A 57,671-nucleotide genomic window follows, 5' to 3' on the forward strand; every position below is an offset into this window, starting at 1 on the left:
ATCCACGCAGAACATCACGTCGGGATATTTCTTGAGCATCTGAATATTTCTCCAGCGTCGCGCGCACGCCTGTCGAAGTTTCGTTGAAGACAGCGCAGAACTGGTCACACCGTCCGGTCGCCAAAGCCGCGCCTACCGCTTCAGGTTCACTCGCCCGCCCCATCGGCACTTCCAGCTTGTCGGCGGGAATGCCGTTGAAGCCGGCAATTTGGAACCAGCGCTTGAAAACGCGCTGTTGACCGCGTGACCAGCGCCTTCTTCATGACAGATTGCGCAACGAACCTTCCATCACCCCTGTCGCCGAACAGGTGAACAGCAGTGACGTCCCGCCCGGTATAGAGGATCTTCTTTAATAGAGGAATGGTGGACGAGTGGACATCCATATAGGCTTGCGTGCGGTGGCCGACCTGCGGTTTGAAATCGCTTGCAGCACCCAGGACGAACTTCCACCGACCGGGAATAAATAGGCGATCGTGCATGGGGAGCTACTCCGTATTGTATGCGTACCCGATTGAAAAATCTGGTTAACGAGAAAGACGCGCTTTCTCACCACTACATAGAAAAGGTAGCAAAAATCCAATCTGAGAGGCAATGAGGCACAATAGCGCATGGTCGGTGATAGTGGTCCAGTTCTCCCGACAATTTATGTTCCCATGTGACAAGCGCACGCAATGGACCAACCTTGGCCTCGTGTATTGTTTTCTCGGTTCTTATTTCGTATTTTAACGAACCAGTACTATCATTTTGTTTTTGCATGTCAAAGAACCAGTTTGCCCGCCCGATTTCGATGATGGCCTTGTTCGGCGGGGCTCATTTCCTTCGCCTGACTCGTGGCATCTTCCGCAGGCGGTGCAGTCGTCCTTAGCGCGCTGCTGACCAAATGGTACGCGCGAACGAACACGTTATCCTCTGCCTGATCCCCGGCGCTGTTTACTGTGGGCGCCATCAGCACGTCTATCCAGTCAGGCGAAGTGATGAAGACCGGCGCGGGGGCCAACAAGCTGGTGGCCTACGGTGTGGCCTCCGTTTCTGGGCAGCGTGCTGGCGGTCTGTTCATGCACCGTGCCGCCGCTTTTCGGCGGAATCTACAAGATGGGTGAGACGGCCCGGCCACGGCATTTTCGCGCCGGTCCGGGCGATCAACGTCTTGGCCATCGTCCTGACGGCCCGAGTACCGCGTTGAGTATGGAATTGCCCGCACGGTTGGCGCTGTGCTCTTTTCAATCATCACCGGCCTGCTCATGGCGTGGTCTTCCGCCGTGACGAAGCCGCCCGACTGGCTGTCGCGCTCACGGAGAAGCGGGCCGCTTCAAACGGTCTCAGAACGGCTGTCTGGTTTGCGACCAGTCAATTTCTGGTTGCCACGCTGGGCCCTTCTTCCGGGGATATATCCTAAGGGTGGTGGCTGACGGGCGGATTAGCAGTGTTACTGTGCGTGCAAATGGCCGGATGATGCAGACGAGACTGCCGCATCTTTCAGCAGGAATCGTCGTGACGATCGGCGCGGCAGTCGCAATTCCCGACTGCCCGCAGGCAGTTTTTCTGCTGGCTATTGCCGCGCTCGCTGATTCCGTATCTTTCGGCGGAAATGTCGCGAGTGTGCCTCGAAGCCACCGGGATTTTTCCAAGCAGATCGTACCACTATTGCTGTTGTGTATCCTGGCTGCGGGTTTGCCGCTGGGTCAGCCCGGCCCGTTAGGTCGATTCCGTCGAGATGAGTTAGCAAATTTAGGCGGGAATTCGCTGTTCGCCAATTCGGTCTCGTCGGTGATCGGCGCGTTCATGTACTTCGCGACTCTTGACCGAAGTGCCGATTCTGCAAGGGCTGATGAGCGGCGGTATGGGCGCAGGCCCGACTAGCGCTTCTGCTGGCTGGTCCGGCGTTGTCGCCGCCGAGTAGCGGTGATTCACCTGTTAGGGTTTGCGCAAAACCGTGGCGTTTGTTTCTTTGGTTGTAACGTTGTCCACTCTGGCCGGGTGGCTGTATGGAAATTTGGTAGGAGTCCGATAATTTGAAGATTCAAGTCCTGGGCACCGGCTGCCCGAAGCGTCACAACCTGCCGAGCTGACGGAGCGTGGCGCGAAAAACAACCCGATTTCACGCTCGAGAAGTCATTTTGATATCAATGCTACCTTGCCGCGGGCGTGATGATGACGCCTGCGCTGTTGGTAGATGGCGAAATCAAAGTCCGGGCCGTATTCCCACCGAGCCGGAATTGCAAAATCTGCCGACGTCAACTGGCGGAAAGTGATCATGAAAAACACTGTTTACCGTTCTGCTGCTTGCCCTTCTTGCGCGTGTCGCCTGTCCTGCCGAAGAAGCCGCCGTCGCCACACCCGACAGCGCACAAAACGCCGCAGATCACAAATGTGGCCTAATATTTCATGAACACCGCAGCTGCCCGAGCTGCCAAAAGACGAGAAATATTCGCACGATGCCATTGAAGTGGGCTTCGCGCCCCAGCCGCCGATGGTCTGCCTGCGTGGATGATGAAAAACTCGACGAAGAAGCCAATGCGCACTTCATTGACGAGTACAAGCTTTTCACCAAGTCCCCGTGCTGGTACGCTATGAAAACGGCGCGCAGGTCAAGTGGAAAACTGTGACAAAGTCTGGGAGTTACTGGTGATGAAGCGGCCTTCAAGAAATACGTGGCGGCGGAAGTCGCGAGCTCGGCGAATGAACGACTTTGTCATCGGTTTGGTTAGCGCTGTGGTTAGATTCTAACTGATTAGCCCCGTCCGTTGGCTACTCAATATCGCCGCCGCGTCCTTTGTAAACGGCGCGCATGCTCCGCGGCAAGCGCCGTGGACGGGCGTGTTGAGACCCATTGGCCGCATGCCCGCCTACGTCGTCGTCGGCGCATTGCGGTGGAGTGAGTCTGCCGTCGAAACTCCGTTCGGCTTGCAGAAGCAGGTCACGCATCAGGTGCCCGGCCCATCAATCGTGGTGGGTATTCCTATCGACCGGTTGACTGAAGCTGCCGTACTCAGCGGCAGTGCCGGACCTCGAGCAGTCGGCCAAACGCGCCGAAGGGTGGGGTGGACTCGGCGCGTTGATGTTGGGCGCGCCTTCGCAATCTCATTTTTGCCCGGTCAGCGCAGCGCTGTTTTTCGGGCAGCTTGATCCTGCTGGCGTGCGCCACGAATCCATTGCAATCTTTCCTTCAGTCTATGGCATCAGCACAGCGCTTCCCGTCTTAGTCTTCTAGTGGCGGTGATCGTCTTCAGCGCCGGCCACCGCCAAACTTTTCACGCGACTCTCCCTCATTCGAAAAAGTGGGCCCGCCTCATCACCGCCATCGTTCCCATCGTCGTCGGCGTATAACGACTCTGAAGTACACGCTGCGCTGGATCACCTGAGTCGCTGCCGGTTCCCCCTCGCCATCCTTAACCATAGCCTTGGTCGGGCCTCTGGTCCGACACTCCCGTCCATACTCAGTGTCTGTCTTCCCGCGGCGGCACCCGCTCCCTGCGGCAATTCTAACTTCGAGGAAAATATGGACAACTTGACTTCTTCCCGGGCTGCTCAATACCTTCCGACTGAGGTCTTGGGAAGCGGGCAGGAACTTAGCCTGGAGGCCACGAAATGTCAACGCGAATCTATCTGCATTCAATTCATTGAAGAAAGGGGTTCGCGCTTTGTTTAGATTGATTTGCGCAACTACAATATATTGAGGCAAAAATGAGCATCTTTATTTTCATGGCTTTTAACTCCTCGCACTTACATTAGAATCCTTGGGACAGCCCAACCCTAATCGTAACATAATTTATGCGAGAAGAATGGTTGCCGTCGGATTTTAATGTATACACTGAATTACACTTCAATGCGACTGCAGAGAGAGAAACGGTGCGCGCTCATACCGAATTACCTGATCCGATCCACGATAGATATGCAACTACTACTGTTTCTGTAAATGGTACCGTGGTTTTTTATGAACATTTGGAACATGGATGACACTGGGACTACTGATGATGAGTACATCGTGTGGGGGGTTGACAGGAAATAGCGGCAGATGAAAGCGTAAATGGCGTACGTCGTGATGTTTGGCCTGATGTTGAAGATGGCTGTACAAATTGTTGGCCTGGGAACTTCGAAAACAACTATCCTTTGGCCCTGAAAGAAGGAGATCGTGAACACATCCTCGGAGCACCAAGGTGTTGCGGCATATGATGCGAATGGTGGGTGGCCTCAATTTTATAGGAGCGTGGATGGCTGCAGATGGCGATGATCCTGACCACGAGTTCGACGCTGGGAGATACTCATATGAATTTGTTGAACTTGATTCCTTGGGCAGTATTTGATGCCCATAGACCGTTTTATGGCGGAGCAAGTTGGGCAGCCTGATTATGGTAATGGCGCTCAAGCACCTAATCGACCTGTTCGTGAATGCGATCCTCCTGGTGATTGCAGCCAAAACGAAATTTCAGCACAATGTCTTTTCGAGTATGTAAGTTATGATTTCCGGATAAAAGGTTATCCTCCTCGTGTACCTTTTCAACAGTAAAAGCTATGACTTTTTCGATACATTACATGGATTGTTGCACTATTCTTGTTAGTGCATGCTATGGCAGCGAATTGACCCTTCCGTGACAGGCAATCCAGACATTGAGTACTATCTGTTAACTGACAGCAGGGAGTATCTTGCGATTCAAGGAGGCGGACTTTGGCATCGCAGTGAAGACAGCAACTGGCAAGCTGCAAATCATTCTGAATTTGCCGGTACTAGCGGATATTGACTTTATTGAGGCAACAGATCGCGCAGGAAGATCTCTTTATGCTTCGGTTACAGTTGGAACTGGCGGCCAGTGGGTCATGGTACCCTTGATTGTGGCCAAACATGGAATGCCGTGCCAAGTGAATGGATTACCAATCATAACACGAGTCGAATGCTGATATCTTCATGATTCAACCTTTGCTGTACCATTTATCAGATAGATATTTACGAAAAATCACGTGATAGTGGTGCTAACTGGGAGAGTTTTGAGCTGGACGGATTTGAAAGAACACGAACAAAAATCATTGAAGATCCATATTCAGATAGTACGATGTATATCGTTACTCAATCACGCTTTGCAGATGAGAACATTCCTAATGGGGAATTATTAATAAGCCATGATCAAGGCGAGACATGGATGAATGCTCTTAATCTTGCCGATCTATTCTATTTGTAAATTATTTTACAACTTCCGATGTCTTGCCTCTTCTCAATAGTACTTTTTACTTCTTGCGGTATCATTGGCTGATGGCAGTGAAGAGCCTTGAACCGGTATTCTCTCAGCCAAGATAACGGTGAGTCATGGGAAGCTGTTTCAAATGGGTTACCCTCATTGTTTGGCGCTAAACAATTAGTGCTTAAGCCGGCACAACTGATCAGATAATCGCCAATGGAATCCATCATCACGGTCTTTTTCTTGTCACAAGATGGCGGTGAATCATGGACAAGCTTTAATGAAGGATTTCCATTTGAGCGGATACACATAAACAATATTGTATCCCGCAATGACACATTATATACTTATACACGAAACTCCGGCATATTCAGACTTGATAATGGTACAGACACTTGGATGCCTTACGAAATTACTTCCAGGCAGTTCGGAGCTCGCGGTGAGTTGTCATTTGTATACCCTCGCATGTTCTTGAGCGAACAAGCAAATCGAATGGAGATTGCAAGAAGAATGGGCAGAATGTCAGGTCGATTTACCGGCAAATGTCTACACACACATCAATCCTCCGCTGCCTTGGGAAGGAAATCGACTGATTTCCTATTGCAGCAGCAGATTCAACCTATTTACGCCTGAAACTTGCTGGTTTTCTTCCAGCTCAGATGATGGACAAGAATGGACTGGGATCGATATACCAATAGTCAATTGTGAAGGAGCACGATTTCACGTCTTTGAATTTAGTGACGCGCATTATCTTGTCGGATTCACTCAATCAGTGATTAGATATCGAAACTCCATAAATGATAATTGGTCCACGTTCGTGCCTCCGATTCCATTTCTTATTCAAGATATTACTGCGGATTCAATGGGCATTCTAGTACTTATCAGAAGTTCAGGTGACTCGACAACAAATGTCCTTCGGATCCATCCATCTTTAGGTGAAATCGAGTCTTTGAATTATAATGGTCCTCCGGCAACAAACTATTCTCATATCTGGACACATGCTAATACAGTCTATATATCGGCTTTGCAGAATTGCGTCCGTAATGCTGAAAACAATGAATGGAAATTCTTGGTAGTATTCCGCGCTCTTCCTCCGTGCAGGAAATGGTTGTCGTACCGACATTGGTGCCGATTTTTATCGGGCGGGTATATCTTTCAACCAATTTAGTTATGAGTTTTGACGGAGGCTTTTCGTGGTCTGATTACGATCCTCGGTCCAGCTATAAATGAACAAGGCTTTGGCTTGATGGATATAGAGATTGATACATTCAGGCAAGTATTGTGGGCATCGACTTCACTTGGGTCGGCATATGTTTCCTTTAATGAGCTTCATATGCTCCTTCTTCATTAGAGCCCTACAACAAAGAGTGCCAGCACTAAAACACGTTTAATTTCCATTTCGCCTAATCCGACTAATAATAATGTGACTATTCAAATCGCGTTGGACAAGCAATCAGTCGTCACTATTGCTCTCTACAATATAAACGGTCAAATGCTGGAAACAATTGTAGAAGATGTGTTCCCTTCCGGTTTGTTATCCAAAAGTGTTTCACTGACAAAATATGCATCAGGAGTTTACTTCATGCGAACCAACTTAAATGCGCAAACAAGTATTGACAAGATCCACTTACTCAAATGACAGTTGGTTCTTGTATTGAGACATACCTGTTGTTTAAGACTACGAAACGTTAGACACAATTGTCCCGCGGCGGCACCCGCTGCGGGTGCCCCAAACTCCGGGCGCATAGGAGAGTAAACCGAACCAGAGCCTCAACTGCCGCGACAACACCCGGTCTCACAGTTCAAAACAAAAAGCCCCGAACCAAAATGGTCCGGGGCTTCTTTTACCACTCACCTATTTCTTGCGCCACGCGCCAGCGGCAATGTGCCCCGCTTTCAAGCGGGCGCGCCAGCGGCAATGTGCCCCGCGTTCAAGCGGGCCCTAGCGGCAACGTTGCCCACTTATCAAGTGGGTTACGCCGGGCGATTGAACTCGAGTTCGAGCGTGATTTCCACTTCGTCACCCACCACCACGCCGCCCGCATCGAGCGTCTTGTTCCAGCTCACGCCGAAGTCCTGACGGTTGATCGTCGTCGTTGCCTTGCCGCCCACGACCTTCGAGCCCCACGGCGTTGCGATTTCGCTGTTAAAACCGTCCAACATGAACGTCACTTCCTTCGTGACGCCGCGAATCGTCAGATCACCCGTCAACGTGCCCTTGCCCGGTGCCGTCTGCTTCGCGCTCTTCGACACAAACGTCATGGTCGGAAACTTCTCGACATCGAAAAAGTCCGCACTCTTCAGGTGGCCGTCGCGCTTCTCATCGCGCGTATCCACCGAACCCACCTGCACGGTGAAATTCGCCTTAACCGAGGACAGGTCCGCCGGATTGAAACTCGCGGTACCCGTGTAGTCCTTGAACTCACCGCGCGTCTTCGACACCACCAAGTGCGACACCGCGAAGTTCACCGACGAATGCGAATTATCCAGCGACCAATCTTGCGCCAGCACCGACGACGCCGAAACCACCAGCGCCAACAGAATCAAACGAATGCTCTTCATGTGAGGGTTGCTCCCTTGTAAAGTTGTCTTTCAACAATCCATCTATCGTCTATGCAAACTTATTTGCTATCCGAACGATTCGCGGGAATTGCCTGGGCCGTGAGCAGTACGCGCCAGCGGCAATGTGCCCGCTTTCAAGCCGGCGCGCCAGCGGCAATCGGTCCAGCGGCACGCTGGCCAACCTGCTTCAGATACTCCGCCATCTTCTCCATCTCGAACGGCGACAGCACCACCATCGAGTCGCCAATCGCGGCGACAATCTCCGGGAACACCTTGCGAATGAACTCGTCCCCCTGCGCGGTCAGCCGCACCCACATAAAGCGCCGGTCTTCGGTCGAGCGCTCGCGTTCGATCAGGCCGCGCTTCTCCAAATTGTCCACCACCAGCGTGATGTTCCCGCTGCTCTTCAGGAGCTTCTGTCCCAGTTCATTTTGATGCAGTTCGCCCAGATGCAGCAGCGCTTCCAGCACCCCGAACTGGCTGACAGTCAGATTGTGCGGCGCGAGCTTCCGGCTCACCCGGCTGGTCACCGAGTCGGCCGCACGCATCAGCTTGATGTAAGCGTCCAGCGCACGTACTTCAGACGCATTGCCCTTGTGCTTGGTTCCCATATTGTCCCTATGTTAGTTAGATAAATACTAAAATAATAAAATTTATCTAATACGCAAATCGCGCTATCCAACAAAAAAATAAAGGGATATGTAAAACACATCCCTTGCACAAAAAATGAGGCGGGTCGCATAAATTCAGTGAAGAGGCCAACCCACGCCTCTCAACCTCAGATTAGTTCAGTATTGACCTGCTGAGCCGGGGTAGAGCACCTCGCGGCTGATTTCCCCCAGGGTCGCACACCCCGACAGCGCCATGGCGATCCGGAACTCCTTCAGCAGCAGGTCCACCGACCGCATGACCCCCATGCTGCCGCCCACGGCCAACCCCCAGACATACGGTCGCCCGATCAGCACCGCCTGCGCGCCCAGCGCCAGCGCCTTGAGGATGTCCGTCCCCCGCCGGATGCCGCCGTCGAGCAGCACAGGCATTCTCCGGTCAATTTGTTTGACAATCGCGGGCAGCACCTCGAGCGTGGGCGGCACGGTGTCGAGATTTCGGCCACCGTGATTGCTGACGATGATTCCGGCCGCGCCGGACTGAATGGCCCGTTCCGCATCGGCAGGGTGGAGGATGCCTTTCAGCACCACCGGGGCCTGGGCCGTTGTGCAGATCCACTCGATGTCTTGCCACGCGAGCTTAGGGTCGCACAGCGGGTAGTAGATGTCCGTTTGATCCATGGCATGCCCGCTGATTTGCAGCTCCGGCGGCAGCCCTTCGAGCATGGCCCGCGTCAGTCCTTCCGGCAGGTGAAACCCTGCGCGCGTTTCGCGGACGCGGTTGCCCAACACGGGTGTATCCACGGTGACTACCAGGGCCCGCACGCCGGCGGCTTGCACGCGTTCAATCAGACTGCGCGTATAGCCCCGGTCGCGCTGCACGTAGAGCTGATACCATAGTTTTGTGTCGGGGCAGTCGCGCGCGATGGCTTCGATGGAGGTGTTGGTCATCGTGCTGACGCAGTAGATCGCATTGGCGACCATGGCGCCGCGCGCCGTTTCGCGCTCGCCCACCGGATGAAACAGCTTATGGTAGGCCACCGGCGCTAACAGCACGGGATGGGCCAGCGTTTCACCGAACAGGTGTGTTTGAATATCCAGCTTCGACACATCGCGCAGCACGCGCGGCCAGAGCTTGATCTCATCGAACGCGGATTCATTCCAGCGTTTCGACCATTCATCTCCGGCGGCGCTATCCAGATACTCCCACGCCATGGCGGGCAGCATCTCCCACGCACGGGATTTGAGGTCTTGTAGATTCAGGGCATTGTCCATGCCCCAAGATAAGAAAACAGAAAATCAGAATCTGCCCGCTGGCAGTCTGGGGGTCGTCCGTCCGTAGTAGATCTGCTTTTCCCCGCGGGTACTTAAGTTATGTTCTCGGGACGATAGGTTCGTGCTGACTTACCGCTGCGCTCCGTTTGGGCCGTGTGGTTGGCCTCTTCCGCCGGGTACCTCCGGGAGGGTTTTGGCTTGTTAGCTGTGCATAATATACAACAGAACTTACGATTTGTCAAGCCTGGTCAGCACATAAATAACAAATACTTGCCCATTTGTACAAAAATTCAAGAGGCATGGCGAGTCGCTTCTCCGGATCGTGTGCTGTAGCGTTATCGCCCAGCCAGTCCATTTGAACTAATAATAGGTGCGGTGGTGGTGAAACGGCACGTTCACTGAATAATCTGTCATATGGTACTGCCGTTGGGAGAAAAAGTAAAGAACTTGGAGTAAAGACATTAGCTTAAATGGACTGTAAGAAAAGAAGGGTTAGAGCTCACATGCCTTTAGACTTAGGACTTAGGATGACAAGTCGCATTATTTTTGGGCTTCTTGTGCTGCCAATCGTTGCGCAAGCACAGGTCGTGATAGAGTGGACGCAGCCGACGCGCGGCGTTTCGGTTGCGGTGGATGCAGAGCAAAACGTATTCACCGTTGACAATGAACAAGGTCCCGGCACGGATATCACGCTGGTGAAACGTGATTCAACCGGAAGTCAGTTGTGGACGGCAAGCTTCGACCAGACAGACAATACTAAATGGGAGAAAGCGACTTGGGTAACCACGGACAGTCAAGGCAATGCAATTGTCTCAGGGACGGTCATGTCAGGCATCTCCAATCCAGTAAATGCGGCAAGCATTCTGATGAAGTTCTCGCCGGCAGGTGCCTTGCTGTGGCGCCGAGTCTATGAGAGCGCATTCGATGGTTCGTACACCCGAAAGTGCCTGGTTGATGAGCAAGGTGCGATCTATGTCCTCGGCATGGGCTCCGGACCCTCAGGCTTCGTAACAAAGGTGAAGAAGTTCACGGCGGATGGCGACTCAGTGTGGAACTACTTTGATCAAGCGGGGATTGGCGCACCAGTCAATTTCAAGTTTACTCCGGACAACGGCATATTAATTGTTGGGCGGGCAATCTTTGGAAGCGTTGATGGTTTTGCGAAGATCAGCCGAGACGGGAGTCCGTTATGGAGTCTACCCGGGCAAAATAGCCAGACCGTCGGTGATGCAGCTGGTGATTCGCATGGGAACACGTATGTCGTCCATGGCGAGAATGTCTTTTAACGGTGCCACGGTACTCAAAAAACTGAATAGTGCGGGGGTTCAGATCTGGTCACATGTCATTGCGTTCAAGGGCAACCGCGTAGAGGTTGGGACGGATGACCAGCCCGTGATGTCGGGATACCCGATGTCTGGATTCGGGGCTGCATTTATCAAGACGGACTCCAGCGGCACAGCGCTGTGGTCTAACCTGGATGCGGACGGTCCGCTTGCACTGCTGCTGCATGCGCACCTGCTGATGGACAACTCAGACAATGCCTATCTTGCGGCAGGAACGCTGCAAGCGATGGCGGTTTGCAAAGTCGCTGCGAATGGAGTTTCCGCTTGGACGGTGACGACTCCGGGAAGCTACGCCAACGCAATAGCACTTGGAACGGACAATAGCGTGTATGTTGTCGGCGGTCAGACCGCAAAGATACGGCAAACAGTTGCGGCACCGGTCTTGGTCTATGTATTCCAAGAAGATTGCCAGTCGTATTTGCGTTGGGATCCGATCGCAGTCGCGATAGGGTATGAGATCTTTCACAGCACGAGTCTTACGGGACCATGGGAGCAGGTTGCCACAACGACAGAAACCGTCTTGCCGACTGGGTGCGAGAACGTCGGCACAAGTTTCTATCATGTGACGGCAGTAACTCCCTGACTCAGCGCATACTGGCGACGTAACCTCGCACGAAGAAACGGCGACCGAAAGGTCGCCGTTTTCAATTTACGATTCAATTTCCTCACGAATACCATATTTTTTCAATCTGTAGCGCAGCGTTTCGCGCGTCATCCTTAGGAATCTGGCGGCGGCGCTGGCGTTGTTATGACAGTGACGCATGGCAATGCGGATCAACTGCTTCTCAACCTCTTCCATATTCACGCCACTCGTGGGCACGTCAATCGAGAAGCCGTCCGGATCATTCAGCATGCTGTCCACATCGCGCTCAGGCATCGAAGCCAAACTCGGCGTGGGCGTCTCCTGCATCGGCAGAATCGCCAAATCCGCCGCGTGAATCAGCGGCCCCGCGCCGATTAACACCGCGCGCTCAATCGCATTGCGCAGCTCGCGAATGTTGCCCGGCCAGTTGTAAGCCGTCAGCACACGTTCCGCATCGGGCGTAAGCCCCTTGATGTTTTTGCCGAATTCGCGATTGAACCGCTCGACAAAATGCGCGGCAATCGTCACCGTGTCCCGCCCACGTTCGCGCAGCGGCGGCAGGTGAATCGAGAACACCGCCAGACGATAATAGAGATCACGGCGGAAGCGCCCGCTGTCAATCTGCTCCTGCAAGTTGGCATTCGTCGCGGCAATTAGTCGAAATTTCATCTGCAACGGCTGCGTGCCGCCAACCCGCCGGAAGGTGCGCTCTTCAATCACCTTCAGCAGTTTCACCTGCAAGTTGAGTGGCATCTCGCCGATTTCGTCGAGGAAAAACGTCCCGCCCGTCGCGACTTCGAACAGACCGCGCTTGCGCTGCTTGGCGTCGGTGAAGGCGCCCTTCTCATAGCCGAACAGCTCCGCTTCCAGCAGTGTCTCCGGCATCGCGGCGCAATTGACTTCGACAAACGGCTTATCGGCGTTCGGCGAGGCCAGATGAATCGCATGCGCGACCAGCTCTTTTCCCGTTCCCGACTCGCCCGTGAGCAGCACCGTTGCAAATTGCACGGCGGCGACTTTGCGGCCTGTGTCCATCACCTGCTGCATCTGCTTGCACTCGCCGACGAGCCGTTCGAAGCCGTAGACGGCCTTGCGTTCGTCGGACACGCGTTCAATTTCGCGCTCTTTGGCGACATTTTGCAGCGCGCGATCCACCAGCAGCATCAGCTTTTCCAAATTGAGTGGCTTGCCCAGATAGTCAAAGGCGCCGTGCTTCAACGCTTCGACGGCCTTTTCTGGCGTGGCCTGACCGCTAATGATCAGAACCGGATGTTGCGGGGCGACTTCGTGAATCTGTTGACAGAGCTCAACGCCGTCAATCCCGCCCGGCAATCCCACATCAATAATGGACAGATCGGGCGCCATGGTGCGCAGCTTCTCGAGGCCGACGGTAGCGTCTTCGGCTTCAATGACTTCGTAATCCTTGATTTCCGCGACCTGTTTGATGATTTCCCGGATATCCCGGTCGTCATCCACGACAAGCAGTGTGGCCAGCATGTTGTGCTCGGGTTTGTTGTGTTGAACCAGCTTAGTGCAAATCAACAATGCAACAACGGGGCCACGGATTGGTGAAAAGGCCCAGTTCGGCGCAAAAGAATACCCCGCAATATTTTGCGGGGTATTTCGTTAGCGTAGCATTCTCCGATCATGGCCTGTGCAGCGGTGCAGAGGGACTCGGTTATTTTCGTTCGTGAATCTCGACGGTGACATGAACGATGCCGAGGGATTTTGGGAGCAGCGCTTTGTAATAGTCCGGCGGCTGATCCGAGTTGGTGGCTACCCACAATTCGCAGGCAAACAGACCGGAGCCAATGGACCAGACATGAATGTCGGCGACATGCGCGTCGGAGTGTTTCTCGATCGCGTCGCGAATGGCTTGCACGACTTGGGCATCCGCTTGCCGGTCGAGCAGGACTTTTCCAGAGTCGCGCAGCAGGCCGATGGCCCAACTGCTGACGAGAATCGCACCGACGATGCCCATCACGGGATCCATCCAGATCCAGCCGAAATATTTTGCGGCCAGCAGAGCCGAAATCGCGGTGACCGAGGTCAATGCATCGGCCAGCACATGCAGATAAGCGGCGCGCAGATTGTGATCTTCGCGGTGATGCTCGTGGTCGTGATGCTCATGACCGTGATCGTGGTGATGATCATGTGCATGGTCGTGATCATGATCGTTACCCAAGATGAGCGCGCTGACGCCGTTGACGATCAGACCAATCACGGCGACGGCAATCGCCTGATTGAAGACGATGGGGACGGGATGCAGCAGACGCACGACGCTCTCGTAGGCCATGACCGTAGCGAAGAAGGCCAGCATCAATGCGCTGGCGAAGGCGGCCAGCGTGTTGATCTTGCCCGTCCCGAAGCTGAAGCGTCCGTCGTGAGCATACTTGCGGGCGAGAATATAGGCGATGTAGCTTAGCGTCAGGGCCAGGGCATGCGACGCCATGTGCAATCCGTCGGCGAGCAGGGCCATCGAGCCGAAGAGAATACCGGCGGTGATCTCGACGACCATCATGGTCAAGGTCAGAAGCACGACGATCAGGGTGCGCTTTTCGCCGGCGCGGGGGACGTCCTGTCCGAAGCTATGGGAATGGGATAGGGAACTCATAAATTTGGCTTGGAGAATAAAACCCCGCGAGTTGCGCGGGGTTTTTCAGCGGAGATAGGAGTCAATTATTGTCCTGTTACGACAACGCCAGAGGATATCCACATGGCGCCGAATTCGATGTCGTCAACGTCTACTTGGCCGTCAATGGCGGTGACCTCAACGATGAGCCGGTAGGTGCCGACGCCAACGCCGTTGGGGAAGGTTTTCTGCAGGTGAATATCAGAATTTCCGTCGGCGCGGAACTCATAATCAGTTTGCGATACAATCACGCCGGAACCGACATGCTGCAAGCGCAGACGCGCCTTCCACGCTGCGTGTTCGAGGCCGTCATTGATCACCTGTGCGAAGAACATGATCGAGGCGGGTCCGCCGACGCCAAACGAGCCACTGTTGAAGGCGACAAGGGTTTCACCCACGACGCCGCCGGCGGCGTTTTCGGAGAACATGCCGCTTTCCGCCGCTTCGAGCACATCGAGCCGGGCGTCAGTCGTGTTTTGGAATTGCGAGACCGATGCCTCCGTATGCACGCCAAGGTTACGCGCGGTGTCGGCCACGCAGGCGATGAAGGCGAAGGGCACGGAGCTGATGGGCTGGCGCGGATTCATCCACGTGTCGTTGTAGGAAATCGAAAGCCACAGCCCGTCGCCCTGCGGATCGAGGAAATCGGCGGGGGCGAGCGGGTTCCACGTGCCGAGGATAACCTCAAATACGCCGTTGCTGATGGTAATGTCCTGCCATTCGGACCAGACAGGCGGACCGCCGACGGCGGAGTGCATAATGTGGAAGCCGACTTCTTCGTAGACTCCGTCGGGCATGACATTGCCTTCGAGGTCCGTGAAGATTCCTTGATAGGTCATGGTCGTGGGAACGACGGCTTGCGCGCCGGAGACGACGAGCACGAGGGCAAACAAAATCGAAGCGAATCTCATGGAAAATCCCATTGGAAGGAATGATTACTTAATCAGAGTGAGTTTGCGCACCTGCATGCGCGCGGCGTGCTCGAGGCGCACGAAGTATTCGCCGCTGGGGACAAGCTGGCCGAAATCGGAGCGGCCGTCCCAGGCGATTTCGTATTGTCCGGCGGACAGAGTTGAGAGATCGAACGAGCGGACGGCTTGACCGAGGAGATTGAAAATCTCAAGTTTGGCCGGTGCCGAGCGGTCGAGTGTGAAGGGAATCAGCGTGCTCGGGTTGAACGGATTCGGATAGTTCTGACCGAGGGCGAAATTGAAAATCACCGGCGTGGGCGCTTCGCCGCCGAAGGACGGGAGGGCGCGGGCCTGCGTGATGGTGCGCAGATAGCCCGTGACGACGGCGCTATTTGATTCAGTGGCGAAGGTCCGGCCGAGGATCGGCTGGCCGAGATAGCCGTGAATCCCGATGAGCGTGGTCGCTCCGGGCGAATTTGCGCTCAGGAAGTGCGGCATAGCGACATTTTGGGCCGAGGCCAGTAGTGGAACCAGGGCGAAAAATGCGGCAAACAGCAGCTTGGTAGTGGTCAGCGGGGAGGTCTGTGACATGTGATATGCGTTTGTCTGAGCGATGGCGGCGCGAGTGCTCATTCGTAAAAATTTTGGAAAGAAGTACTTAGCGAAAAGACTCGCGACCGGAACGCACGCGGTTCAGGCATTCAAAACTAACGATTTGGGGTTTGAAAGTCAAGGAGAGACGTGGACTTAAGAGCAATTTGAGGGCCAGGATGGGCAAAATGTCGGAAAGCGGGGACTATTGGGCGGCAATGCCTCCGATTAAAGAGTTCGGGAGGTGTGAGAACGGGGATAGTGTGTCCTAAGAGGTTATACATTAAAGACTAATAATCTTGCTAACCCACTGTTTTCTTAGATGAGTAGTTGTAGAAAAGGCCAGCTAAGGTTTGCTTTCAGCGACCCTAACAAATATATTAGGTATGTTCACTACGAACGTAAAAGGACCGGGTAACTAATAAACTTGCAGAGGATGACTCCATGAAGAAGCTGTGGACAGTCTGTATTTTGCTGGTGTGTGTCGCGACGGCGGCATTTGCCAGCTACGGTAAGGAAGAGGCCGCGCGCGACCTAGCGCAGTCCGTGACGCTTGAGAAGGCGTTGGCGTATAAAGAACAAGGTCTGCCAATGACGGCGGAGATGGTCGAGATTTTGACGGCCTATTATGCTGAGCTTGAAGCGCGTGACTCTTGGGACGGCTTGGATGCGCAGGGCGGTCCGGACACATTTGGCTATCGTTACGTAGACAATCAGTCGCCGGACACGGTGGTGTACCAGTGGATTGAGCTGTGCGACGATCCGGGCGCGACGATTTTCACGCTTGAGAACGGTTCGCTGGACGACGGTTACGAGCTGGCGGCTCCGCTGGGCTTCTCGTTCCCGTACTATGGCACGAACTACACGACGGTTGATATTGGCACGAACGGTATTATACATTTCTCGGGCACGCGTGGCGGTGCCACGAACAGCTGTATCAACGCGGCGTCGCGCAATGCCTTCTATCCGTACTATGATGACCTTCATCCGGGCGCGGCCGGCACCCTGGGTTGCACGGGCACCCCGGGCGCGGGTGCGATCCGCTACAAGAGCTTTGGCACCTACTTCGTGGTCGAGTGGAAGCGGATTGATCCGTTTTCGGGTACCGGCATCTCGACGTTCCAGTGCATTCTGTTTGACAACGGCAAGATGAAGGTTTCGTTCAGCGACGATCCTGTGCAGCACACGCACAGTTCGGTCGGCGCGACGATTGGTATTGAGGACCTTGCGGCGACGAACGGCGTGCAGTACAGCTGCAATACGGCCGGCATCGTTCCGGGCCGTTCGATCGTCTTCTATCCGCCCGCCTCGGCTCCGACGGGTCGCTGCTGCTACCTTCGTGAAGGCGTGGCGACGTGTGAGGATCTGACGTCGGCTGACTGTCTGGTTTTTGGTGGTCAGTGGGGCGGCGCGGGCACGAACTGCGCGGCGAATCCCTGCCCGACGGGTCGTTGCTGCTACCTCGACGGTGGCCGCGCGGCTTGCGCGACGACGATTCAGCTTGAGTGCACGGCGCTGGGCGGCGTGTGGGCGGCTGGTCTGGATTGCGGCACGACGCCGTGTCCGTTGGGCCGTTGCTGCTATGCGGCTGGCTGCGAGACGAACATTGATCTTGAATGTGCGGCGTTGGGCGGCACGTGGACGACGGGTCTGACTTGCGAAGCGAATCCGTGCCCGGTGAGCCTGCAGGGTGGCGAGGATTGCGCGACGGCGGTGGCCGCGCCAATTGGCGGCACTTACCTTGGAACGACGGTTGGCGCTATTGACGATGATCCGAACCTGTGGTGCGGAACCGGCTCGAGCAATACGGCCGGCGACGTTTGGTACACGGTGGTCGGTAATGGCAACACGTTGACGGCAGAAACCTGCCAGCCGACGGGCGGCTTTGATACGCAGTTGGCCGTCTACTGCGGCGACTGTGGTGTGTTCACCTGTATCGGTTCGAGCGACGACGCCTGCGGCGCGCGTTCGAGCGTGACGTGGTGCAGCGCTGTCGGCACGACATACTACATTCTGGTTGACGGTTGGAGTGGCAACACTGGCGCGTTCCAGTTGGCGATTTTGGATGGTGCGGCCTGCTCGAACGCGATTGACTGTAATCCGGAAGGCCGTTGCTGCTACGTTGATATTGACGGTCGTCCGGCCTGTGCGGATGTGCTGGCGGCTGACTGTGCGGTCCTGGGCGGCGAATTCAACGCCACGATGACCTGTGCGGCCAATCCGTGCCCGGTGGGAAGCTGCTGCTATACGGTTCCCGGCAGCACGATTTGCGATCCGAAGGCTTGCGTTGATGGTATCTATGCATCGCAGTGCGCGACGCTGGGTGGCACGTGGACGCTGAATGGCGTTTGCCCGGATGCTTGCCCGTCCTCTGTTCCGTGTGTTTGCGAATGCTCGCTGCAGCAATATGCTCACGCGACGATCGCTGCTGATCTCACGACGTACCCGATTCTGGACAACGGCACGGTGTGCTTGACGATCAATGTGCCGATCGAATACCGTATCACCGACTTGAATGTGTGCCTCGACCTCGTGCACACGTTTGACGGTGACCTGGTGGTCGCGTTGATCTCGCCGTTGGGTGTGGTGGACACGCTGTCCAACCGCCGCGGCAGTGGTGGTGATAACTACACCTGCACGACGTTTGACGATGAAGCCGCTACGACGATCGCGTTGGGCGTTCCGCCGTACACGGGTTCGTTTATTCCGGAACAGCCGCTGTCGGTTTACGACGGTTCGAACGCGGTCGGCAACTGGCTGCTCTGCGTTTCGGACGCCGCGAACCTTGATCAGGGTTCGGTTCTGGGCGCTTGCTTGAAGTTTGAATATGACATCATTCTGTCGGTGAACTTCGGTGGTTTTGACGCCGTTGCGAACAACAGCGAAGTGGTGTTGAACTGGAACACGCTGTCGGAGAGCAATCTGGCCAGCTTCGAGCTGAGCCGTGACGGTTCGGTGATCGCGAATGTTCCGGCCGAGAACGAAGCGACGGGCGCGGTCTACAGCTTTGTGGATGCGAACGTTGAGAATGGCCATACGTACAGCTACAGCCTCGTGGCGGTTGACAACAACGGCGGTCGTCAGGAACTGGCGACGGTTGAGTCCACCCCGGCGGGCGCCGCGGTTGTGACGGAATATGCGCTGCATCAGAACTATCCGAACCCGTTCAACCCGACGACGAACATCGCGTTCGACATGGTGGAAGCGGGTCACGTGACGATCAGTGTGTTCAACATCATGGGCCAGAAGGTGGCCGAACTGGTGAACGGCTCGATGGATGCCGGCCGCCATGTGGTGAGCTTTGACGCAGCCGGCCTGTCCAGCGGTCTCTATCTGTACAAGATGGAAGCCAATGGCTTCACGGCGCAGTCGAAGATGGTGTTGATGAAGTAACCAGCGTAGATGCTGGACCCTTTGCCGCAGGCGCGTGACGCACGCGGCGATGGATACTGCCTTGGAGAAGCAAGCGGGGCGAGTCGCAAGACTCGCCCCGCTTCTATTTGGGTACGGATCAAGGTCAGCCGAGGACGATATCCACGACAAAGGCAGCGGCGTAGCCGATGACCGAAGCGAGCAGCAGGACGAGCAGGGTCCGCGTGCGGCCCTTATCCAGTCCCCACTCGTCCAGGTAGCGGTGCAAGTAGAAGCTGGCGGGAAAAAAGACCAGCGTCGAGATTATGATACTGCGCATGAAATAGGGTTATGCAAATCACGGTCCGGTCTTGGGGCGTAACATGCGGACCGGCGGCGGGAATCTGCGGCGGACGCTTGCGGGGGTCCAGTTGCATGGGCGGGTCTATTGACTTGCATGTGCGGCATTGGATGAGTAATTTGTAATCCAATAATCAACGGGAGAGTGCAAAGTGCTATTCGGGGCGCATACTTCGACTGCGGGTGGATTGTACAAAGCGTTTGAGTGGGGGATAGAATTTGACTGCGAAGCGATTCAGGTCTTCACCAAGAGCCAATTGCAGTGGCAGGGCAAGGCCATTGAGCCGGAGGACATTTACAAGTGGTTCGAGGCCTGGGAAAACGCGGGCGAGCCGCCCGTGTTTGTGCACGACAGCTATTTGATCAATCTCTCGTCGCCGGATGAAACGCTGCGGAAGAAATCCGTGGACGGGTTTGTGGATGAGCTGGAGCGGGCGGCCCTGCTGGGGATTCCGTGGGTGAACACGCACCCGGGGTCGCACAAAGGCGCGGGTGAAGCGATTGGATTGGAGAACTGCGCGAAATCCCTGAATGAGGTGCTTCTGCGCACGGACGACCTGGGTGTGGGGATTCTGCTCGAAACAACAGCGGGGCAGGGCGGCGACTTAGGGGCGAAATTCTCGCATCTGGGCCAATTGATTCGCGCCTGCGGACAAGACGACCGCATGGGTGTGTGCGTGGACACGTGTCATATCTTCGCGGCGGGCTACGATCTGCGCACGCAAGAGGCCTATGACAAGACGTGGCGCGAGTTTGATCAGGAGATCGGCCTGCGGTATCTGCGCGCGTTTCATTTGAACGATTCGAAATTTGAGTTGGGGCAGCATCGCGACCGGCATGCGGCGATCGGCGCGGGATTTATCGGACAAGCGGGATTTAAGCTATTGGCGACGGACCCGCGGTTTGACGGACTGCCGGGAACGACCGAGTTGCCGGATGAAGATACGCCGTCGAGCATCGCGCTGTTGAAACGACTGCGGGACGATGCGTAGTTAGCGGTGGATGGCCGCGCATGAGTTTAGGAATTAGATTGGTATTGAAAAAGGCCACCTTTGCGGGTGGCCTTCTTTCGTAGCGATGCGAATTAGAACTACGGTGTGCAGTCTTGGATGACGACGATGAATTTTTGATCACCAACGGGATTGAGCAGCAGCGTGGCTTGACCAATGACAGCGACATCCGAGCCGGCTTCGAGCGTCCATCCGGCACCGGGCGGATCGGTGGCGAGCAGCGGGTCTGTGGTGGAATATGCGTCGTAATGGCCGACCTGCGGGGCGAGCCACCAAAGCCGCACACCCGCGCCTTCGGAAGCGATCATCAATTCGCTGGGCGCCAAGCACGGCGGCGGTGCGTTGACAGTGATCGTGCCCGTCATGCCAAGGCTGAAATGCACGTCGCAACGGTAGCTGAAGACTCCCGACAGCGGCGCGTTAAATGCAAAATTGTAGGTGAACGCGCTGTTGGTGGGCGCGCCACTGTAGAATACCGTGTCTGGTGTTCCGCCGGACTCCCGCACATTATGCAGTCCGGTGGTCTTGACCCAACGCACGGTGTCGCCCTGATTGATCGTGAGGGTTGACGGTGAGAACGCCAGTCCGCTGACATTCACTATATGCACCGTGGCCCCGGCTTGAACGGTCCACCACAAGCAAAAACAGATTGCCAATACATGTTTCATCGTTGCCTCCCTTGGTTGCGCTTCATGTTACCACTCTCCCGGGCAAAATAGCCATGCCACAAGGTCACATATATGACCATGATTGTCAAGTTTTCAGACCTGAGAAGAAAAGCAATGGCCGCCCGGACAGGCGGCCACGCAATGTCAGAAGTTCTGAATTAACAATTAGAAGAAGACGTGAAGCTGGGCTTCAATCTGCTTTTTGTTGCGGGACTGAGGCGCGCCGGTGACCGGGTCCGCTTCGGACGAGTAGAGCTGTGCTTGAGGGCGACTTCGACCCACGGGAGGACGTAGGTCGCGGCCCCGATAGTGGTGCGCTCGGCTTGGCCCGCGATGCCGGACGTTTCGGCGTTGTCCAGCCAGTCGTAGGCGCATTGCAGCCACACGCCCTGATAGGCCATGACTTCGAGCTGCGCGGTGGCATAGGCGCTGGTGATGCCGAACGGGGAGACTTGATCCCTAAAGGTCCAAACCAACGAGGTGGTCCAGTCCTTTCGGTCGTATTCGAAGAGCAGCGAGGTGGCCAGCCAGCCGAAGTTGGAGGCTCCGTTGCCGGTACCCATGCGATTGTGAATTCCCTCGAACGAGATCCCACCGAAGCCGCCCCAGGCCGTCGTGCGGATGGCCTGACCGGGGAAGCCGAGTTCAGGATCCGGGGCCTTCCCGGGGGCGTGAAACCAGCTGCCGCCACCTGAGATGATCCATTTCTCGGCAAACGGGAGCCGCCGCTGGCCGTAGGCACGCAGCATCCAGCGCTTCTGCTGGTCACGATCCATCGGGATATTCGATTGTGCGGCGGTATAGGAACCGCTCACATCGAACCCGACAATGCGAGTGCCGACCTCAAGACCGACGCCATAGTGCGGCGGATTGGGGGTGCTGAAGGCCGCTCCGGTATAGCCGCTCCACAGGCCGGTGCGGGTGAACGCGGTGTGGTCGGCGAAGCGGAAGCCGAAATTCTCCTGAAATTGGCCGCCCTTGGCCCAGGCCTTGAAGCCCTTCAGGTTGGCCATACCGTAGATCTCCTGCCGGCCTGAAGCATCAGCGACACCCTGCGACAGGTAGAGCATGACCTGCTCCGTGGGGCGGATTTGCAGGTATAGATTTCCTTCCATCTGCGCTGTGGTGCCGGTATTGGTCGAGAATTGGTCGGACAAGCCGGCTTCGAGCGTGTCACTTTGGGTATTCGTAGCCAGCCAAATGGTGCGAAAATCGGCGCCGATGGTGACGTTTTCGGAGAGCTTGGGATTGATCTTGTTCAGCGTTTCGTAGCTGACCGGCTTGACGGGCAGATATTGGGGGCCGAAGAACTGGCTGCCGTAAGGTTCGCGCAGGCCATTTCCGGTGGGGTTGGCATGGCAGAGGAAGCAGCTTTGGCCGAACATGGCGCTATATTGCGGACGGGCCAGGGCTGAGCCGACGAAGCAGGAGCACGCGAGCAGGAGAGCGGCGACAATGCGCATGGACAGGCCTTTCGAATCAACAAACTGTAAGTTATGCACGGACATGGCAATATACACAACCTGACCGCTGGTCGCAAGACCAATTGCCTCGTACGGGAAAAGCCGTTATATTATGAATTCTACTCGAATTGGAACAGAAGTGAAATTTATGAAGTTTGCGAAATATCACGGATTAGGGAATGATTTTCTGCTCGTGGACGGGCGCGATGTGCCCGGCGCGGAGCGGTACTTTCAGGCGGATCGGGTGCGGGCGCTGTGTCAGCGGCAGACGGGGGTGGGGGCGGATGGGATTCTGTTGAGGACAGACTGTGACCAAGCTCACCATCGCATGTGGCTATGGAATGCGGACGGCAGCGCGGCGGAGATTTCGGGCAACGGGTTGCGCTGTTTCGTACTGTTTCTGCATGACCGCGGGTTTGACGTATCAGGCGAAGTGACGATTCAGACAGGCGGGGGCATCCAGCGCGCGTGGTACATCGGCGATCATGTGGTCGAAACGACGATGCCGACGCCGAACTTTGCGCAGACGGGCGCGCCGGAATTGTTGAAGCTCGCGGCGCACGATCAGATGTTCGATGTGTTGTCTGTGAATGTGGGCAATCCGCACGGCGTGATCTTCGGACCGCAGCGCGACATTCCGTTTGCGGCTCAGTATGGTCCGAGTTTGGAAAAGAACCCGGCATTTGCCCAAGGTGCGAACATCGAGTTTGTGAATGTAATGAGCCGTGAGTCGTGCAATTTAGTGGTGTGGGAACGCGGCGCAGGGATTACGTTGGCGTGTGGCAGCGGCTCGGTGGCGACGGCCTGCGCGGGCTGTGCGGTCGGTCATTTTGATTTTGACAAGCCGATTGCGGTACATCAGCCGGGCGGGGCGCTGCATATCACCGTGGGGACGGGATTCAGGGAGATTCGGCAACGGAGTATTGCTGAGCGGGTGTTTGCGGGGGAGATGAATGATGAATGATGAAGGCGGAAGTCGGAAATCAGAAAACGGGAAAAGATAGAGCATTGGCTTCTCCAGCAACACGACTAACACGACTGCCGGAATATCTGTTCGCCGAATTGGAACAGAAGATTGCCGCCAAGACCGCGGCGGGGCGGGACGTGATCAATTTAGGGATTGGTGATCCGGATTTGCCGCCGCCGGAATCGTTCACGAAGAGTCTGCAACGTCACGCGGCGGATGCGGACGCGCATTTCTACTCGTCGTCACGCGGCGACGCGGAGGTGCGCAAGACGATTGCGAAATATTTTGCGGGGCGTTTCGGTGTGGAGCTTGATCCGGACACGCAGATCTGCGTGGTGCTGGGCGGCAAGGAAGGGCTCTCGTCGCTGGGGCGCGCGTATGTGAATCCGGGCGACACGGTGGCCGCGCCGTCACCGGCCTATCCCGTTTACGCGCAAGGCGTGGCGACGCTGTGCGACGGGAAAGTTACGACAATGCCGCTGACGAAAGCGAACGGTTTTCTGCCGGATTTGCATTTGGCGGAAGGGGCGCGGATGTTGTTCGTCAACTATCCGAACAATCCGACGGGGGCGATTGCGACGGAACTGTTCTGGCAACAGTTGGGAGATTTTGCCGACGCGCATCCCGAGACAGTTGTGTGTCACGATCACGCATACAGCGAGATGACCTTTGGCGACTACGTGGCGCCGTCGTTCCTGCAATATACGAGCAACGCCGTGGAGATGCATTCGCTGTCCAAGGTCTTTAACGCGACCGGATTTCGCATCGGATTTTGCGTGGGGCGGGCGGACTATATCGGCGCCCTGGTGAAAGCCAAGGCGCAGATTGATTCGGGAGCGCCGCTGATGATTCAGCGGGCGATGGCAGACGGGCTGGCGGGTTATCACGGCGCGGAACCACCGGCGTCGGTGGTGGAGATTCGCAAGATCTACGGTGAACGGCGCGCCTACACCGAGAAGGCGCTGACGCAGATGGGGTTGGATGTGATCCAGAGTCCCGCCACGTTTTACGTGTGGGCGCGTGTCGGCGAGGATGAGCTGCCGTTTGTGCAGCGCGCACTCGAGCACGACGTGGTTGTAACACCGGGCCGCGGATTTGGCCGGGAAGGCATCGGCTACATTCGCCTGGCCTTGACGCAGCCGCTGGACCGCATCAAGCTTGCGATGCAGCGCATGGCTTGAAGCGTAGCGACGATTGCTTTTACACAATTCATGATTCCAATATATTTCAGTGGCTGATCGTTTTCGACAGATCATTGCGGGACGACCGATTGTCTTAGGGCATCGCGGATCGCCGATGCACGCCTGTGAAAACACCATCGAGTCGTTTCATCTGGCGCTGCGCGAAGGCGCGGACGGGGTGGAGCTTGATGTGCAAATCACCGCGGACGGCGTGCCGGTTGTCTTTCATGACGACGCGTTTTCGACGGGAGAGAAGCTCGGCGAGCTCACGTATGCGGACATGCGCGAAGTGGCGCACGGTCTACGCGCGTATGTGTGCACACTTGATGAAGTGCTGCGCGAGCTATCGGGCAAGGGTTTTGTGAATATCGAAGTGAAGACCGCGGGCCATGAAGCGGCGGTGCTGGCCGTGGCGCGCAAGGCGATGCCGAAAGAGACGTATCTATTTTCCAGTTTTCTGCCGGACGTGGTGGCGAGTTTTCGCAAGCTGGCGCCGGATGTTCCGGCGATTTGGATTGTGCCGCAGGAGCTGACGCTTGAGCAGGCACGCGAGGTCGTTGCGCAGACGGACGCGCGCGGGATCGCCTATTGGCATGAGTGGATAACGCCGGAGCTCGCGGGTTTTTTCAAGATTCACAACGTTCCGCTGTTTGCGTGGACGGTGAATGATCCGGCGGAGTTTCAACGGTTGGTGGAACTGGGCGTGGCGGGCATCATCACGGACGATCCGGCGCGGGTGGTTACGCGGTGATCGGACTGGCGACGTCGCGTGAGTTGCCGGAACTGTCGGGAGGCGAACAGCTTCTCTACGGTGCGTTGTGCGAGCGCGGGGAGTGCGCGATCGTGGTGTGGGATGATCCGCAGGAGAGTTGGCGCGCCTGCGAGACGATCATTATTCGCTGTACGTGGGACTACTCGGGACGAGTGATTGAATTCCTGAAGTGGATTGATCGCGTTGAAGCGGCGGGGATTAGGCTTGAGAATGCGCCGGACATTTTGCGATGGAACAGCGACAAGCTCTATTTGCGCGACTTAGCGGCGCGCGGTGTGACGATTCCGCCGACGGTGTGGATTGGGCGCGAGAAGCTGACGCGCGAGCTGCTGCAGCGGCATGTGACCGGTCCGTGCGTGATCAAGCCGACGGTGTCGGCGGGCGCGTACAACACGCTGCGCGTGTCGCCGGAGACGATTGATGAGGTTCTGGCGCAGCTCGGCGGATTGAATGAGCACAAGGGGTTGATGCTGCAGCCGTTCATTCCCGAAGTGCAGGAGCCGGGCGAATACTCCTTGATATTCGTGCGCAATGAATTTTCGCACGCGGTGTTGAAGACTCCGGCGCCGGGTGATTTTCGGGTGCAGCCGCGCTACGGCGGGGTGCAGGCGGCGACGACGGTGGGGGCGGATGTGATTGCGCAGGCGCGCGCGGCATTGGCGGCGATTCCGTTTCAGGCGGTGCCGCTGTACGGGCGCGTGGACGGCATCGTGCGCGGCGGACAGTTTGTGCTGATGGAACTCGAGCTGATCGAGCCTTATTTGTTTTGGGAATTTGGGGAAGGTTCTGTCACGCGGTTTGCGAAAGTAGTATGAATTCAAGATCACCCATAAACGACTCAGGCATGAATCCCTCCAAAGCACACAATCGGTTAGCAAACATTACGGATGCGGTAGGTAATACGCCGCTGGTTCGTCTGAACAAGATCGGCTCCGGGATGCCGGGCGAGATCTGGGTCAAGTGCGAGCATTTGAATCCTTCAGGGTCGGTGAAGGATCGTATGGCAAGTTATATGCTCGACAAGGCCGCCGAGGCGGGTGCGCTAACGCCGGGCGCGATGATCGTAGAAAACACGAGCGGAAATACTGGCGCGGCGATGGGTATGGCGGCGGCGGTGAAAGGCTATCGTTGTCTGTTCACGATCTCGGACAAGATGAGCAAGGAGAAAGTGGACGGCCTGAAGGTTTACGGTGCGAAGGTGGTCGTATGCCCGGCGAACGTGGATGCGGACTCGCCGCTCAGCTATTATGAAACGGCGAAGCGGATTCACAAGGAGACGCCCGGGAGCTATTACGTGAATCAGTACCACAACCGTTTGAACACGGAGGCGCATTACAAGCTGTCGGGTCCGGAGATTTGGGAGCAGACCGAAGGACGCATCAACTACTTTGTTGCGGGTCTGGGCACGGGCGGCACGTTCACGGGGATTGCGACGTATTTGAAGGAGCGGAATCCGCAGGTCAAATGTGTGGGAGTGGATACGTTCGGTTCAATGCTGACAAACTACTGGAAGCACGGCGAATTCGGCGAGATGTACGCCTACAAAGTGGAAGGGATCGGACAGGATCAGATTGTCGGCAATATTGATTTTGATCTTGTGGATGAGATGATCCAGGTGTCGGACAAGGATTCGTTCCTGATGGGTCGGCGGCTGGCGCGGGAAGAGGGGATTTATGCGGGCGGTTCGTCGGGCACGGCAGTGTGGGCGGCCGCCGAATTGGCGTCGCGAGTGCCGCCGGGTTCGGTGATCGTGACAGTTCTGCCGGACAACGGTTCGCGCTATCTATCGAAGATGTACAATGACGAATGGATGCGTGACAACGGGATGCTGCAGGAGCCATCGCAGATGGGGTCGGTGCGCGACTTATTGCACGCGCGGCTGCCGTTCAATCTGATTTCGGTGCGGCGCACGGAGCGCGTCGGGGACGTGATCCTGATCATGAAGGAGAACGGCATCTCCCAGATGCCCGTGATGGAGGGCGACGAGGTGTTGGGTTTGATTCATGAAGCCGATTTGTTGAAGCTACTGCTGTCAGGTGTGGGGACGTCGAACTCTTCGATCGAGCCGATCATCACGCGGAATTTCCCGACGGTGACGGAAGACGATGCGCTCGAGTCGTTGTCGCAGATCTTCACGTCGATGGGCCGCGAGGCGGTGATGGTCGTGCGCGAGGGGGTGTCGCGCGATATTATCACGAAGATTGATCTGATTGACTATCTCTTGCGCCGGGCGTAGCGCGTTGGCCATGCGCATTCCAAGAAAGAGAGACGGCGCGGGCCGTCTCTTTTGCATGCGGAAAACGCTGCGGCGCCGGGCGGCGCGGCCTGGTCAGAATTCGGATTCCACTTCGCTGAGCAGCCGTTGAAAGCTGCGATAGCGCGACGGGGCGAGTGTCTCTTCGTCGAGCGCGTTCAAGACGGCGCAGTCGGGTTCGCTCTGGTGTGCGCAATTGCGGAAGCGGCAGGCGTGGGCAAGTTCAGCAATGTCGGGGAAGAGCGCGGCGATATTGTGTTTGGTCAGGCCGTACGGGACGAAGCTCTTCATGCCCGGCGTGTCAATGGCCAACGCCGTATCGGACAAGGGAATCAGCAGGGCGGCGGTGGTCGTATGCACGCCTTTGCCGGACCAGGAACTGACCTCCTGCACGCGCAGTTCCAGATTAGGCACCAGCGCGTTGGCCAACGAGCTTTTACCGACTCCGGAATTGCCGATGATAGCCGTGACGCCTGTGGTCAGTTGCGCCCGCAGGGATTCGATGCCGTCGCCAGATTCATTGCTGACCACGGCGATGGGCATATCGAAGGAGTCATAGAGATCGGTGATTTCTTTGGCGCGCGCGTTGCTGTCGTCGAGATCGGATTTGGTGAGAACAAGCAGCGGCGGGACTCCGCCGAATAGCGCGGCGACCAGGAAGCGATCAATGGCGGCGATTTTGGTTTGGGGACGGGCGAGCGACGCGACGATGATCACGCGGTCGGCGTTGGCGAACATCACCTGCTTTTCCTTGCGCAGTCCTTTGCGTAAATAGGCATTGGCGCGGGGCAGGACTTCGTCCACGGCCCATTGTCCGGCTTCGAGTTCGGCGCGCACGAAGTCACCGACGGTAATACCATCGGTATCGGCGTCGAACAACTTGCCGCGCAGCGCGGCTTCAACGACTTCACCGCTAAGCAAGCGCAGCAGGCAGGTGCGCCGGGCGACGGTGGCGACGCGGGCGACGGTTTGGGGTGGTGGATTAATCATGGCGGAAGAGTATGGGCGGGACACCGACACAGCCAACCAAACACGATGAGCCGGGACCGCACGGCGCAGCCTTTGCGGCGGCGCTGAAGCTCGTGCGGACGATCTTGGGTTTCAGCGTTTTGTTAGTCGGCATATTGATGATTGCATTGCCGGGACCGGCGGTGGTGGTGATACCGCTGGGGTTGGCGATTTTGGCCACGGAATACGCGTGGGCGCGGCGCTATCTGAATAAGTTCAAGGATGGCGGGCAGAAACTGGGCGCGATTCGCTTGCGGAAGAAGACTCAGGGCCGATGATGAAGGGGCCGCGCAATTCACTCGGCGGGCAATCTATTCGATAACGCTGAGTAGGTTCACGGCGTTGTCCAACGCGGCGTGGTCGCCATACAGGACGACGAGGTCGTTGGCGACCAAGGGTTGATCGAGCACGTGTTCGGTCGGCGCGCCGTTGCGCAGCAGCGCAATGACCTGGCAGCGGCCATCTGGCGAGAAATTGAGCGCGCGCAGCGTGGATGCGCGCGCTTTGCTATTTTCCAGAATGGGCACGGCTTCGACAAGGCGCTGCATGAGCAGTTGCGACAGTCGTTCGCCGGTTCCGCGCTGCCCGCGCAGGGTGCCGTAGCTCTGACTGCGGACGATTTCAACTTGGGCCGCGATGATGTGCGGCGGAATGTGATAGTGTCCGAGCAGTTCGGCGAAGATGCGTAGTGACGTTTCAAACTCTTCGGGGACGACCAGATTGGCTCCCATTTGTTCGAGCTGTTCGACTTCCGCGACGTACTTTGTGCGCACGATGAGATGAATATCCCGATTCAGCCGGCGCATAACGGCAACGGCGCGGCGCGTAGCGGCCGGATCGGAAATGGCGATCACGGCGCTGTCGAAGTCTTTCAGATGCAAGTGCCGCAGAAAATCGGCGTGGCTGACGTCGCCGTAGTGGATGATTTCACCTTCATGTCGGGCTTGCCGCACGGTCTGCGGATTGAATTCCAAGACTTCATGATAGATTCCGGCTTCGCGCAGAACGCGGGCGACGTTGTGACCGTTCACTCCGTATCCCACAATCAAGACGGCGGGTTTAGGTCGGGCGGCCATGGGCGGCGGCGCATTGGCGGTTTCGGCGCGAGCGCCGATGCTGCGGCCGGCGTGATAGGCGACGTGCGGAGCGAGCTGCATGACGAGCGGTGTGACGGCCAGCGTTAGGGTAGACGCGGCGATGAGATATTGGAATTCGTGGTCGGTCAGAATATTTCCGGCGACGGCGGCGCTGAGGAGCAGGAACGAGAACTCGCCGATTTGCGCGAGGTATACTCCGCCCTGCACTCGTTGCCGGAGCGTCAAGGGCAACGGGATACTGACGATGAACACGACCAGCGTTTTCAACAGAAGAATGCCGAATGCGAAGGCGAGCACGGTGTCGGCGTGGGTGATCACAAACCCGAGGTCGAGCAGCATGCCGATTGAGACGAAGAACAGCGACGAGAACAGCGTGGAGAAGACCTGCACCTGTGAATAGATGTGCGCGCTGAACTCATTTTCGGAGAGAATCACGCCGGCGGCGAAGGCGCCGAGCGCCATCGAGAGTCCGGCGACGGATGAGATCGCACCGATGACGAGCATGAGCAGGATAGCGAAGAGCAGGATGGCTTCGGAGACTTGAATCCGCACGAGCCAGCGCAGCATTTGCGGAACGATCCAACGGCCCAGCAGGTAGAGCGACAACAGCCACACGGCGACGAGCACAGCGCGCACGGAGATTTCGTACGACGTGATATTGCCCATGACCAGAAGGCTGACGGTCATCATCATGGGCACGATGGCAAAATCCTGCACGACGCAAATGGTGGCGACGGTCTGCCCGAGCGGCGTGTTCAACTCACCTTTGTCGGCGAGGCCTTTCAAGACGAGCGCGGACGAAGAGACGGTGACGACGAAGCCGGTGATTATAGCAGTGGGCAGGGTGAAGCCCAGGCTGAGCGCGGATATCACCACGACAGCGCAGGTTACGATAACCTGTCCGACGGCCGACAGGTAGGTGCGTACGGGCGTGCTCTTCAAACCCGACAGCGACAATTCGAGGCCGACGATGAAGAGCAGGAGGATGACTCCGATTTCGGCGGAGGATTCGACGCGGTCGAGATTCTCGATGAAACCGATTCCCGAGGGTCCGATGAGGATTCCCGTCAGTACGAAGCCCGCGATCGGCGGCAAGCCGATGCGGCGCGACAGGAACAGCACCGGCAGCGCGCAGGCCAGGATAATTGCGAGATCGAAGAAGAACGGGAATTGATGGGTCATGGTGCGAAGACGCTGCAGAGATACGCGGCGGCGAATCCGCCGTAGTTGCCAAGCGCGTAGCCGATTAGAGCCATGAGTACGGCGACAGGGACGAGTCGTTCATCGTGATGCGCCGCGACGATCGGTGCTGATGCGACCCCGCCAATCACGGCGGCGGACGAGATTGCCGAGGTATGCACGTCGGCTTTGAAGATGCGGGCGGCGAGCACGACGGTCGCGCCGTGGAAGAGAATCCACACGAACGCGCCGAGCAGGAACCACGGAGCTTGTCCCGCGAGACCGTCGAGGCTGGCCTTTGCACCCATGTTCGCCACAAAGACGTATATCAAGGCCATCGCCAATTCGTGCGAACCGGGAATAGTGCGGGCGCGAGTGAAGGAGAGCAGTACTCCGAAGGTAGTCACGAGCAGAATGCGATAGGTCTTCTCGGTCATGATCGGCTGAATTGCCGGAATCCACGACGCGACGACTTCGGAGAGGGCGGCGCAGCCCAGACCGATAGCGAGCAGATAGACGATATGGCGCATGGCGACCGGCTCTTTGTAGAGCTTGAGGTCGGCGGCGGCGGCCTTCATTTGCGAGACTTGTTCATCTTTGACGCCGGTGAAGCGGTGGAACCAGCCTTCGACATTTTTGGAGGCGAGTAGCAGGGGCAACCAAAGCAGGAAGATGCCGTTGTCGGCGATAACAGCCATTCCGAAGTCAGCGCCATTGGTGTTCAGACCTTCGGCGACGGCGGCCATATTGCCCGTGCCCCCGATCCAACTCCCAGCGAGCGCCCCGAAGCCCTTCCACGATTCGGGGCCGAGATTGTGAGCGACGAGCAGATAGCCAAGAGGTGCGCCGATGATCACGCCGAGTGTGCCGATGAGCATGACAAACAGCCCCTTGCCCATCACCTTGATGGTCGCGGCCACATTGACATTGACCAAGAGCAGCGTCAGGAATAGCGGCAGAACGAGGTCGGTTAACTGGGTATAGACCTCGGACTTGGTGGGGATGACGCCGAAATTAGAGAGCCCGACCGGCAACAGGTAGATAAAGAGCAGCGGCGGGAAGTAGTTGAACAGCTTCCAGCGGGTCTTGCGCTCGAGCCAGAAGAACGTGGCGGCGACGGTTGCGAGCGTTGCCAGAATTCCGGCGGGAGTATTCAGAATGGGGTCGGCCATGCGGACTCGTTTTTGGGGGGATGATTCACCTTAATTTAGGCATTTCCGCGCAGCATGCAACGGCCGGAAGGTGTTTGGGATTGCCATTTGGCGGCGATTTGGCTATCTTTTTGGCTAACAACGGAAGAAACTGGAAATGCCTCATTACCCTTTGATGATTCCGGGCGCTCGCCCGGCGGGCCGGATCGAAGTCGTAGCGCCATTTGACCGGACGCCGATTGCTACGGTGGAGACGGCTGGCAGTGACGCGGTCGAGACCGCTCTGGCGACGGCTCACAGGCTCTATGCGCAACGGTCGGGATGGTTGTCGTTGGCGAAGCGGCTGGAGATTTTGGACAAAGTCCGGCAGTTGGTGCTCGACAATGCGGAAATGTTGGCGGTCGAGGCTGCGCGGGAGGGCGGCAAGCCGCTGCTGGACTCGCGAGTCGAAGTGGCCCGTGCGGCGGACAGCCTGCGCATTTGCATCGAGACGATGCGCACCAGCGCGGGGCGGGAGGTGCCGATGAATCTTAACGCCGCTTCAGCGGGCCGGCTGGCCGTCACGCGACTGGAACCGATCGGCCCGGTGGTGGCGATCAGTGCGTTTAATCATCCGTTGAATCTAATTGCGCACCAGGTGGGCCCCGCAATTGCGGCGGGCTGCCCGGTGATTGTGAAGCCTGCTGAAGAGACGCCGCTCTCGTGTTTCCGGTTGGTCGAGATGTTTCACGCGGCGGGCTTGCCTGAGGAGTGGTGTCAAGCCTGCGTCACCAGTGATTTGCAGGTCGCGGAGCAATTGGCGACGGATGCCCGCGTGGCGTTTCTGACGTTCATCGGGAGCGCGAAGGTGGGCTGGATGCTGCGCTCGAAGCTGGCGCCGGGTGCGCGCTGCGCACTGGAGCATGGTGGTACGGCTCCGGTGATTTTGGCGCCGGATGCCGATTGGGCCGCGGCGGTGGCACCCTTGGCGAAGGGCGCGTTCTACCATGCGGGACAGGTGTGCGTGTCGGTACAGCGGATCTATGCTCACGAGTCGTTTGCGTTCGACTTTGCGCAGAAGCTCGCGGAAGCAGGCAGCGCGATGAAGATCGGCGACCCGACGCTGCCGGACACAGAAATTGGTCCGCTGATCCGCCCGCAGGAAGTGACGCGCATCAACATGTGGGTGAAGGAGGCGGTGGCGGAAGGCGGCGTGCCGTTGTCGGGTGCGGAACCGTTATCCGAATCGTGCTTTAAAACGACTGTGCTGTGGAGCCCGCCGGATCATTCGAAGGTTTCGACGCAGGAGATTTTCGGTCCGGTGGCCTGCGTGTATTTGTACAGAGACCTTGACGAGGCCATCCTGCGGGCGAATCACTCGCCGTTTGCGTTTCAGGCGGCGGTGTTCACGAAGAGTCTGGAGACGGCGCTGCAATGCTATTCCCGACTCAACGCGTCAGCGGTGATGGTCAACGATCATACGGCGTTTCGCGTGGACTGGATGCCATTTGCCGGGCTCAGGCAGTCGGGTTTGGGTGTAGGTGGAATTCCCGGGAGTATTCGGGATATGCAGATTGAGAAGATGCTGATGGTGAAGTCGGGGTAGGGTTCGGCGATTTGCGGATTCCGGCGGGGAACCGCTGCGTGAATCCCCGTTCGGCGACAGAGATAGTATAATGGAACAGGGCTCGCGTGTGCGAGCCCTGTTGTCATTTGGTGACTGCCGACATCGTGTGACGGCTATGGCAAGTAGATCAGGTTCTGCGATGATGTGGCGCCGTTCACTGTACTGCGCACAACATAAAGACCGGCGGCGTGGCCGGTGGCATTCCACTCCAGCGTGTGCGATCCGGCAGGAAGCTGGCCGCGGTAGAGCATCGAGACCTCGCGGCCCAGCATGTCGTAAATCGTAACCTGCGCCGTGGACGATAGCGGCAGAGTCAGCGTCACGCGGGAGCTGTTGTTAAAGGGATTGGGATAGGCCGGGCTGACGGAAAATACGGCTGGCAGCGGAGCATCATGCGCAGGTGATTGCTGTTCAGTGGTGAAGGACCACGTTGTGCCGGTGGTGGTGCCGCTCTCGTTCTCGGCATCCACCCGCCACATGAAAGTGGTATTGTAGGGCAGATTGGCATCCACGAGAATGAGCGTATCGGATATGGTAATCAAGGGTTCCAGCGGCTGGGTATGACCCATATAGACACGATAGGTCGTCGCGTTGTCGGCGGGACTCCAGCTCAATGTATCAACATGAATGGAAACGCCGGTCGCGTTGTCAGCAGGATAGGGATTGGTGGCAAGTCCGGGCAGCGGCAGCGGAACCGCTTCCGTCGTGAATTGCCACAGAGTGCCCGTCGTCGTGCCGAACTCATTTGTCGCATCCACGCGCCACAGGTAGATCGTCTCGTAGTCCAGCGCCGCGGATAACGTGATGGACGTGTTTGTAACACTGCCCAGGGATTGTAACGGTTCAACGGTGCCCATGAAGACTTCGTAGCTGTCCGCACGATTCGCGGCGGACCACGAGAGCGCGGACAACGCCACGTCTATGTTCGTCGCACCGTGGGCCGGCAGCGGATTCGTGGCCAAACCGGGCGGCGTTTCGTTAACCAGTTCGCTGGCCGTAATGTCAAGTGAGGTATTCTGGCCGCTGTTGTCATTCGTGCCTTGAAACGCCCCGACATAGAGCGTTACGCTGCCGGTTCCGGCGGCGGGTGCGTGCCAGCTAAAGGTGCCCGATGTGCGGTTATTGGCCGAAAGGTGGATACCGTTGGTTTCACCAGCGACGTTGTGGGTGGCCGTGTTGGTGCCCCCGGAAATCGTGCCCGCGTTCGTGGAACCCGTGCCGACGCGAATGGAGCCGTTGAAGTTATTGATGGACGCGCCGGACACTGCTTGAATGGTAATCAAGTAGGTGGAATCAGGGACATACGATTCCGGGAAGCCGGAGATTTGCACGGTGCCGTTGTCCTGGCCGTGGCACGTGGTGGCACACGTGCCGTTGGTGCCCGGCGCACCGGAGTAGCCGCGATAGTTGGAGCGGGCGAAGAGGGAGGTCGTGAGCAGGAGGAGGAGAAACAGATAGCGTACCATCGCGGATACCTCAACTGTATGGTTATAAAATGAAACTGCGGATAAGGTGTGCGCGGCGTGCGCGGATAGGTGTGAAGAACTACTTAAAGCAATGCTTGTGCCGAGTGCGTGATCGTGTTGTATTACTCACGATTCTGCACAAAATCAAAGTGGGAATGCGCATGGCATTCCCACTTTGATACGGCATTGCGTGAGAACGCGTTACGGCAGGTAGATCAGCTTCTGCGTTACCGACTGTCCGGCGCACAGACAGCGGAGGAAATAGAGACCGGCTGCCTGTCCGGCGGCGTTCCATTCGAGTTCTGCGGTCTGCCCCAACGGTTGATTGTCGAGGAGCGTGACCACCAGACGTCCGGTGCGATCATAGATGTGCGCGCGCACGGGTAGGTTCGCCGGAACGTTGAGCGGCAGCCTGACCAGTCCGTTAAACGGATTGGGATAGGCTTGCCCGAGGGCAAACTCGCCGGGCGCAACGATGTCCCGGGCAGGTGATTGCGCTTCGGTGGTAAACGACCAGACCGGCCCGGCGGTAATGCCGACGTCATTGATGGCATCAATGCGCCAGAGATACGTGGTGCTTGGTTCAAGCGCGCTCAGCGCAAACGACGTATCCACGACATTCGAGATGGACGGCAGCGGTTCGGCTGTGCCGATGAATACTTCGTAGGCGGTGGCGCGCGCGGCCGTGGCCCAGCGCAGAGTGAGATTCAGCGGCTGATCTGCCTCCCCATTGGTCGGTAACGGGCTCGAACAGGGAGCGGGCGGCTGCGGAATCACGGCTTCGTTGGCGACGAGCGTGATGTTGGTGTTGGGTCCGGTATTGCGCGCGCCTTGATGGGCGGCAACATATAACCTCACGGTTCCGGCACCCACGGCGGGGGCTTGCCAATTAAACGTGGCCGTTTGCAGATCGAGCGTGCTGAGGTGCACGCCGTTGGTTTCCTGCGCCACGTTGTAGGTGGAGGTGCCCTGTCCGGCGGTAATGGTGCCGGCGCGATTGGTGCCGGTACCGATCCGTACGGACGCGTTGAAATTCTTGATCGGGAAGCCGGTGACGGCTTGAATCGTGATCAAGTAGGTCGAGTCTGGGACATAGTTCGTGGGAAAGCCGGTGACTTGCACCGTGCCGGTTCCCGCGCCGTGACAGCTTGAGGCGCACCGTCCCAACGCACCGGGTGCGCCGGAATAGCCCCTGTTACCCGGGCTGGCGAAGCTGCTGTTGATCAAACACAAGGCTACTAACCAAGAGCCTATCCATACGCGCATCATGTCTGCTGTTCCTTTAAGTTGCAGTTCAGTGTGCTCCGTTCCCAATGAGAACGGCCATGGGGTGAAGGCTCTCCCGCTTTTTCAAACATTCGAAGAATCAAGAAATCAGAACCGGTGCTGCCTCGTCCATGCGCGGCACCACAGAGCGATCATTACGGCATGTACACGAGCTTCTGCGTCTGCGTGATGCCCGCGCATTCGCATTTCAGGAAATAGAGTCCGCCTGCTTGACCGGCGGCGTTCCACAGTAATTCATGGACACCGGCGGTTAACCGTTCGTTGGCCAGCGTGCTGATTTCCCGGCCCAGCAGGTCATAGATCGTAACGCGCGTCAAGGCATCTTGCGGCACGTTCAGCGCGATGCGCACGGAACTGTTGAACGGATTCGGATAGGCCGAGACCAGCGCGAGATCGCGCGGCTGTGAGACTTCACCGGCGGGCGAACCGGCTTCGGTGGTGAAGGACCAAGTCACCCCTGTTGTCAGGCCGGCTTCCCCCTGCGTATCCACGCGCCAGAGATAGGTCGTTGACGTATTCAGATTGCCAGGCGGATCGAAACTCGTGTCAAACGTCACTGTGGCCAGGCCGAGGGGTTCGCTGGTGCCCAGATAGACTCGATAGCTTTCGGCGCGATCAGCAGGTTCCCAAGCGAGCGTTGTGATGATGGGAACATTGGTCGAAGCGTTGTCGGGGAACGGCCCGCTCGCTTGCGCCGGAGGCGCGATCGTCGTGAAGGACCATGTCGGTCCGGGAGTGGAACCGAAATCATTGACCGCGGTGATTTGCCAGAAATAGACTGATGCGGGAATCAACGCGGCGGGCGGCTGATAGTTCGTGGTTGTGACATTTTCAGCGGCGATTTGCGGCGGATTCGTGCTGCCGAAACGCACGGTGTAGCGGTCGGCATTGGCAGCGGCATTCCAAGACAGCGACGCATCAAGACTAATGTCGGTGCTATTGTTGCCGGGGGACACGTTGACGGGCGCATCGGGTGCGCTGCCGCCAGCTTCGACGGTGACGGTACCGACCATGCCCGATCCTGCATGAACTTCGCACTCGTAGTTGTACAGGCCTTCGAGCGGCGCGTTGAATGCGAAGTTGTATGTGAACGCGTTGCTGGTTGGATCACCGCTGCGGAAGACGGGCGTGCCGGAGGTTTCGGCGACGTTGTGGAAACCACCGGCGGGCTTCACCCAACGGACGGTGTCACCTTGTTGAATCGTGAGATTCGCCGGAGAAAACGAGATCCCGCCAATGTTGACGGTGTGCACGGTGGCGAGTGCCGCGCTCGCGCAGGCGAGCAGCAGCAGGAGTGTGAGTGTTTTGCGGATCATTCGGGCCTCCCTGCCGGAATCACGGAATGTGGAAACTGTTCTGAAGATGCTCATGGTGTGTTCCTGTCAGTTAACGATTGGACCTATTTCAGATAAATTGCTTTGAAGACAACGGGGGTGGAGTGGATATCGGCGCGGATGAAATAAACTCCGGCGGCGCCATCGGCCTGCCAGAAGATTTCATAGCGTCCGTTCGCGGCAACGCCGTCAAACAGTGTCGTTACCAGGCGGCCCGCGACGTCGAAGACGGCCATACGTACCGGCGTGGGGCCGATTACGTCGAAGGCAATCCGTGTGACGTTGTTAAACGGGTTCGGGTGAGGCGGGTAGAGCATGAAGTTGCCCACCCATGGGCCGGGATCGCCTGTGGACTGAACTTCGGTGGTGAACTCCCACTCGGGTCCGCTGGTCGTGCCGACTTCGTTGACGGCCTCGATGCGCCAGTAGTAACGCGTATTGTGGTCCAGCGCACCGGGTGCAAAGTGAATTTGAGTTTGTGCGGCGACAAACGGCGGCGGCGACTCGGTCCCGAAGTAGATGCGGAACGAATCGGCCCGCTGGACTTCATCCCAGGCCAGCTCGCTACTGACCGCGACACCTTGCGCGTCGTCTGACGGCACGGGATGCGAGGGTACGGCGGGTGGCTGAGGAATGATCTGCTCCGTGGCCACGAGCATGAAGTCACTGTTCGGACCGGTATCCTGGCCCTGATGGGCCGCGACGTAAAGCCGCACCTCGCCTGTGCCGGGCAGCGGGGCTCGCCACGCAAAGAACAGCGAATCCTGATCGAGCACCGCCGCATGAATGCCGTTTGTTTCTTCGGGCAGCATGTAGCCGACAGTGTGTCCGTCGGGATCGCCGATCATCATCCCGGCGTTAAGCGTGCCTTCGCCCACGCGGCAGGAGGCGTTAAAATTTTTCACAGGCAATCCGGCGCTCGTCAGCAGAACGATGTAGGTCGAATCCGGAACGTAGCTCTCGGGGAAGCCGAAGATCTCGAGTGTGCCGGTGCCGTCCCCGTGGCACGAGGATGCGCACGATTGCAAACCGGGTGCACCGGAAGCACCGGTCACCCATGGAGCGGCAGAGGCGGACATAGCGATGAGGAGAATAATAAGGGCAAACATAGGAGGGAGGTATGAGGGTTGAGGTATGGGGTATGAATTGGCGATAGGCTCCTCCGGCGAGGAAGTAGGACGAGCTAAATTAGGAGCTGGAAATCAGAAAATAGAATACCGAAACGCGACTGAATATACATGGACCACGAAGCGTAGCGCTGCTGGCCGACACCGCCCTTGGAGCGAATCCGAGGGCGGTGGCGGTTGCGCGACTTACTTGCGGAACTTGATCGTGCAGCCGAAGGCGGCGGTGGATTTCGGGTCAATCGCGGCGGCTTCGCCCGCGACTAATTTGGTCATCGCGTTTTTCAGGTCATGGACCGTGACCTTGGGCGCTTCGGTGTTGTCGTCAATCCGGCCATGATAGACGATCTTGCCGTCGGCGTCGAGCAAAAAGGCCTCGGGGGTGCGGGCGGCACCGTAGGCTTTGGCCACCGAGCCGTCTTCATTGACGAGATAGGGGAAAGTGAAGGCCTTGTCGGCGGCGCGCTTCTTCATAGCTTCAAAGCCGTCTTCGGGCTTGATCAGCGGATCGTTGGAGTTGATGGCGATGAAATTCACGCCCTTCGGCTGAAACTCATTGGCCAGCGCAACGATGCGGTCTTCGTAGGCAATGGCGAACGGGCAGTGATTGCAGGTGAACACAACCAGGGTGCCAATGCTACCCTTGCCGGACTCGAGCGATACCATCGCGTCGTTAATGTTCTTGAGTTCGAAGGCCGGTGCAGCGGCGCCCACGGCGAGGGCTTCCGCGAAGCTCGTGCGCGGTGCGACGAACGTCGCGAAGGTGAAGGCAAGTACCGAGAAAATCAGAACATTCTGGCGGCGGATTGGCATCGTTACAGCTCCCTGAGGATTTTGCGTGACTTAAGTCACATAGTGAATAATGGGGTATTGGGTGCCCGCAGCTTGCGGAATAGCGGCCAAAGTCCTATTATTTTGCGTGGAATGAAGCCAAGGCTTCACCCTAAAAGTAATCGTTTGTCGGTGAGACTGTCAACCCATGGAGGGCCCATGCACAGCTTTTGTCACATTGAACTGGCGACCACGAATCTTGAGGCAGCCGCGCATTTCTATCGTCAATTGTTTGGATGGACGATTGAACCGATGGGGGAGAACTACATGATGATCCGCATCAGCGACGATCCGGCGGCGGTCAGCGGTGGATTGGTGCGCGTGGAGACAATTTTTGACAGCGGCGCGCAGAATTATGTATTTGTGGACGAAGTGAGCGCCGCACTCAAACAGGCAGAAGCGCTGGGAGCTCGTACAATTGATGAGAAGCGCGCCCTCCCGCATGAGATGGGCTTCATCGGCATGTTCGAAGCACCGGACGGCTACAAGCTTGGCTTGTTTTCGCAGAAGTAGCCGATGATTATTCGTCTTACTGACTGCGGGGAGTTCGTCGCCGGAGACCACACCATTCTACGCGAGATTCTTCATCCGGACAAGCAGCCGCTCGCCTTGGGCTATTCTCTGGCGCATGCCACGCTGGCCGTTGGGAAGACATCGCTGTTGCACCGACTGGCGACGAGCGAAGTCTATTTTATCCTCTCCGGTCGTGGCAAAATGGAACTGGCGGGTCAGGAGCGCGAGGTAGGCCCGGGCGATACAGTGTACATCGCTCCCTCTTTAACTCAGCGAATCACCAGTTTGGGTCCCGTTCCGCTGGAGTTTTTGTGCATAGTTGATCCGGCTTGGCAGGCCGAGGATGAAGCGGTGCTACCGGAGTAGTCCCTCGGTTCAGTGGGTGGTCATAGACATAGAGAACGGGCGCCGAGGAACTCGGCGCCCGCATAGTCTCTTGCCTAACCGGTTGATTTACCAGTTGTTGTTGCGACGCGGACGGGGCGCACGTTCGGTGCGCTCCATGGCCACGTTGACATTGATCGAGCGGCCACCCATCTGGGTGCCGTCGAGCTTCTCAATGGCGGCGGTGGCGCCGGCCTGGTCCATCTGGACGAAGCCAAAGCCGCGGGGGCGGCCGGTGGCGCGATCCATGACCAATTCAACCTGTTCAACCGTGCCGAACTCACCAAAGACCGAACGCAGTTCTTCTTCGGTGGCGGAAAACGGCAGATTCCCAACATAAAGACGTGTTGCCATCGTCATTTCTCCTTGTCGTCCCGATTCTTAACTTACTAAAAAACAAAACCCTCGACGACTTCCGTGGATCACTGCGACGGAATCGACGAGGGACGAATCGGCGAATCACGAACAGGCGAACACGAACTAAAATCGCTACGGTCTCCGTCCAAATCTGACGGACGCACTCAATATAAGCACAAAAAATGAAATCTCCAAATGGCCAGCCAAACCGGGGGCGGGGCGGACGCAACGGCAGGCCGGGCTTGTGATTGCGGCAAGCCTGTGGTAGATTAGGTAGAAGGGCTGGGAGGCCGCCGGAAAGAGGCTCGATTCAGCCTTCGCATTTTCCAATCTCTGAATAAATAGAACAGGCGCTCTACGAGAGCGCCCGTTGCTGACCGACATGTTGGCTTAGCTCAGGCGACGTGCGCGCCCGAGATTGAAGTCGCTTTGGCATCCGGACGACGGGTGCGGCGGCCATTTTTGGCGCCGGGCGTCGCATCGGATTGCTCCACGGTCATGCCCTTTTCCACCCACTCCTGAAGAGCTTCCTGGGTGAACTTGATTTGCCCGCCGAGCCTGAAGTGTGGAACCCCCCACCGCTTATAGCCGTTACGGAGAGCGGCCGGGGTCTTGCCGAGAAACTTCGCAGCCTCTTGTACGCTGAGAATCACCATGGTCCAGTCCTTTCGAGGTTGATGACTGCTTGCATGCCGAAGACCCTGATTTCATCCGGCTGCATAGATAATACGCTTTTGGCTTCACGGTTGTTCCCGGAATCTCAACGCCGCGCAAAATGGCTCAGTGTTGAGTGATTTAAGTTCGAAACATTCCGGTGGTCAGTTTTTGAAGAAGGTTGTTATAAAATGGTTTACCGCACATTGGCTCGAGGGCCGAGATGGAACTGAATGCATTTCTGAAGATGCTGGCCGGAGTCGGGCTGGTGGCGCTGGTGTTTTACTGGTTTTATTTCAGGAACCGGCGGCCGGCCGCGACGGTCCGGGAGGAGCGTAAGCTCCAGCAGATCGAGTCCAAGCTCAAGAGCGGGCAGTTGGAACCGGCCGAGTACGAGTTCCGAGTCAACATGCCAGTGCAGTGGTTGATCCATCGGTTTGACAGCGAGCCGGATGACGAGATTTTCGAGATTTCCGAGTTGGAAATATACGAACTGCTCCCGGCCGGGCACACGACCGTGCTGACTTTTCTGCCGGAAAAGAAGGGAAAGTACAAGGTCATATTGGGGACGGAACGTGAAGCAGGGGTGGTGCGAATCGTCTAAAAGCAATAAATATGATAATTTGACTCATATTCAAGAATCCTCTATATTGTTCGGTAAGTTACCCCGGTCTTTGTCCGGCTTTTCAGGCGAGAAATGCTTGGGTAGGGCGGGGTCGCGTGAGGGCCACGGAATGGGCCGGGCAATTATAGCGAACTTACTCATTCAAAGGGGATTCAAAGCAATGGGTTCAGCACACGATCAGGCGAAGGTCTGGGCGCAAGGCGCACATGACTGGGCGACCAAATTTGAGCCGCATTTTGAGCCGCTATGGCAGCAGATGTTGGCGATGGCCGGGGTGACGAAGGGGACGCGCTTTTTTGATGCAGGCTGTGGTTCGGGCGGAGCGTCGGTGATGGCGGAGAAGCGCGGGGCGAGGGTGGCGGGTTTGGATGCGACTCCGGAGCTAATTTCGATTGCTCAGCAGCGGATGCCGCATGCACCGTTTGTCGTGGGGGATATGGAAGAGATGCCGCACGACGACAAGAGTTTCGACGTTGTGTTTGCAGCGAACGCCGTGCAATTCACCTATGATCCGGCCCAGGCGCTGACTGAAATCAAACGCGTACTCGCGCCGCACGGCCACGCGATTGTCGCAGTCTTCACGGACATTGAGCGCAACAATATGGGAACGTTCATCAAAGCACTCGCCGGGCTCCTGCCGCAGCCGCCGAAGGTCGGGCCGTTCGCGCTGGGGAAGCCGGGCCTGCTGGAAACAGCAATTGAAAAGAGCGGCCTCAAGGTTGTTCGCGACGTAGAAGTACCCTGCGATTTCGTCTACCCGGATGTTGAGGACTTCTGGGTCACGTTCCGCTCCGCTGGTCCGACGCGTACCGCGATTGGCAACGTCGGGGAAGAGCGGACCAAGCAGGCTGCACTGGAATCGGTAAAACCATTTGTCAAGCCAAACGGCTCGCTGCACCTGAAGAACATCTCGCACGTCGTGACACTGGAAGCGTAACATAACACGACCTTTCACGACCAAGAACTACGTACACGTAAAACGGCGGCCAACTGGCCGCCGTTTTACGTTTATTGCATGTTCTTTTGCTTGGGGGGCGCGCTGGCGGGCAAGCGGTAGCGGGATAGCACGCCGTTATTGGTCGTGGTGATGTAATACGTGCGCGAGTTGAAGGAGTTCAACACACCGGGGTCGGTGTAACTGAGCGTGTTCGAGGTGCCGATGTCCGTATAGGGGCCTTCGACGCCGGGCGCACGGTAGATATGGAACGGGATGTTATCGGGATTGGCCGTCCAAGTCAGCACGATGTCATTACCGGAATGTGAAATCACGAGCACGGGGCCGACGAGGAAGGTATCGATCAACGTGGGGCTCCAGAATCCGAGTTCATCGCGGAAGCGAATACCGAAGGCGTGAAAGCCAACAGGCAGTCCGGTGAGAACTGAGAGTGTGGATTCGGAACCTTCATCCCACGTTCCATCCTGCGGGAGCGTGATCGGCACGCCATTGCCGACGCCCGGATCCACGTTGACGAAATACTCGGCGCCATTCAAGCGGGCCGTCGCGCTGGCCCCGGCGCCGCTCCAGACGAAGAAGGGGAGCTTCTCGGTATTGCTGTAGCGGCCGTCAGCACTGATGTAGCGCAAATAGAAGTTGTGGGGACCGGGGCCGACGAAGTGCGGCACGAGCGATGCGAAGTTGACATTGGCTGCATCGGCGAGATCCACTTGCAGCGGCGTGTTGCTGTCAATCCAATATTGCAGCGACACAACATCCACAAGCTCAAGCGAGCCGTCAATTTCCTCATGCACGAAGACGTAGCGCGCTTCGGCGTTACTCCAGAAGCCGCGCGAATCGAGATAGCGCACGGCGAGTCTATGCGACTGGTTGACGGTGAGGCCGAGGGATGCGATCAGCGCGGCGTAGTTGATGCTTTGGCCGTCAGTGACATCCACGGCGACGGGGTTGACGCCGTCGAAGGAGTACTCGATATGGGTGATGTCGTAGTACTCGACGGAGCCGCCTTCGAGTTGGATCGCGAAGAAGTAGCGCGCCTCGGGATTGCTCCAGCGGCCGTCTTCGTCGAGATAGCGGACGGTGAATTTGTGATTCTGATTGGGAGTCAGACCGCCGACTGGAACCAAATCGTAGTAATCAACTTCGAAGTTGTTGCCCAAATCAATCAGCACGGGCGGCAGGGCGTCGAATTGATACTCGACGTGCGTGATGTCGCGGCTGTACCAGATGCCGGGAATTGGCTCGTGAATGAAGAAGTAGCGCGATTCGGTATTGCTGACGTAGCCGTTGGTGCCGATGTAGCGGATCGAGAATCTGTGGGCACGATTCGTGACCAGGCCGCTTGTCGGGATCAACGCGGCGAAGGTGACCTCAGGATCATCATTGATGTCCACGGTCGCGGCGGGCAGGTCGTCGAACCAGTATTGGGCGAGCGTGACATCCCGGCCCGCGAACACATTGGGGTCGGGCGTGTGCATGAAGAACGAGCGCCGTTCCGTGTTGCCCCATTGCCCTTCGTCAGAGCGATAACGCAGGAACAGATCGTGCGATTCGCCGGCCGGGAGCAAGTTCGTGGGCACAAGCAGCGCGGTGATATCAACCGTTTCGCCGGGTGTGATCGGAATATCGATTCCATTGCCCGGGCCGGGGTCGGTGTTAAAGAAATACTCGGCTTCGGTGACGGTGAGCGCGACGGTCAGGCTCGACCAGAACAGAAGCAGAGCGCAAAATGCGCGGATAAGCATGAGTATTAGAAACTCCGGCTTAGTAGCGCGGGCCGATACGACCGGAGGACGTGACGTTTACGCTATCGCCGACTTCGACGAGATTGTCAATGGTCAGGGTCAGGGCGAACGGAAAGGCGGTGATGCCATGATCCACCATCGGCTTGGGGCCGCCGTAGATGCCGAGGTCGGAGCGCGAGTTGTCAAGGTCGAGAATCGAGGGATAGCCGGCGTCCGTGCAGGCGAGGCCGCCGGTGTTGGTGTTCAGGTGCAAGTTAGAGACGCCGTATTCGTAGTTGCCCGCGTTGTTATAGCTGACAAACGGGTTGTTGTTACCAAGATCAATGTTGCTGGCAAAATTCGAGGGCCACGACGGCGCACCCGCTCCGGCGGCGGTATATTCGAAGACTGAGCCGACCGGTAGCTGGCCGTAGTTTGCTGCGCCATTCCAATCCCAGAAGATGTTATTGAGGCCGATCACTTGTGGAACACCCGTGAGCGCGAACGGCTGGACCCAATTGGTGAAGACGCAGTTGTAAAGTTCTACGGTGCCGTTATTCGTTCCGCTCAAGGCGGTATGCGCGGGCGATCCGGTCAGTGAGTTGAACACGGAATTGCGAACAACGGTGCTGGCATTGGCGTCGTTCTGGAAGAACATGGCGTGGTTGCCTTGGGCGTTGATCACGCAGTCGTTGACGAACAGCTCGCCGGCGGCCACGTAGAAGGGCATATAGCCATTGACAGGCGTGATATTGCAGCGTCGGATCGTAATAGAGTCGGCGCCGCTGTAGGTATAAACCGAGTACGAATTGAGCGGATTGATTTTGAAACCCTCGACTACCGAGCCGTTCACGAGTGTGCCACCCAAATGAATGTAGGCAACCCAGTTGCAGACGTCCCAGCCGGCACCGATGAGATGGAGGCGCTTGACGGTATTGCCTAAGATTTCCGAGTAATTGCCGGGTCCGACGACGATGGTGTCACCCGAAGTGGCGGCTTGGAAAGCGGCGTTGATCGTGCTGTAAGGTGCGGAGCCCGGGTTCCCAGAGACGTAGCGGATGTTGGCGAAAGCGCAAGTGCCCCAGACGGCGAGGCAGACGACGGCAAATCGAAGGAGAGACTGCATGCTGATCCGATTCCTTAATTGAATATGAAGAGAGTTCCAAAGCAGCGTGCAAGATAGTGAAGAAGTTGCGGGAATGCAACAGTAATAAGGGTCTGGAAAATTTCAAGATTTTCGATGACCCTGCATGAGTGAGAACGGGCGGCCCTGCCGGGCCGCCCAGTTGTCCGTATCTGCAATCCTCGCAGAAGTTACCGATCACCGTCCACCAACAGGTGCAAGGCGACCGCAGTGCCGCGCATGGATTCGGCTTGTCCATTCAACTGTTCCGCTGCGGCGGCGGATTCTTCGGCGCTGGCAGCATTGCTTTGCGTTGACGCGCCCATGTTATGAATGGCAGTGTTGACGATTTTGATGCCCTGCGCCTGCGAACCGGAAGCCGTGGAGATTTCGGAGACGAGCGCCGACACTTCTTCCGTAGCGCTGGAGACCCGCTCGAGGTTATCGCGGAGGTCGTTGACCATTTTGGCTCCCGAGCTGACGCGCTGCACAGTTTCTTCGATCAGCGAACTTGTGTCTTTGGCGGCGGCGGCGGCGCGCATCGAGAGATTGCGGACTTCTTCGACAACAACGGCGAATCCCTTGCCCGCTTCTCCCGCACGCGCGGCTTCAACGGCAGCGTTCAGGGCGAGCAGATTCGTCTGGAAGGCAATTTCATCAATTGTCTTAATGATTTTTGAGGTGTGGTCGGCGCTGGATTTGATGCTGTGCATTTCCTGATCCACCTTGACCGCATCGGCCGCAACGTTGCGAATGCTGGCACCGGATTCGGCCATCAGGCGGGCGGCGTTGGCGGCGTCGTCGGCATTGCGATTGATGGTTTCAGTCATCGTGTCCATTGTGGTACGGGTTTCGTCCAGTGAAGCGGCTTGCAAGCTCGCTCCCTGAGCGAGGGACTGGCTTGTCTGGGACACTTGGTTCGACGCCTGCGCAACTTGTTCAGCACCTTCGGTGATTTGCAGGACGATTCTGTGCAATGCAGTGCCGATGCGGCGGGCATTCATGACTGAGAAGAGCACCATGACCAGGGCGATCACAAGTCCGGCAACCAGCGTCATCCACTGCATGCGGCTGATCGAGGCGACCGCCAGATCGCGTGCTTCGTATGCGTCGTCCTTATACATAGAAGCTCCGATGACCCAGTCCCACGGTTTGAAGTATGCGATGGCGGCGACCTTGTCGCGTGCCACGGGGTCGTCGGCATTCTTCCAGGGGTATTCTTCGAAGTCCACCTGTCCGGTATTGAGGGCGAGGCCTTTCTTGACGACGTTTTGAATGAACAGATTGCCGTTGGAGTCTTTGGCATTCCAGATGTTTTCGCCGTCGCGCTTGCCGTCTTTTGAATGGACGTAGACGCCTTGATCGTCGCCGGATCCGCCGAGAATGTAGATATAGCCGCTCTTGCCGACTTTGACGCTGTTGACAGCGGCCATCAGCGATTCGACGGCTTCCTGTTTGACGCCAAAGAAAAGCATGCCGATCACGCGACCGGCTGAGTCTTTGAGCGGCTGATATGATGTTTCATACCAAGCATCGACGACGTAGGCACGGCCATCGAATCGTTGTCCGTTCAGTACGGCGCTAAGCACGGGGTTGTTCTTGCCGTCCGGGTTGACCGCTGGAATGTAGGTCCCGATGGCGCGCTGGCCATCTTTGCCAATGACGTTTGTGGCGACACGAATCATGTCACCACGGTCGTTCATGCGCTGGAAGATGGTGCAACAGCCTGAGCCGACTGCTGCTGCTTCGTCGACGATTGGGGATTCCGAAGTTGCGCTGCGGTTTTGGCCGAGCCAGCGGGAGCCGATCATGAAGCGCGGAATCTGCACTTCTGAACGTTCCTGATTGAACTGATTGACGGCGTTCCACGAGACGCGGTCGCCCGCGGCATGAATGCCGCCGTAGTCTTCCACGAGATTTTCTGCAGTAGCCAAACCTGTGTTGACCTGTTGGCGTATGAGGTCGCGCGAGACTTGACAAAGGTTGGCGACGTCGGTCGCGAGCTGTCCGAGCTGATCCCGATTGAGCTTGTCAATCTGCGAAACGATTTGTTCTGCAGCATTACGCTTCTGGATCGTGACGATGGACAAGACGACGAGAATCGGCAGGACAGTCGAGACGATTGCAAGCGCTGCGATTTTCTGCTTCAGGCTAAGTGTGATAACCATGGCGTGAAAGGTCCCCGTTGTTTCACAAGTTTTGTGCGAATTTGCGCAAGAGTGAAATGAACCTTGCACACCGTTGGGTTAGGCAAATGGCGAGCCAAGTCCGGCTCAAAGCAACTGACCACAGCCGTAAGTTGGGGAAAGTTATTTATCGCTGTAATTGCTCGTAAAAAATGACAATTACAGGAATTCACCGGCTTTGTCGCAGGTCAGAACGTGACTCAGGGCTGACGAAAGTAAACTGCGGGTCAGTATTCAAGCCAGTGGTTCCGGTTTGGTCGTTGGAGGATTGAAACGACTTCCTTGGAGAAACAACAGACCCTCGGTTTCCCGAGGGTCTGTGTCGCCATCCGCCGAAGGCAAATTTCCTCAAATGTCTAACATACAAATCGTTACAAATCTCTCCGACTTCTTGCTCCGCGTATTCGTCTTTCTCGTTGCCTGCACGGCCGAATGAGTCTGGCTGTAATATGGCAACCCTGTGTGCGGTAGTCAAGGAGTCTAAGGGTGAGAAATGAGAAAATCGGGAGGACAATCTAACTCGCAATTGTCCATAATTACGGGATTTCAATACGATGGACACAGAGGCAGCACGAAATGTTCGCCTCTACCGGTGGTCAGTTTTGGGTGGGGGTGATTTGACTTAAGTTTAAAATAAACAGTCGGTGTGTGGGGAGTATTGGGAAATGCGGGGCGTGGACTTGCATCTCTGCCACAAAGGGGTTAGAATGCAGTCTCACAATATGTAGCAGTCGGGTCTCGGACTGGCAAACAAACACTTTCCCGTTGAGGAGCGCGTACGCATGAAGCAATGGATTCGCAGGGTTTCCGGGGTGATGGTCACGCTGATGGCCGGGGTATGGGCAGCATCTGCGGCAGATATGCCGCAACGTTCGGAGATTGAAGACAAGTACAAGTGGGACTTGTCGGCAATGTATGCGAACACCGAGGCATGGGAAGCGGACTACAAGTTTGTGGAGAGCAAGATTCCGGAACTGGAAGCCTTTAAGGGGAAGGTTTCGAAGACGGGCAAGGATTTGAAGGCGTATCTGGATCTGGCCGTTGAGATCGGCGGCCACAATGAGAATTTGTACACGTACGCGAACATGTCGCACCATTTGGACACGCGGGTATCTGAGAATATCGAGCTGCGTGACCGCGCGGATGTCTTGGGTTCGAAGTGGGGTTCGGCGAATTCGTGGTTTTCTCCGGAGCTGACGACGATTCCGGTGGCGACGCTTGAGAAGTGGTACAAGAGTGTGCCGGGTCTGGACCTTTATCGTCAGTTCATAGACAACGAACTGCGGCAGAAGGCGCACACGCTTTCGACGGAAGAAGAGATGCTGATGTCCATGACGGGCGAGATGATCAACCTGTCGGAGTCGGCGGCGGAAGCTCTGCGCAACACGGACATTGAATTTCCGGAGATCAAGGGTGACGACGGCAAGATGGTTCGGTTGTCGGAGGGTCGCTACCGGGCGCTGCTTGAGTCGGATAAGCCGCAGGTTCGGCGCGATGCGGCGATGGCGCTGCACAATGAATACATGCAGTACAAGAACACATTTGCTTCGCTGATGGGCGCAAACGTGGCTGCGGAAGTATTTCAAGCGCGTGCGCGCGGTTACAATTCGGCGCTGCACATGGCGGTTGACAACGACAACGTTGACACGACGGTGTATCTGAATTTAATTTCGACGGTAAAGGCGAATTTGGAGCCGCTGCACAAGTACTCGCGGCTGCGCCGTGAGACGCTGGATCTGAAGGAATTGCACATGTACGACTACAGCGCGCCGATCGTGGGTGAGGCGCCGCACTGGGAGTACGAAGACGGCATCACGACGATCAAGGCGGCGCTGCAGCCGCTGGGTCCGGACTACATGGCCGGCGTGGACAAGATTTTCAGCAACCGTTGGGTGGATGTTTACGAGACTGAAGCCAAGCGCAGCGGCGCGTATTCGTGGGGCAGCTATCGCAGTCATCCGTACATGCTGTTGAACTATCACGGCACTCTGGACGACGTGTTCACGAACGCGCACGAGCTGGGGCACACGATGCACACGTACTTGACGTACGGGAACCAGCCGCAGATTTACGCGGACTACGCGATCTTCGTCGCGGAAGTGGCTTCGACGTTCAATGAGGCGCTGCTGATAGACCATATGCTGGCGACGGAGACGGATCCTGAGAAGAAGCTGGTCTATGTGAATCAGTTCCTGGACAACATTCATGGGACGATCATTCGGCAGACGCTGTTCGCGGAGTTTGAGTTGGAGATGCACCGGATGTACGAGCGCGGGGAGCCGTTGACGGCGGAGTCGCTGGCAGAGCTCTATCGCGGCATTCTGGAATCCTACTATTCGCCCGAGGTGACGATTGACGAACAGTACGGCTACACGTGGCTGCGGATTCCGCACTTCTATTCGAACTTCTACGTGTACAAGTATGCGACGTCCATGGCGGCGGCGCTGGCGCTGGCGGATCGCGTGGAGAATGGCGGCGAGCAGGAGTTGAACGACTACCTCGGCTTCCTCAAGGGCGGCTCGTCGAAGTACCCGCTGGAGTTGCTGAACGGTGCGGGCGTGGATATGTCGAGTCCGGCGCCGATTGAAGCGGCGATGCGGACGTTTTCGCGTCTGGTAGATGAGCTTGAAGTGCTGTTGGCGGAGCAGGACGCGCGCGACAACGCGGGCAAAGAGAAGCCGCGCCGCTCAAGCCAGGACTAATTTCTTGCGGACGATTGGAAATACAAAGCCCCCGGCGTGATGCCGGGGGCTTTTGTCATTACAGCGGCGGTCGTTACTTTTCGATCACGCCGACGACTTCAAGGAAATCGAGGTCGTGCCAGAGGGACGTCCAGCAATCTTCGGTGCGGACGCCGATGGCGTAGCTGGAATCGAGCGCGATGACTTTGCGCAATTGGTTTAGAGCGAGTTCTTTTTCGCCGGCGCGGGCGAGGTGGCAGCCAAAGTGCCAGATGGCCTGTCTGTTTTGCGGATCGAGGCGCTCGGCATTACGATAGGCGACGAGGGCTTCGGGGTCGCGGTCGAGTTTCTCGAGCATTAGTGCGCGACCATGCCATGCTTGCGAGTGGTCGGGGTTATACTTGAGCGCGGAATCAAACCAGACGAGGCCGGAATCAAAGTCCTCATAGGAATATTGATCCCAACCGAGCTCGGCGAAATCGTCGGCGAGAAAGAGCGAGTCGTCGCGGGACGAAGCGGGCACGGACTGAACGCCGGGCTGCGAGTGGTCGGGACGATTGCAGGCCGCGGCAATGAATAGGAGAATGAATAGCCAGCGCATGCTTACCTCAGGAGCTTGGCAATGACGCGCGGACCGCGATAGATGAAGGCCGTATAAATTTGCGCGAGATCGGCTCCAGCGGCAAGCGCCTGATTGAGTTGCGTGGGCGAGGAGATACCGCCTACGGCAATCACGGTCGCCTGCGGCGATAATTCTGCGCGAACGATTTTCAGGCACTCGTGCATGCGGTCGAAGATTGGCGCGCCGGACAGGCCGCCGCGATCAAGTGAGGCCGCGCGCGGAACGAGATTGCGGCGTATGGAGGTGTTGGCGCAGACGATGCCGGCCAGTCCGAGCTCGGTGACGACCTGCGCCGCAGTGCGCACATCTTCGTCGGTGAGATCGGGCGCGATCTTTAACAGGAGCGGTTTCTTGCCGCCGGTGATAGCCAGTAGCGGTGCGAGGAGTTGGCGCAAGCTGTCAGGCTCTTGCAGAGTGCGCAGTCCGACGGTGTTCGGTGAGGAAACGTTGACGACGAAGTAGTCGCCGTGGTCGAGTAACTCGGACAGCACGTCGGCGTAGTCGTCGAGGGCATTCTCGATCGGCGTCGCGGCGTTCTTGCCGAGATTAATTCCAATTGGGCGGGTGCTGAGCTGCGCGGCGCGGAGCGTTTCGAGACGTTGTTTGACGGCGTGCATTCCATCGCCGGGAAAGCCTAAGGCATTGACGAGCGCCGCAGCTTCGGGATAGCGCCACATCCGCGGCTTGGGATTGCCGGGTTGAGGCCGCGGCGTGACGGTTCCGATTTCGATGAAGGCGAAATTCAGCGCGCACAGTGCGGGGATGGCGCGCGCGTCTTTGTCGAAGCCGGCGGCCAGTCCGAGCGGATGCGGGAAGTTCAAGCCCATCGTGGTGACGGGCCGGGCTGCGCTTGAACCGGCCAGCGCACGCAAGAGAGCGCGGCCCGGAGCGAAATGGCCGACGCTTTCGAGTGCGGCGAGCACACGATCATGGATACGTTCGGGATCGCCGCTGAAGAGCAGGGGCCGTAGCAGTTCGTACATGATTAGAATCTCACTCCGGTGGCGAACACGACTTCGGATTCGTTGTCGAGGTTGCGTGCGTAACTGACCTCGAAGACCTGCACATAGGGAAACCTCACATGCAGAGCGGCGCCGTAGGCGAACAGGTCCGTGCGTGCGCCGTCGAGTTGTGTGTGCGCTCGTTCCGCGAACACGGCTCCGCCGATCCAGAAGGGGATATCCTGGCCATAGCGCCCGACGAGCGGGACGTCGTACGTGATTTCGCGAGTGACCGGAAAGCGCACTTCGAGTTCGCCGCTCAAGTAGTTTGCGGCTTCCGATTTGACGCTGGAATAGCCACGGAAATTATCAGCGAAGCCGAAGTAGTAGCGGGCCCACGGCGGTGTGTTGGATTGGGCCGTGCCGCCATAGCAGCGCGCGGCAATGAGCAGCGGCCGCGAGCCGTCGGTTAAAGGAGCGTAGGTTGCGAGCGTGGCGCGTGAACGCAGAAAGGTGGTGGTGCCGAACGCCGATTCGAGATCGGCGCGCGCGAACAGGCCATGGGTGGGATACCATTCGAGATTGCGCCGGTCGAGGATCGCGTAGGGAGCGAACCACAGGGCTTGATGCGTATCGCCCGTGGCGGGGCGTTCGGCGCTTTCGCTGACGTGGTCATAGCGCAGGTTCAGCCCGAGTCGCGACGGCGCTCCGCGGCGCGTTGCGACATCAATGAAAGCACGGCGCTGTTTGAGGCGGCGGTCGAAGCCGAGCACGGAAGCGTGGCGGTCGGAGAGGTCGAGCGAACGAACACCCACACTGACGGCCAGGGGCCGACGCGGCGAGAGCCAGCGGGTTTGATATTCGAGATTCACACCTGAGCGCGCGCCGAATTCGGTGAGCACGCCGAGCGCGGCGCCATGACCGCGGAAGTTGATGTCGGCGAATCCGGCGGTGAAGACGATGATGTCCATGATGCGGTCGGGTTCGCGCAGCGCATCGTTGAGTGAACCCTCCATGGGACTGGCGCCGAGAATGGGAATAAACCGAAACTGTTCAGAGACCTGCACGGTGATCACGCCTTCGTTATCGTGGTCCACGCGGACGTTGTTGAACAGTCCAAGCGAGAGCAGGCGCAAGCGCGCGGCCTCGAGATCGGCGGCGGTTACGCTGTCTTCAACATCGAATCGTAACTCACGTTCGATTACCCAAGGGCGAGTCAGCTGATTGCCGATGAGAGTGATTTCGGCGACCTGCACTTTGGCGGGAGCGGGTTGCGCGAAGAGCGGCACGGCGCAGAGTAACCAAATCAGAATGAACATTAGCGCCACTCGAATTGCAGGTAGACAGTGAACGAGCTGCTGGATGAACTGCGTTCGCGTGATTCCTGCTCCGCGGTCAGCTTCATCCAATCGAGCAGCCGGTAGTCAATGGACACTTTCTGTCCGGAGCGGGGATCTTCAATTGGCTGAAAGACGCGAATGAAGAGGCGGTCGGTGACGTATGTGCCGAGTTCGAGCTGGCCGCTGGACAGATCGTTCAGACCGCCGGGTCCGGGGCGGAATTCGAAGACATCGAGGCCGGAGGCTTTGCCGACGATGTCGGAGACCTGTCCGCTGGCCGCGTCAATGACGGATTGTTCGGCGCTGAAGCCGCCTTCGCCGGAACCTGCGAAGGGCAGGAGTTTTTGAATGGCCTCGTCGCTGGACATCGCTTGTCCGTCGCCGTATTTACCGCTGAATTCGGCGAGCGAGTGATCAGGAGTTCCGGTCAGAGCGACGGTGACTTCGTAGGATCGTTCGCGTTCAACGCCGCTGTAGATAGCGGAGATATTGAGCTCGGGACTGTCGGCGGGTCCGTCGAAGCGCACGGTGGAGTTTTCGGCGATGCGCAATTCCTGTCCGTAGAATTTGACGGTGCCTTTGCGGATGGCGATTTCGCCGTTAGCCGTGGGCTCGGCGTAATGGTTCTTTTGGATGCGCAGTTGGCCGGCGAGTTCGAGGTTCAATCCGGCGCCGCGAATCCAGAAGTTACCGGGGATGACGATGGTCAGGTCATGGGACAACGAAGAGTAGAAGGCGTCGGCATTGAAGCCTGCTTCGAGGGAATCGCCGCGCAGATCGGCGAGCACACTGTCGAGGTTAACGGTTTCAATGGTCTTCGTGGCCGATTGCGTGAGTCGGTATTGACCTTCTTCGACGGTGAGTCTACCTTCGGCCGTCAGCGAATCGAACGGTCCGGTCAGCCGGATATCGCCGTCGAGTCGGGCTTGCTGAATGCGCGAGTTAACGGCTTCAAATTTGTCGAAGGCGAGATTGAGGCTGAGTTCTTGCGGCCAAGGGACGCCGAGGCGCGCGAAGCCCGACCCGGTCATGGTGCCGCGACTGGTGGCGCGGAGCGAGTGAATGATCAGCGAATCGCGCCGCAGGTCGGCATCGAGTACGATCCACTTGTAGGCGATTCCGAAGCGAGTGTCGCGGTAGAAGCCGTCCACAAGATGCACATCGCCGCTCCAATCAGGTTGGCTGACGCTGCCGGACAGTTGGAGATCGGCGGAGAGGTAGCCATCCAGCAGCGTGCCGGGCGAGAGCCACGGGCGCAGGCGATCGAGATCGAGCGAATCCATCAGCAGTTTGCCGGCCAGCAGTTCACCGGAGGGCACGATCAGCCCCAGCTGCATTGAGAAGCGCGCGGGCAGCGCGGCGGTGGCCGTCAGCGTGGTATCGTTATACCACAGATAGGACGCGGTGGCGGTCAGGAAACCGGATTCGGTGAGGTCGGCGATCAACGTGATGCGATCGGCGAGTGGCGCATCTTCGAAGGTGAGGCTGTCGAGCAGGAGTTCGAGTCGTCCGGCGACGGCGCTATCGGGACCGGTAATCTGCACACGCAGGTTCAGATCGCCATCGGGCAAGGTCGTGCGCAAGATCGGTGCAAGTTGGCTTGTGCGCAGTCCGGAGAATTCGAGGGCGAGGTCTTGCACACCGGGATTTTCGAGATAGCCTGTCGCGCGAAGGACGCCGTAGTCCGAGCGCAGCACGAGCGCGGCAATTTCATAGTGCAGGCTGTCGAAGGTCGCTTCAATCGGATAGTCGTTGTGCCAGACCGTGTTGTAGGTCGTGAGCGCAAGCTCGTCCACAGTGAGCACGAGCGGCGTTGAGCTGTAGTCGAGCGCGCCCGCGGCCGCGATCTTAAACGTATCCTGCCTCGCGGCCAGTGCGCAGGTGAAGGCAGGCGCGGCCCACGAGCCGGCGAGGGACAGCGACAGGGGCGTGATGGTTTCGTTGAAGGCGCGCACTGAGTCGCAGAGCAAATTCAGGCGAAGCTGTTCGGCGGCGGTATCGAGCGTGTCGCAGCGGGCCGTTAGGTTGTGGGCGACAATGCCGCCGTAGGCCGCGCGTTGGCTGATCAGCGTGCCGCGCGCGCCGATAACGGGTGTGGAGTCGGTGAGCGTCACGGCAGCGACGACATCGAGTTCGGCGTCGGCGGAAATGGAATCCACTTGCGGGAGATAGGGCCTCAGCAGATCGCGAAAGTCAGCGACTTGGGGAATGCTCGCGGTGAATTCAGTGGTGATAGACTCAGTGTAGTCGCCGCGCGCGAAGAGCAAGGCGGAGGCGGAACCGAGGCGGAGGCGCGTGGAGTCGAGTTTGAAGTGTGTACCCTCGATGCGCGCGTGGAAGGCAAGGCTATCAAGATCGTAACGGCCCAGCGTCACAGGTCCGAGCACGAGTGTGGCGTCAACGATCTGTTCGGCGCCGGGTTCGCGGTATAGTTCAAACTCCGTTTGACCGGAGAGAGGCGACAGCGAATCAGGGACTTGCGGGACGAAGGCATGGAGATCCGCTGCGGCGAGCGTGGCGCGGCCGTATAGATAGAGCGAATCGGGATTCAGACCGTCGCTGCGCAGCCGGACGTTGAACGCGCCGGAGTTGGTGCGAATCTCACCGGCAAGTGCGGCGGCGTTTTCGTAGAGCTCGGCTTCAACGTCGGCAGCGATTTCGACGGCGCCGTAGAAGGCGCTGTCGAGTTCAATCCGGCCTCTCCAGTCGTGACTCCACGCGGACGACGGTGATTTGGTGAGCGCGGCGCGGCCATTGAAGGCGTGCGCGACGGAATCGCCGAGCCAGTAGGACAACACAAGATTGGTGAAGCTGACGCCGAGCGAAACGCGGGCGGAGTCGGCGTAGTTCTCAATCTCGACGTCGCCTTTCAATTGACCCACGTGTTCGGCGGAGGCGGCAAAGATTGCGGTGAGGTCGCGGCGCTGGACATGGCCATGCAGGTCGAGCGTAAGACTGCCGAGCGCGGGAAACGCCGGCGCCCATTGCCCGGCGACATAGGCGGATGTTCCGTTAAAGACAGCAGCTCCCGCCCAGAGCGTATCGGAATACGGTCGGACGACGGCATTGCTGGCGAATGAGAAATTGCCGGCTTGCGCGATATTGCAATCGTAGGTGATGATCGAATCAGTGAGGGCAGCGTCACCGGTCAGCGTATGATTGGTGAACGTTGTGCTGAAAGCGTCGCCAAGTCGGACAGCGAGTGAATCCACGCCGAGGGTGAGGCGGTCGAGACGAATCCAAAGCGGTCGCGTGGTCGTGTCCGGCTCGGGCGAGGGCAACGTGGCGAAGGCGCGTTGAAGATTGCTGCCGGACGAGTCGACGACGATGCGGCCGCGGATGTGCTCCAGATCGGCCTTCAAGACATGCACGCGACCGAGGACCAAATCCCACGGCGCGAGCCATACGCGGGCGCGGTCGGTCGTGAGCACGACGGCACCGGCGTCGTCTTTGATCACGAGGTTGCGCGCGACGAGAGCGCCGTGGAGCTTGAGGGTGATGTAGTCTACAGAAACGGTGCCGGCGATCTGGCGATTGACGATTTTGAGTGCGCGCTGGGCGAGATACTGCTGCACCGGCTCCTGTTGAATGAGGAAGAAGCCGGAGGCGAGCAGCGCGCCGACCAGGGCGACGGGCCAAAGGAAGATGCGTGAGAGCCAGCGCCGCATCAGAAGGCCGATCCGAGTAAGACATGGATGGCCCACGGCTGTTCGCCGTAGGGGTTCTCGCGGAGCTGATAGCCGAAGTCAACGCGGATGGGTCCGACGAGCGTGAGGAAGCG

General features: G+C 57.7%; 50 protein-coding genes (1 of these 50 running past the window's edge). 21 read left to right on the top strand and 29 right to left on the bottom strand.

Translation table 11 applies throughout. The annotated features are described in order from the left end of the window. Positions 1–146: 146 nt before the first annotated feature. The gene (locus tag IPH10_04530) at positions 147–479 is read right to left on the bottom strand and encodes a hypothetical protein (protein MBK6910182.1); all 333 of its coding nucleotides are present in this window, start codon (positions 477–479) and stop codon (positions 147–149) included. A gap of 535 nt (positions 480–1,014) precedes the next feature. Here IPH10_04530 and IPH10_04535 point away from each other — a divergent pair. The 5 genes from IPH10_04535 to IPH10_04555 all read left to right on the top strand — a co-directional run bounded on the left by IPH10_04535 (position 1,015) and on the right by IPH10_04555 (position 6,810). Beyond that, entirely contained in the window at positions 1,015–1,263 is a 249-nt protein-coding gene (locus tag IPH10_04535; GenBank protein ID MBK6910183.1) for a hypothetical protein, read from the top strand. 186 nt (positions 1,264–1,449) lie between these two features. Beyond that, complete coding sequence (locus IPH10_04540; protein MBK6910184.1) at positions 1,450–1,860, top strand: hypothetical protein; 411 nt, start codon at positions 1,450–1,452, stop codon at positions 1,858–1,860. A gap of 957 nt (positions 1,861–2,817) precedes the next feature. Beyond that, positions 2,818–3,126: a hypothetical protein gene (locus IPH10_04545; GenBank protein MBK6910185.1), complete on the top strand. Its 309-nt coding sequence runs from the start codon at positions 2,818–2,820 to the stop codon at positions 3,124–3,126. Positions 3,127–5,387: 2,261 nt separating this feature from the next. After that, positions 5,388–5,804 (top strand): hypothetical protein, encoded by a 417-nt coding sequence (locus tag IPH10_04550; protein ID MBK6910186.1) that lies wholly within the window; start codon positions 5,388–5,390, stop codon positions 5,802–5,804. A gap of 790 nt (positions 5,805–6,594) precedes the next feature. Next, positions 6,595–6,810 (top strand): T9SS type A sorting domain-containing protein, encoded by a 216-nt coding sequence (locus tag IPH10_04555; GenBank protein ID MBK6910187.1) that lies wholly within the window; start codon positions 6,595–6,597, stop codon positions 6,808–6,810. Positions 6,811–7,145: 335 nt separating this feature from the next. Here IPH10_04555 and IPH10_04560 read toward each other — a convergent pair whose 3' ends face one another. From IPH10_04560 to IPH10_04570, 3 genes are all read right to left on the bottom strand, one after another. Then, the gene (locus IPH10_04560) at positions 7,146–7,733 is read right to left on the bottom strand and encodes a polyisoprenoid-binding protein (protein ID MBK6910188.1); all 588 of its coding nucleotides are present in this window, start codon (positions 7,731–7,733) and stop codon (positions 7,146–7,148) included. Positions 7,734–7,867: 134 nt separating this feature from the next. Further along, a complete protein-coding gene (locus IPH10_04565; protein MBK6910189.1) occupies positions 7,868–8,344 on the bottom strand; it encodes a MarR family transcriptional regulator in 477 nt (158 codons plus the stop codon). 177 nt (positions 8,345–8,521) lie between these two features. After that, entirely contained in the window at positions 8,522–9,616 is a 1,095-nt protein-coding gene (locus IPH10_04570) for an alpha-hydroxy-acid oxidizing protein (GenBank protein ID MBK6910190.1), read from the bottom strand. Between the two features lie 527 nt (positions 9,617–10,143). Here IPH10_04570 and IPH10_04575 point away from each other — a divergent pair. Together IPH10_04575 and IPH10_04580 are read left to right on the top strand one after the other, a co-directional pair. Then, positions 10,144–10,902 carry a hypothetical protein gene (locus IPH10_04575; GenBank protein MBK6910191.1) on the top strand — a complete coding sequence of 253 codons (759 nt, stop codon included), beginning with the start codon at positions 10,144–10,146 and terminating at the stop codon, positions 10,900–10,902. After that, positions 10,883–11,542 carry a hypothetical protein gene (locus tag IPH10_04580; protein MBK6910192.1) on the top strand — a complete coding sequence of 220 codons (660 nt, stop codon included), beginning with the start codon at positions 10,883–10,885 and terminating at the stop codon, positions 11,540–11,542. The genes IPH10_04575 and IPH10_04580 overlap by 20 nt, the downstream gene beginning before the upstream one ends. Before the next feature lie 66 nt (positions 11,543–11,608). Here IPH10_04580 and IPH10_04585 read toward each other — a convergent pair whose 3' ends face one another. The 4 genes from IPH10_04585 to IPH10_04600 all read right to left on the bottom strand — a co-directional run bounded on the left by IPH10_04585 (position 11,609) and on the right by IPH10_04600 (position 15,676). Continuing rightward, on the bottom strand, positions 11,609–13,039 hold the full coding sequence (locus tag IPH10_04585) for a sigma-54-dependent Fis family transcriptional regulator (GenBank protein MBK6910193.1): 1,431 nt from the start codon (positions 13,037–13,039) through the stop codon (positions 11,609–11,611). Positions 13,040–13,220: 181 nt separating this feature from the next. Further along, complete coding sequence (gene dmeF, locus IPH10_04590; GenBank protein ID MBK6910194.1) at positions 13,221–14,156, bottom strand: CDF family Co(II)/Ni(II) efflux transporter DmeF; 936 nt, start codon at positions 14,154–14,156, stop codon at positions 13,221–13,223. Between the two features lie 65 nt (positions 14,157–14,221). Beyond that, a complete protein-coding gene (locus IPH10_04595) occupies positions 14,222–15,085 on the bottom strand; it encodes a hypothetical protein (GenBank protein ID MBK6910195.1) in 864 nt (287 codons plus the stop codon). A gap of 24 nt (positions 15,086–15,109) precedes the next feature. Then, positions 15,110–15,676, bottom strand: a complete 567-nt coding sequence (locus IPH10_04600; GenBank protein ID MBK6910196.1) for a T9SS type A sorting domain-containing protein — start codon at positions 15,674–15,676, stop codon at positions 15,110–15,112. A 444-nt stretch (positions 15,677–16,120) separates the two neighbouring features. On the opposite strand from IPH10_04600, the gene IPH10_04605 reads away from it, so the two are divergent. Continuing rightward, a complete protein-coding gene (locus IPH10_04605; GenBank protein MBK6910197.1) occupies positions 16,121–19,069 on the top strand; it encodes a T9SS type A sorting domain-containing protein in 2,949 nt (982 codons plus the stop codon). 124 nt (positions 19,070–19,193) lie between these two features. On the opposite strand, the gene IPH10_04610 is transcribed toward IPH10_04605, so the two are convergent. Continuing rightward, complete coding sequence (locus tag IPH10_04610) at positions 19,194–19,367, bottom strand: hypothetical protein (protein ID MBK6910198.1); 174 nt, start codon at positions 19,365–19,367, stop codon at positions 19,194–19,196. Between the two features lie 172 nt (positions 19,368–19,539). Here IPH10_04610 and IPH10_04615 point away from each other — a divergent pair, with 172 nt between their 5' ends. Further along, the gene (locus IPH10_04615) at positions 19,540–20,379 is read left to right on the top strand and encodes a deoxyribonuclease IV (protein ID MBK6910199.1); all 840 of its coding nucleotides are present in this window, start codon (positions 19,540–19,542) and stop codon (positions 20,377–20,379) included. Between the two features lie 98 nt (positions 20,380–20,477). Here IPH10_04615 and IPH10_04620 read toward each other — a convergent pair whose 3' ends face one another. Together IPH10_04620 and IPH10_04625 are read right to left on the bottom strand one after the other, a co-directional pair. Continuing rightward, complete coding sequence (locus tag IPH10_04620; protein ID MBK6910200.1) at positions 20,478–21,065, bottom strand: hypothetical protein; 588 nt, start codon at positions 21,063–21,065, stop codon at positions 20,478–20,480. A gap of 158 nt (positions 21,066–21,223) precedes the next feature. Beyond that, a complete protein-coding gene (locus tag IPH10_04625; GenBank protein MBK6910201.1) occupies positions 21,224–22,528 on the bottom strand; it encodes a hypothetical protein in 1,305 nt (434 codons plus the stop codon). Between the two features lie 148 nt (positions 22,529–22,676). Here IPH10_04625 and dapF point away from each other — a divergent pair, with 148 nt between their 5' ends. Genes dapF through IPH10_04650 form a run of 5 tightly spaced genes read left to right on the top strand, consistent with a single transcriptional unit; the run spans position 22,677 to position 27,684 of the window. Further along, positions 22,677–23,492: a diaminopimelate epimerase gene (dapF, locus tag IPH10_04630; protein ID MBK6910202.1), complete on the top strand. Its 816-nt coding sequence runs from the start codon at positions 22,677–22,679 to the stop codon at positions 23,490–23,492. A 44-nt stretch (positions 23,493–23,536) separates the two neighbouring features. Next, on the top strand, positions 23,537–24,676 hold the full coding sequence (locus IPH10_04635; GenBank protein MBK6910203.1) for an aminotransferase class I/II-fold pyridoxal phosphate-dependent enzyme: 1,140 nt from the start codon (positions 23,537–23,539) through the stop codon (positions 24,674–24,676). Positions 24,677–24,725: 49 nt separating this feature from the next. Beyond that, positions 24,726–25,427: a glycerophosphodiester phosphodiesterase gene (locus IPH10_04640; GenBank protein ID MBK6910204.1), complete on the top strand. Its 702-nt coding sequence runs from the start codon at positions 24,726–24,728 to the stop codon at positions 25,425–25,427. Then, entirely contained in the window at positions 25,424–26,263 is an 840-nt protein-coding gene (locus IPH10_04645) for a hypothetical protein (protein MBK6910205.1), read from the top strand. Before IPH10_04640 ends, IPH10_04645 begins: the two co-directional genes overlap by 4 nt. 29 nt (positions 26,264–26,292) lie before the next feature. Beyond that, positions 26,293–27,684, top strand: coding sequence for a pyridoxal-phosphate dependent enzyme (locus IPH10_04650; GenBank protein MBK6910206.1), 1,392 nt, complete (start codon positions 26,293–26,295; stop codon positions 27,682–27,684). A gap of 93 nt (positions 27,685–27,777) precedes the next feature. Here the strand turns inward: IPH10_04650 and rsgA are convergent, their stop codons facing one another. Next, positions 27,778–28,692, bottom strand: a complete 915-nt coding sequence (gene rsgA, locus IPH10_04655) for a ribosome small subunit-dependent GTPase A (protein ID MBK6910207.1) — start codon at positions 28,690–28,692, stop codon at positions 27,778–27,780. Positions 28,693–28,703: 11 nt separating this feature from the next. On the opposite strand from rsgA, the gene IPH10_04660 reads away from it, so the two are divergent. Then, positions 28,704–28,988 (top strand): PGPGW domain-containing protein, encoded by a 285-nt coding sequence (locus IPH10_04660; GenBank protein ID MBK6910208.1) that lies wholly within the window; start codon positions 28,704–28,706, stop codon positions 28,986–28,988. Positions 28,989–29,021: 33 nt separating this feature from the next. Here IPH10_04660 and IPH10_04665 read toward each other — a convergent pair whose 3' ends face one another. Both IPH10_04665 and IPH10_04670 read right to left on the bottom strand, forming a co-directional pair. Then, on the bottom strand, positions 29,022–30,989 hold the full coding sequence (locus IPH10_04665; protein MBK6910209.1) for a cation:proton antiporter: 1,968 nt from the start codon (positions 30,987–30,989) through the stop codon (positions 29,022–29,024). Next, positions 30,986–32,158 carry a DUF819 family protein gene (locus IPH10_04670; GenBank protein MBK6910210.1) on the bottom strand — a complete coding sequence of 391 codons (1,173 nt, stop codon included), beginning with the start codon at positions 32,156–32,158 and terminating at the stop codon, positions 30,986–30,988. Before IPH10_04670 ends, IPH10_04665 begins: the two co-directional genes overlap by 4 nt. 136 nt (positions 32,159–32,294) lie before the next feature. On the opposite strand from IPH10_04670, the gene IPH10_04675 reads away from it, so the two are divergent. After that, entirely contained in the window at positions 32,295–33,722 is a 1,428-nt protein-coding gene (locus IPH10_04675; protein ID MBK6910211.1) for an aldehyde dehydrogenase family protein, read from the top strand. A gap of 134 nt (positions 33,723–33,856) precedes the next feature. Here IPH10_04675 and IPH10_04680 read toward each other — a convergent pair whose 3' ends face one another. The 5 genes from IPH10_04680 to IPH10_04700 all read right to left on the bottom strand — a co-directional run bounded on the left by IPH10_04680 (position 33,857) and on the right by IPH10_04700 (position 39,767). Continuing rightward, complete coding sequence (locus IPH10_04680; protein MBK6910212.1) at positions 33,857–35,209, bottom strand: T9SS type A sorting domain-containing protein; 1,353 nt, start codon at positions 35,207–35,209, stop codon at positions 33,857–33,859. Positions 35,210–35,410: 201 nt separating this feature from the next. Then, positions 35,411–36,478, bottom strand: a complete 1,068-nt coding sequence (locus IPH10_04685; protein ID MBK6910213.1) for a T9SS type A sorting domain-containing protein — start codon at positions 36,476–36,478, stop codon at positions 35,411–35,413. A gap of 152 nt (positions 36,479–36,630) precedes the next feature. Continuing rightward, positions 36,631–37,812 (bottom strand): T9SS type A sorting domain-containing protein, encoded by a 1,182-nt coding sequence (locus tag IPH10_04690; GenBank protein ID MBK6910214.1) that lies wholly within the window; start codon positions 37,810–37,812, stop codon positions 36,631–36,633. 83 nt (positions 37,813–37,895) lie between these two features. Beyond that, positions 37,896–38,909, bottom strand: a complete 1,014-nt coding sequence (locus IPH10_04695; GenBank protein MBK6910215.1) for a T9SS type A sorting domain-containing protein — start codon at positions 38,907–38,909, stop codon at positions 37,896–37,898. 234 nt (positions 38,910–39,143) lie between these two features. Then, positions 39,144–39,767 (bottom strand): thioredoxin family protein, encoded by a 624-nt coding sequence (locus IPH10_04700; protein MBK6910216.1) that lies wholly within the window; start codon positions 39,765–39,767, stop codon positions 39,144–39,146. A gap of 177 nt (positions 39,768–39,944) precedes the next feature. Here IPH10_04700 and IPH10_04705 point away from each other — a divergent pair, with 177 nt between their 5' ends. Further along, on the top strand, positions 39,945–40,298 hold the full coding sequence (locus IPH10_04705) for a VOC family protein (GenBank protein MBK6910217.1): 354 nt from the start codon (positions 39,945–39,947) through the stop codon (positions 40,296–40,298). Between the two features lie 3 nt (positions 40,299–40,301). Continuing rightward, positions 40,302–40,664, top strand: coding sequence for a cupin domain-containing protein (locus IPH10_04710; protein ID MBK6910218.1), 363 nt, complete (start codon positions 40,302–40,304; stop codon positions 40,662–40,664). 87 nt (positions 40,665–40,751) lie between these two features. Here IPH10_04710 and IPH10_04715 read toward each other — a convergent pair whose 3' ends face one another. After that, complete coding sequence (locus tag IPH10_04715; protein MBK6910219.1) at positions 40,752–41,036, bottom strand: RNA-binding protein; 285 nt, start codon at positions 41,034–41,036, stop codon at positions 40,752–40,754. A 398-nt stretch (positions 41,037–41,434) separates the two neighbouring features. Continuing rightward, entirely contained in the window at positions 41,435–41,695 is a 261-nt protein-coding gene (locus tag IPH10_04720) for a helix-turn-helix domain-containing protein (protein MBK6910220.1), read from the bottom strand. 221 nt (positions 41,696–41,916) lie between these two features. Here IPH10_04720 and IPH10_04725 point away from each other — a divergent pair, with 221 nt between their 5' ends. Further along, the gene (locus IPH10_04725) at positions 41,917–42,297 is read left to right on the top strand and encodes a cupredoxin domain-containing protein (protein ID MBK6910221.1); all 381 of its coding nucleotides are present in this window, start codon (positions 41,917–41,919) and stop codon (positions 42,295–42,297) included. 181 nt (positions 42,298–42,478) lie between these two features. Beyond that, a complete protein-coding gene (locus tag IPH10_04730; GenBank protein MBK6910222.1) occupies positions 42,479–43,255 on the top strand; it encodes a class I SAM-dependent methyltransferase in 777 nt (258 codons plus the stop codon). 71 nt (positions 43,256–43,326) lie between these two features. On the opposite strand, the gene IPH10_04735 is transcribed toward IPH10_04730, so the two are convergent. The 3 genes from IPH10_04735 to IPH10_04745 all read right to left on the bottom strand — a co-directional run bounded on the left by IPH10_04735 (position 43,327) and on the right by IPH10_04745 (position 48,288). Continuing rightward, positions 43,327–45,018 carry a hypothetical protein gene (locus IPH10_04735; protein ID MBK6910223.1) on the bottom strand — a complete coding sequence of 564 codons (1,692 nt, stop codon included), beginning with the start codon at positions 45,016–45,018 and terminating at the stop codon, positions 43,327–43,329. A 19-nt stretch (positions 45,019–45,037) separates the two neighbouring features. Then, the gene (locus tag IPH10_04740; GenBank protein MBK6910224.1) at positions 45,038–46,123 is read right to left on the bottom strand and encodes a hypothetical protein; all 1,086 of its coding nucleotides are present in this window, start codon (positions 46,121–46,123) and stop codon (positions 45,038–45,040) included. Between the two features lie 188 nt (positions 46,124–46,311). Beyond that, a complete protein-coding gene (locus IPH10_04745; GenBank protein ID MBK6910225.1) occupies positions 46,312–48,288 on the bottom strand; it encodes a methyl-accepting chemotaxis protein in 1,977 nt (658 codons plus the stop codon). A gap of 800 nt (positions 48,289–49,088) precedes the next feature. Between IPH10_04745 and pepF the strand changes: the two genes are divergently transcribed. Next, the gene (pepF, locus tag IPH10_04750; GenBank protein MBK6910226.1) at positions 49,089–51,008 is read left to right on the top strand and encodes an oligoendopeptidase F; all 1,920 of its coding nucleotides are present in this window, start codon (positions 49,089–49,091) and stop codon (positions 51,006–51,008) included. A 73-nt stretch (positions 51,009–51,081) separates the two neighbouring features. On the opposite strand, the gene IPH10_04755 is transcribed toward pepF, so the two are convergent. The 5 genes in view from IPH10_04755 to IPH10_04775 are tightly spaced (at most 2 nt apart) and all read right to left on the bottom strand, a layout consistent with a single transcriptional unit that may run on beyond the window. Further along, the gene (locus IPH10_04755) at positions 51,082–51,588 is read right to left on the bottom strand and encodes a hypothetical protein (GenBank protein MBK6910227.1); all 507 of its coding nucleotides are present in this window, start codon (positions 51,586–51,588) and stop codon (positions 51,082–51,084) included. 2 nt (positions 51,589–51,590) lie between these two features. After that, the gene (locus IPH10_04760; GenBank protein ID MBK6910228.1) at positions 51,591–52,592 is read right to left on the bottom strand and encodes a quinone-dependent dihydroorotate dehydrogenase; all 1,002 of its coding nucleotides are present in this window, start codon (positions 52,590–52,592) and stop codon (positions 51,591–51,593) included. Positions 52,593–52,594: 2 nt separating this feature from the next. Continuing rightward, entirely contained in the window at positions 52,595–53,869 is a 1,275-nt protein-coding gene (locus tag IPH10_04765; protein ID MBK6910229.1) for a BamA/TamA family outer membrane protein, read from the bottom strand. Continuing rightward, a complete protein-coding gene (locus tag IPH10_04770; GenBank protein MBK6910230.1) occupies positions 53,869–57,558 on the bottom strand; it encodes a translocation/assembly module TamB in 3,690 nt (1,229 codons plus the stop codon). The genes IPH10_04765 and IPH10_04770 overlap by 1 nt, the downstream gene beginning before the upstream one ends. Next, on the bottom strand, positions 57,558–57,671 hold the end of the coding sequence (locus IPH10_04775) for a BamA/TamA family outer membrane protein (GenBank protein MBK6910231.1). 1,749 nt of this gene lie beyond the right edge of the window; only the last 114 of its 1,863 coding nucleotides appear in the window; its start codon lies beyond the right edge, outside the window; its stop codon occupies positions 57,558–57,560. The genes IPH10_04770 and IPH10_04775 overlap by 1 nt, the downstream gene beginning before the upstream one ends.

It is taken from the genome of bacterium (assembly GCA_016702305.1).
Lineage (GTDB): Bacteria > Electryoneota > RPQS01 > RPQS01 > RPQS01 > JABWCQ01.

What these genes read in the sequence shown, in the direction of transcription:
- IPH10_04715 (MBK6910219.1), bottom strand. Translation starts at nt 41,036, where the DNA reads ATGGCAACACGTCTTTATGTTGGGAATCTGCCGTTTTCCGCCACCGAA.
- IPH10_04560 (MBK6910188.1), bottom strand. Translation starts at nt 7,733, where the DNA reads ATGAAGAGCATTCGTTTGATTCTGTTGGCGCTGGTGGTTTCGGCGTCG.
- IPH10_04670 (MBK6910210.1), bottom strand. Translation starts at nt 32,158, where the DNA reads ATGGCCGACCCCATTCTGAATACTCCCGCCGGAATTCTGGCAACGCTC.
- IPH10_04765 (MBK6910229.1), bottom strand. Translation starts at nt 53,869, where the DNA reads ATGTTCATTCTGATTTGGTTACTCTGCGCCGTGCCGCTCTTCGCGCAA.
- IPH10_04735 (MBK6910223.1), bottom strand. Translation starts at nt 45,018, where the DNA reads ATGCTTATCCGCGCATTTTGCGCTCTGCTTCTGTTCTGGTCGAGCCTG.
- IPH10_04720 (MBK6910220.1), bottom strand. Translation starts at nt 41,695, where the DNA reads ATGGTGATTCTCAGCGTACAAGAGGCTGCGAAGTTTCTCGGCAAGACC.
- IPH10_04595 (MBK6910195.1), bottom strand. Translation starts at nt 15,085, where the DNA reads ATGAGATTCGCTTCGATTTTGTTTGCCCTCGTGCTCGTCGTCTCCGGC.
- IPH10_04625 (MBK6910201.1), bottom strand. Translation starts at nt 22,528, where the DNA reads ATGCGCATTGTCGCCGCTCTCCTGCTCGCGTGCTCCTGCTTCGTCGGC.
- IPH10_04695 (MBK6910215.1), bottom strand. Translation starts at nt 38,909, where the DNA reads ATGTCCGCCTCTGCCGCTCCATGGGTGACCGGTGCTTCCGGTGCACCC.
- IPH10_04700 (MBK6910216.1), bottom strand. Translation starts at nt 39,767, where the DNA reads ATGCCAATCCGCCGCCAGAATGTTCTGATTTTCTCGGTACTTGCCTTC.
- IPH10_04675 (MBK6910211.1), top strand. Translation starts at nt 32,295, where the DNA reads ATGCCTCATTACCCTTTGATGATTCCGGGCGCTCGCCCGGCGGGCCGG.
- IPH10_04710 (MBK6910218.1), top strand. Translation starts at nt 40,302, where the DNA reads ATGATTATTCGTCTTACTGACTGCGGGGAGTTCGTCGCCGGAGACCAC.
- IPH10_04620 (MBK6910200.1), bottom strand. Translation starts at nt 21,065, where the DNA reads ATGAAACATGTATTGGCAATCTGTTTTTGCTTGTGGTGGACCGTTCAA.
- IPH10_04745 (MBK6910225.1), bottom strand. Translation starts at nt 48,288, where the DNA reads ATGGTTATCACACTTAGCCTGAAGCAGAAAATCGCAGCGCTTGCAATC.
- pepF (MBK6910226.1), top strand. Translation starts at nt 49,089, where the DNA reads ATGAAGCAATGGATTCGCAGGGTTTCCGGGGTGATGGTCACGCTGATG.
- IPH10_04770 (MBK6910230.1), bottom strand. Translation starts at nt 57,558, where the DNA reads ATGCGGCGCTGGCTCTCACGCATCTTCCTTTGGCCCGTCGCCCTGGTC.
- IPH10_04540 (MBK6910184.1), top strand. Translation starts at nt 1,450, where the DNA reads ATGATGCAGACGAGACTGCCGCATCTTTCAGCAGGAATCGTCGTGACG.
- IPH10_04705 (MBK6910217.1), top strand. Translation starts at nt 39,945, where the DNA reads ATGCACAGCTTTTGTCACATTGAACTGGCGACCACGAATCTTGAGGCA.
- IPH10_04680 (MBK6910212.1), bottom strand. Translation starts at nt 35,209, where the DNA reads ATGGTACGCTATCTGTTTCTCCTCCTCCTGCTCACGACCTCCCTCTTC.
- IPH10_04665 (MBK6910209.1), bottom strand. Translation starts at nt 30,989, where the DNA reads ATGACCCATCAATTCCCGTTCTTCTTCGATCTCGCAATTATCCTGGCC.
- dapF (MBK6910202.1), top strand. Translation starts at nt 22,677, where the DNA reads ATGAAGTTTGCGAAATATCACGGATTAGGGAATGATTTTCTGCTCGTG.
- IPH10_04585 (MBK6910193.1), bottom strand. Translation starts at nt 13,039, where the DNA reads ATGCTGGCCACACTGCTTGTCGTGGATGACGACCGGGATATCCGGGAA.
- IPH10_04600 (MBK6910196.1), bottom strand. Translation starts at nt 15,676, where the DNA reads ATGTCACAGACCTCCCCGCTGACCACTACCAAGCTGCTGTTTGCCGCA.
- IPH10_04730 (MBK6910222.1), top strand. Translation starts at nt 42,479, where the DNA reads ATGGGTTCAGCACACGATCAGGCGAAGGTCTGGGCGCAAGGCGCACAT.
- IPH10_04660 (MBK6910208.1), top strand. Translation starts at nt 28,704, where the DNA reads ATGGGCGGGACACCGACACAGCCAACCAAACACGATGAGCCGGGACCG.
- IPH10_04530 (MBK6910182.1), bottom strand. Translation starts at nt 479, where the DNA reads ATGCACGATCGCCTATTTATTCCCGGTCGGTGGAAGTTCGTCCTGGGT.
- IPH10_04725 (MBK6910221.1), top strand. Translation starts at nt 41,917, where the DNA reads ATGGAACTGAATGCATTTCTGAAGATGCTGGCCGGAGTCGGGCTGGTG.
- IPH10_04740 (MBK6910224.1), bottom strand. Translation starts at nt 46,123, where the DNA reads ATGCAGTCTCTCCTTCGATTTGCCGTCGTCTGCCTCGCCGTCTGGGGC.
- IPH10_04610 (MBK6910198.1), bottom strand. Translation starts at nt 19,367, where the DNA reads ATGCGCAGTATCATAATCTCGACGCTGGTCTTTTTTCCCGCCAGCTTC.
- IPH10_04755 (MBK6910227.1), bottom strand. Translation starts at nt 51,588, where the DNA reads ATGCGCTGGCTATTCATTCTCCTATTCATTGCCGCGGCCTGCAATCGT.
- IPH10_04760 (MBK6910228.1), bottom strand. Translation starts at nt 52,592, where the DNA reads ATGTACGAACTGCTACGGCCCCTGCTCTTCAGCGGCGATCCCGAACGT.
- IPH10_04605 (MBK6910197.1), top strand. Translation starts at nt 16,121, where the DNA reads ATGAAGAAGCTGTGGACAGTCTGTATTTTGCTGGTGTGTGTCGCGACG.
- rsgA (MBK6910207.1), bottom strand. Translation starts at nt 28,692, where the DNA reads ATGATTAATCCACCACCCCAAACCGTCGCCCGCGTCGCCACCGTCGCC.
- IPH10_04685 (MBK6910213.1), bottom strand. Translation starts at nt 36,478, where the DNA reads ATGATGCGCGTATGGATAGGCTCTTGGTTAGTAGCCTTGTGTTTGATC.
- IPH10_04580 (MBK6910192.1), top strand. Translation starts at nt 10,883, where the DNA reads ATGGCGAGAATGTCTTTTAACGGTGCCACGGTACTCAAAAAACTGAAT.
- IPH10_04570 (MBK6910190.1), bottom strand. Translation starts at nt 9,616, where the DNA reads ATGGACAATGCCCTGAATCTACAAGACCTCAAATCCCGTGCGTGGGAG.
- IPH10_04650 (MBK6910206.1), top strand. Translation starts at nt 26,293, where the DNA reads ATGAATCCCTCCAAAGCACACAATCGGTTAGCAAACATTACGGATGCG.
- IPH10_04575 (MBK6910191.1), top strand. Translation starts at nt 10,144, where the DNA reads ATGACAAGTCGCATTATTTTTGGGCTTCTTGTGCTGCCAATCGTTGCG.
- IPH10_04690 (MBK6910214.1), bottom strand. Translation starts at nt 37,812, where the DNA reads ATGATCCGCAAAACACTCACACTCCTGCTGCTGCTCGCCTGCGCGAGC.
- IPH10_04550 (MBK6910186.1), top strand. Translation starts at nt 5,388, where the DNA reads ATGGAATCCATCATCACGGTCTTTTTCTTGTCACAAGATGGCGGTGAA.
- IPH10_04565 (MBK6910189.1), bottom strand. Translation starts at nt 8,344, where the DNA reads ATGGGAACCAAGCACAAGGGCAATGCGTCTGAAGTACGTGCGCTGGAC.
- dmeF (MBK6910194.1), bottom strand. Translation starts at nt 14,156, where the DNA reads ATGAGTTCCCTATCCCATTCCCATAGCTTCGGACAGGACGTCCCCCGC.